Genomic DNA, 54495 nt, shown 5'->3' with positions numbered 1-54495 from the left:
CGCCGTACAGGTTCCAGGTGACGAAGTCCCCGGCGCCGTTCTTGAAGGCGAAGGTGATCGCCTTGCCGTCGCTGTCGCACTTGCCGTTCTGCGGCGTGTTCTCCGAACGCGCCGTGGCGACGTGACCCTCGATGCCCGACGCCGTGGTGTACGCCTTCGGCTTCTCGTACGTGAGGCTCTTCTTGTCGGGCTGTGTGTACCCGCCGTAGATCCACCACGGGACCCGGGTCTCGGCCGCCTCCTGGGTGGTCTTGGCGCCGGTCTCACCGCGGGTTCCGGCGGTGGCGAGGGCGGTGTCCTCCTCGCGGCCGTCCTTGTTGGCGTCGCTCGTGCACCACTTGGACTTCAGATACGCGGGGGCGGTGACGGTGGTGCTGCTCAGCTCACCGTCCTTCTCCTCCCACTCGAAGCCCACGCTGGTGCCGGGCGTCTCGATCTCCCAGTCGGCCGGGACGTCGAACTTGGTGCCGAAGCGGGTGTTGACGACGACCTGCCAGCCCGGAACGGTCGCCTTCTCCTCCTCGCCGCCGCGCGGGTTGTCGTCCGAGGCGGAGGCGCTCGGTTCGGCGGAGGTGTCCTTGGACACGGTCGCGGTCGGCTTGGCGTCCTTCTTGCCGTCGGCCTCGTCGTCCTTGTCCCCGCCGAGCACCAGGAACCCGGTGACACCGGCGGCCACGACCACGGCCGTCGCCGCCACGATCGCCACCAGCTTCGTCCGGTTCCCACCGCCCCCGCCCTGCGGTGGCTGCGGGCCGCCCGCCACGGTCTGCGCGCCCCACCCCGGCTGCTGCTGGTACGGGTTCGGCTGCTGATAGCCGGGCTGCTGGTACGGATTCGGCTGTTGGTACCCCGGCTGCTGCTGGTACGGGTTGTCCGACTGCGGGTTCTGCTCGCCCCCGGGCGGCTGCTGTCCTGGCCACATGGGCAGCAACCCTAGCCGCGCCAGGGACACGATTGGGTCACCGCCCGTTGACGGGGACGTAGCGAACCGGATGCCGCACGGCATGGCGACTTGAGGCTACTCGCGGGTAACCTGCCGCTCATGAGCGCAGACCAGATGTCCATCGGCGAGATGCTCGCCGCCACGGTGCCCATGGCCCGGACCCTCAACCTCCAGTTCTTGGAGACCACGCCCGAGCGGGCCGTGGTGGCCCTGCCGGACCAGGCCGACTACCACAACCACGTGGGCGGGCCGCACGCCGGCGCGATGTTCACCCTCGGCGAGTCGGCGAGCGGCGCGATCGTGCTCGCCGCGTTCGGGGACCAGCTCGCGCGGGCCGTGCCGCTGGCCGTCAGCGCCGAGATCGCCTACAAGAAGCTGGCGATGGGCCCGGTCACCGCCACCGCGACCCTCGGCCGTCCGGCCGCCGAGGTCGTCGCCGAACTCGACGGGGGCGTGCGCCCCGAGTTCCCGGTCTCGGTCGCCATCCGCCGCGAGGACGGCGCCGTCACCGGCGAGATGACCGTCGTCTGGACCCTGCGTCCCAACGGCTGACCACCGGCTCCGCGGCCGGACCGGACACGGCACGGCCCGGTAGGCTTCCCGTTCGTGCGCCGGGACCCGGGCGCACGAACGGCGGACCGGGAGGACGGGGCGTTGCACGTGCAGGAGTGGCTCGAGACGGTGCCCGCGGTCGCCGTGTACGCCCTGGTGGGGCTGGTCATCGGGCTGGAGAGCCTGGGCATCCCGCTGCCGGGCGAGATCATCCTGGTCTCCTCCGCGCTGCTCGCCTCCCAGCACGGCGACATCGACCCGGTGGTCCTCGGCGCCTGCGCCACCGCCGGCGCGATCGTCGGCGACTCGATCGGCTACGCCATCGGCCGCAAGGGCGGACGGCCGCTGCTGGCCTGGCTGGGTGCCAGGTTCCCCCGCCACTTCAGCGAGGGGCACATCGCGACCGCCGAGCGGTCCTTCACGAAGTGGGGCGTGTGGGCCGTCTTCTTCGGCCGCTTCGTGGCCCTGCTGCGCATCTTCGCCGGCCCGCTCGCGGGTGTGCTGCGGATGCCGTACTGGAAGTTCCTGATCGCCAACGTCCTCGGCGGCATCGTCTGGGCGGGCGGCACCACCGCCGTCGTCTACTACGTCGGCATCGTCGCCGAGTCCTGGCTGAAGCGCTTCTCGTGGCTGGGCCTGGTGCTGGCGGTACTGATCGGCGTGACATCGATGCTGGTACTGAAGCGCAAGGCGAAGAAGGCATCGCCACGAACGCCGGAGCCTGTCGTCACCGGTGACTAGGACGCCCCGACAGGGGCGCGGGGCTGTGTCGATGTGCGGCTCCGCCGCGTGGGCGCGAGAAACCACACCCGACCCGCAGGCTGCCGGCAACCGTTACGCCCCGTGCTCTTCCCGGTGGGCCTTGGCCAACTCCGCGTACATCGTGCCGTTGAGAGTGAGCCCCTCCCGCTCCTCCGGAGTCAGCTCCCGCCGCACCTTCGCCGGCACCCCCGCGACCAGCGACCCGGGCGGTACCTCCATCCCCTGCGGCACCAACGCCTGAGCGGCGACCAGCGACCCCGCGCCGATCACGGCACCGTTCAGCACCGTCGCCCCCATCCCGATCAGACAGTCGTCGCCCACGGTCGCCCCGTGGACCACCGCGTTGTGCCCGATGGAGACCCGCTCGCCCACGCTGACCGGAAACCCCGGATCGGCGTGCAACGTGCAGTTGTCCTGCACATTGCTGCTCGCCCCGACGGAGATCCGCTCCACGTCCCCGCGCAGCACCGCCCCGTACCAGACACTCGCGCCCGCGTGCAGCGTCACGTCCCCGATCACCGAGGCCGTGGGCGCCACGAAGGCGTCCCCGTCGACCTTCGGCTCCCTGCCTCCGATACCCGTGATCAGCGCGCGGTGCGTCATCGTCTTCTCCTCCGCCGACGTCGTGAACACCACGCACCGTACGCCGGCCCGGTGGGGTGAAGATCACAGGGGCGCCGACCCGTCGGCGAGCCACCCGCCGACTACGGTGAGCGGGTGCCGAAGCGCAAGAACACGTTCTCGTCCTGGCCGCGCCGCCTCGCTCAGCGCGCGGTCCACGCGGGCTGGGCCTGGGCGCAGCGCACGGGCTCGGTGACCGCCGAGCACCCCGGCCGCTTCCGTTTCGGGGCGATGGGAACAGGTACCAGGCTCGCCTTCCCGCTCGGCACGGTCTTCGGCGAGCCCTGGATCCGGATCGGCGCGCACTGCATCGTCGGCGAGCAGGTCACCCTCACCGCCGGTCTGATGCCCGGTCTCGACCTCGGTCCCGAGCCGATCCTGCGCATCGGCGACGGGGTCGTGCTGGGCCGCGGCAGCCATGTCATCGCCGACACGACGGTCACCATCGGCAGCGACTGCTACTTCGGGCCGTACGTCTACGTCACCTCCACCAATCACTCCTACGACGATCCGCACGAGCCCATCGGCAAGCAGTGGCCGCGGATGGAGCCGGTGGAGATCGGTCCCGGCTGCTGGATCGGCACCGGCGCGGTGATCCTGCCGGGGGCACGCATCGGGCGGAACGTGGTGGTGGCCGCGGGCGCGGTGGTCCGGGGCACGGTGCCCGACCACGCCGTGGTCGCGGGCGCCCCGGCCCGTGTCGTACGCCGCTGGACCCCCGCCGACGGCTGGCAGCCGCCGCTGCGCACCCCGGCGCCCGTACCGATCCCGGAGGGCATCACCCCGGAGCAGTTGCGGGCGCTGGCGGAACTGGACGAGGAGAGCGCCGCGCGGCTCGCGGAACTGGACAAGGAGGGCGTGACCCGGCTCGCCGAGCTGGAACCCGAGGGCTGAGCCGCCCTCACCCCGGTCGTGGCCGACGCCGATTCCGGTCGCAGTACAGTGCGGTGGACGATCGGGGCCGTCCCGCGACAGCCGGACACCGGGGCCCGGTCGCCGCCCAACCTGCTGGACGGAACGGACGGAACGTGTCGGACCTCGACCTGCTGACCCAGTGCCTGGCGCGCAACGTCAAACGCTGGCGCACCGAGCGCGGCTTCACGCTGGACGCGCTCGCGGCCCGGGCCGGCGTCAGTCGCGGCATGCTCATCCAGATCGAACAGGCCCGCACCAACCCGAGCATCGGCACGGTCGTCAAGATCGGCGACGCGCTCGGCGTCAGCGTCCCCACCCTGCTCGACTACGAGCGGGGCCCGAGGGTCCGGATCGTCCCCGCCGACCAGGCGGTGCGGCTCTGGCACACCGAGGGCGGCAGCTACAGCCGGCTGCTCGCCGGCACCGAGTCGCCCGGCCCGCTGGAGATGTGGGACTGGCGGCTCATGCCGGGCGAGAGCAGCGACTCCGACCCGCACCCCGCCGGCACGGTCGAACTCGTCCACGTCACGTCCGGGGAACTGACCCTCACCGTCGACGGGGCGGAGCACCGGGTGCCGGCCGGCGCCAGCGCCTCCTTCGAGGCCGACACGCCGCACACATACGGCAATCAGGGCGATGTCCCGATGGAGATGATCATGACGGTCTCGGTGCCTCCCGTGCACTGAGACGCCCCTGTTACGGTGCGGCCATGCGCGCACCCATCGGAGACTTCGACCACGCCACCCCCGCCCCCGACCGCCTCGACGAGCTGACCGCACCGGTCGCCGCCGCCGTCCGCGCCTGGAGCGGCAGCGTCCCCGCGGACCAACTGCTCTACGTCGACACCGATCCGCGCTGGGCGGACACCGCCGTCTTCGTCGAGCACTACGGCCGGGACCTGCTGGAGCGGTCGGCGAACTGCGTGGTGGTGGCGGGCAAGCGCGGCGGAGGGACCACGCTCGCCGCGTGCGTCGTCCTGTCCACCACCCGGCTCGACGTCAACGGCGTCGTACGGCGTCACCTCGGCGCCCGCAAGGCATCCTTCGCCCCGATGGACACGGCCACGGGGGAGACCGGCATGGAGTACGGCGGCATCACGCCGGTCGGACTGCCCGGGGACTGGCCGGTGCTGGTGGACGCGGCCGTCGTGGACCTGCCGTACGTGCTCGTCGGCAGCGGCCGGCGGCGCGGCAAGCTGCTGGTGCCGGGCAAGGCGTTCGCGGAGCTGCCCGGAGCGGTCGTGCTGGAAGGGCTGGGAGTGGCCTGACCTGCACCGGCCGGGCCCGGGACAGGGCCGCCCCTGTCCGCGCGAAGTTAGCTTAGGCTAGCCTTCTTTCGTGTCGAAGATCCCCCGGCTGATGCCGACGAATCCCAGGATGTTCCGCGCCGAGGTCGTGCGCACCGAGCGTGTCTCCCCCTCTCTGCACCGCGTGTGCGTCACGGGGCCGGACCTCGCCGAGTTCCCTTGGCAGGGTTACGACCACTGGTTCCGCCTGTTCCTCCAGTTGCCCCATCAGCAACGGTTGCGGCTGCCGGACTTCACCGGATCCCGCTGGTGGCAGCCCTATCTGGCGATACCGGAGGACGAGCGCCCGCACTGTGCGAACTACACCGTGGCCGACTTCCGCCCCGAGGCGGCGGAGATGGACATCGACTTCGTCGTGCACCGCGGGCCGACGGGCGAACTCGAGGGCCGGGCGGCGATCTGGGCCTGCGGCGCCCGGCCCGGTGACGCGCTCGCCGTCCTCGACCAGGGGGTCCTGTTCGACTGTCCGCCGGACGCCTCGGAGGTCCTGGTCGTGGCCGACGAGACGGGACTGCCCGCCACCTCGGGCATCATGCGGTCCCTGCCGCGCGGGACGAAGGGCCGGCTCATCCAGGAGGTGCCCACCGCGGGCGACCGGCGCGAGCTCGACGCTCCGCCCGGAATGACCGTGACCTGGGTGCTCCGCGAGGGTGACAGGTCCGTGCCGGGGAGTGCCGCGCTCGGTGAACTCCTGCGGCACCGCCCCGCCGACCCGGCGGGATACGCCTTCGTCGTCGGCGAGTCGACGCTGGCCACCGAGGGACGCAGGCACCTGCACCGGGCCGGCCTGCCGAAGGAGAGGATCACCTTCTCGGGCTTCTGGAAGCACGAGGCGCTCCAGGCCGCCTGAAGCCCCGGTCCGGCCTCGCGGCGCCGCAGGGCCGGACCGGGGCCGTCACGCCCCCCGGCCGGCGCCCGGGCCGTCACGCCCCGGGAGACCGGCACGGGTGCGGCGGTCACCGCCGGAGCGAGGGCGGCCGGGTCCTCTCCGCCGGCGCCGGGATCAGGGCGTCCCGCGTGCCGCGTGATGGGCCAGTGCGAGATGCGGATCCGCCTCGCCCGGCACCGGCTCCGGATCGGCGTGGACCAGGACCGAGGCCAGCCGGGGGACGGCGTGCAGCAGCGCGTGCTCGGCCTCGACGGCGACACGATGGGCCTCGCGCACCGTCGCCCCGCCGTCCACCACGACCGCCACCTCGGCGCGCAGCCGATGGCCGATCCAGCGCAGCCGCAGCTCACCCACCCCGCGCACACCCGGTACGCGGGTCAGGGCCCGCTCGGCCCGGTCCACCAGCGCCGGATCGACGGCGTCCAGCACCCGCCGGAACACCTCCCGCGCGGCGTCCCGCAGCACCAGGACGATCGCCGCCGTGATCGCCAGCCCCACCACCGGGTCGGCGTACCGCCACCCCAGGGCCGCGCCGCCGGCGCCCAGCAGCACCGCCAGCGAGGTGAACCCGTCCGTACGGGCGTGCAGTCCGTCGGCGACCAGCGCGGCCGAGCCGATGGCCCTCCCGACCCGGATGCGGTACCGGGCCACCCACTCGTTGCCCGCGAACCCGACCAGCGCCGCGACGGCGACCACCGGGACGTGCTCGACCGGACGCGGGTCCAGCAGCCGGCCGAGCGCCGTCCAGCCGGCGAAGGCCGCGGACGCGGCGATCGTCAGCACGATCGCGATGCCCGCCAGGTCCTCCGCGCGCCCGTAGCCGTAGGTGAAGCGGCGGGTGGCGGCGCGCCGCCCCAGGACGAAGGCGATGCCCAGCGGTACGGCGGTCAGCGCGTCCGCGGCGTTGTGCACCGTGTCGCCGAGCAGTGCCACCGAGCCCGACACGGCCACCACGACCGCCTGCGCCAGCGCCGTCACGCCCAGCACCGCCAGCGAGACCCACAGCGCGCGCACGCCCCTCGCCGAGGACTCCAGCGCGGAGTCGAGCTTGTCGGCCGTCTCGTGGGAGTGCGGGGTGAGGAGATGAGTGAGGCGGTGGAGCGGCGAAGTCCGGCGGTGCTCGTGCCCGTCGTGGTGGTGGCGGTCGCTCACGGTCGTCCCCTTCCGGTGCGCGGGGTGGACGCGGCGGCGCCCACCCCGCCATTATGTGCGTATGAGCGCACGCATGCACCTGTCACCTGCGCACGATGCGCAGCCACACACACCCGGCGAGGAGCACTACGCGCTCGCGGCGGAGCTGCTCGCCCTGCTCGGCGACCGCACCCGGCTGGCCCTGCTGCACGCCCTGACCGGCGGCGAGGCCGATGTCACCACGCTCACCGAGGCCTGCGGCGCGGCCCGGCCCGCGGTCAGCCAGCATCTGGCGCGCCTGCGGCTCGCGGGTCTCGTGGACACCCGCAAGGAGGGCCGCCGGGTGATCTACTCCCTGCGCGACGGCCATCTGCGGCGGCTGGTGGACGAGGCGCTGAACGTGGCCGACCACCGGATCGGCGACCGGCCGCCGCACGACTGACGGGGCCGCGGCCTCAGTACCGGGCCGCCGTGCCGAGGTACTGCTCCGCGAAGGCGGCAGCGGCGGCGGGGGAGGAGAACAGGCGGCGCAGCCGCGCGAGCGTGGTGCCCGCGCGGAACGGGTCCCCCGCCGCGGCACCGTGGTACAGCTCGGACAGCCACTGCGAGAACTCCTGGTAGTCCCACACGCGCCGCAGACAGGCCGCGGAGTAGCCGGCCAGTCCGCTGTCGTCGTCCCCGGTGAGACGGGCGACCAGCGCGTCGCCGAGCAGGAACGCGTCGTGCAGGGCGAGGTTCATGCCCTTGGCGGCGATCGGCGCGACCAGGTGTGCCGCGTCCCCGGCCAGGAAGAGCCGGCCGGACGCCATCGGCTCGGTGACGTAGTCGTGCATGTCCAGCACACGCTTCTCGATCAGCCGCCCCTCGGTGAGCGGGGCCGCCCCGGCCGCCCCGAGCCGGCTCCGCAGCTGAGCCCAGACGCGCTCGTGAGGCCAGTTGTCCGGGTCGTCACCGGGCGGGCACTGGAGGTAGTAGCGGGTCACCTCGGGGCCCCGGGGCATCTGACCGGCGAAGCCGTCCGGATGGCAGCCGAACAGGACGCAGTCGGCGGACGGCGGCGCCTCGGCGAGCAGGGCCAGCCAGCCGATGCCGTAGTCGTGCCGTGCCACCCGGGCCCGCTCCGGAGCGAGGGAGGCCCTGGTCACCCCGCGGGCCCCGTCGCAGCCCGCGACGAAGTCACAGGCGACGACCTCCCGCCGGCCGGTCTCCGGGCAGACGTACGACACCGACGGACGGTCGCCGTCCAGGTCGTGCAGCCGCACGTCGCGCACGCCGAACCGGATGTCCCCGCCCCGCACGTCCGCGTACTCCCGCACCAGGTCGGTCACCAGCAACGGCTGCGGATACACCCAGTGGTGACGACCCGTCAGCTCCTGGTACGAGAAGCGGTACCGCTCCCCGTCGAACCGGAACTCGCACGAGGTGTGCGGCTCGGCCCGCTCCAGCAGGTTCCGCGCGAGACCCCGCCGCTCCAGACCGCGCACCGCCCACTCCTCGATCACCCCGGCCCGCGGCCGCCGTTCGATGAACTCCCGGGTCCCGGTCTCCAGGACCAGGCACTCCAGACCGGCCGCCCGCAGGATGTTGCCCACGGTGAGCCCAGCGGGTCCGGCGCCCACGACGACGACCGGAAAACGTGGGGGAGAAAGGGAGTTGAGGTGGGGGGAGCTCTGACTCATCGCGCCATTATGGCGGCACGGCCCCCGAGCGGCAGGCCCTAGCCGAGCCGGGGTATCTCGATCGCCGGGCAGCGGTCCATCACCATCTCCAGGCCCGCCGCGCGGGTCCGCTCGTAGGCCGCCTCGTCGATGACGCCGAGCTGGAACCACACCGCCCCGGCGCCCTTGGCCACCGCCTCGTCCGCGACGGCCCCGGCCAGGTCACTGTTGACGAACACGTCCACGACGTCCACCTCGAAGGGGATGTCGGCGAGGGAGGCGTAGCCCTGCTCGCCGTGCACGGTCTCGGCCTTCGGGTGCACCGGCACCACGCGCTTGCCGAACCGCTGGAGCACCTGGGCCACGCCGTACGCCGCGCGCCGCGGGTTGGACGACAGGCCCACCACGGCCCAGGTGTCACCGAGTCCGGTGAGGATCTTGCGGACCGTCGCCTCGTCGCCGTACACCGTCGGCCTCCCGGGAGTCGTGGAAGAGCTGTCGCTCCGCACAACGAACCGGGGCGCACGGTGATTCCCGGCACCACTCGCTCCCCCCGGGAGCCGGTGGACTGTACCGGTCACCGGGCCGTCCGGCGCCGGGAACCGCACACGGCGACCCGAAAAGCGGCCCGGATACCTGCGTACGCCCGCTCACGCGCCTACGCTCGCCTCGTGCTGCGCATCACCGACGCCCGAACCGGCGAACCCGTGGACGCCGCCCCCGCCCGGCGGGGCCTGACCCGGGTCGAGGCCCACACACAGGGGTCCGGCCCGACGGACCTGCGTGTACTGCTCGTCGCCGACCTGCTCGTACGGGCCCTGGAACTCGGCGGCACGCCGGTCTGGGCGCTGCTCACCGGCGATCGGTGGCAGGCGGAACTGCGCGCGGCGGGTGCGGCCCTCGGGGTCCGGCCCTTCGAGGACGGCGGGGACGCCGGCACCGGCCTGGGCGAGGCCCAGGTGCTGCACGTGGTGAGCGAGGGCGGCGCGACACCCGACGGAGTGCGCGTCGCCGTGGCCCCCGTGCACGGGGAGGCACCCGGCCCGGCGGACGGCGCCGACCCCGCCGCCCTGCGGCTGACCCTGCTCGCCCGCCCCAGGAGCGAGCCCGTGACGGTCGGCCCGGCCGCCCTGGGCGACGCCGCCGGGACCCTCGACCGCTGGCGCCGCGCGGTCGCCGACTGGGCGCGACGGCCCTCGCGGCCGGTCCCCGACGCGGTGCGCGCCGGTCTGCGCACCGCGTGGGAGGACGATCTCGACACGGCCGGAGTGCTGGGCGTCCTCCGCGCGGTGGAGACGGACCCCGACCTGGCGGACGGCGCCCGTTTCGAGACGTACGCCTACGCCGACCGGCTGCTCGGCCTCGACCTCACCCGAGACCTGGGAGCCCCGGCGTGATCGAGCGCGCCGCGCCGGGACCGCTGCGCCGCCTGGTCGTCCTGCGCCACGCCAAGTCCGCCCGGCCTGAGGGCGTCACCGACCATGAGCGTCCCCTCGGTCCGCGGGGCCGCCGGGACGCCCCCGCCGCCGGACGCGCGCTCGCCGAGGCCGACTGCCTGCCGGGCCTCGCGCTGTGCTCCACCGCCGTGCGGGCCCGCCGCACCTGGGAGCTGGCCGCCGCGCAGTGGGGCACACCCCCGCCGGTCCGCCACGACCCCCGCCTGTACCACGCCGGCGTGCCCGAGCTGCTGGACGTGGTGCGCGAGACACCGGCCGAGGTCGAGACGCTGCTGCTGATCGGACACAACCCGGGCCTTGAGGACCTCGTCCTGACTCTGGCCGGCGACGGCCTGGACGACACCCTGGACCGCGTCCGCGCCAAGTTCCCCACCTCCGCGATCGCCGTCCTGTCCTGGCGCGGCGCCGAATGGCGGGACCTCGCCCCCGGTGCCGCCCTGCTGACGTCGGTGACGGTGCCCCGGGGCGGGCGCCGGTAGCCCGCGCGGGGACGCATAGGCTGGCCGGATGCAGGACGAGTACCGCACCGTCGCCCGCGCGGGCGTGCACGAGACCGAGATCAACCGCTCCCGCTTCCTGTGCGCCCTCGCCCCGGCGGCCACCGAGCAGGAGGCGCAGGACTTCATCGCGGCCGTCCGCAAGGAGCACGCCGACGCCACCCACAACTGCTGGGCGTACGTCATCGGCGCCGACGCCTCCACCCAGAAGGCCAGCGACGACGGGGAGCCCGGCGGCACCGCCGGCGTCCCCATGCTCCAGATGCTGCTCCGCCGCGACATGCGGTACGTCGTCGCCGTCGTCACCCGCTACTACGGCGGCGTCAAGCTCGGTGCCGGCGGCCTGATCCGCGCGTACGGCGGATCGGTCGGAGAGGCCATCGACAACCTCGGCACGATCACCCGCCGCCGCTTCCGCCTGGCCACGGTCACCGTCGACCACCAGCGCGCCGGCAAGGTCCAGAACGACCTGCGCTCCACCGGCCGCGAGGTCCGCGACGTGCGCTACGCCGAGCAGGTCACCATCGAGATCGGCCTCCCGGACGCCGACGTGGACGCCTTCCGCGCCTGGCTCGCCGACGTCACCGCCGGGTCGGCGGGGTTCGAGCTGGGCGGGGAGGCGTACGGGGACGCCTGAGGGGACTCACCGGGCGGGCTCGTGCAGCGGGCTGGGGTCGGAGGCGCCCGAATAGAGGGTCACGGCGTGCGTGCACGGGGCGTCGCCGCAGTCCTCGCAGACTTCGGCAGCCGGCGGGGGGAACAGCTCCGCACCCAGGGACCGCATGCGGGCCTCAACCGTGGGCTCTTCCGGCGACTCGTTCCGCATCGCGCATCAGTCCTTCCATCAGGAGTCTTCTGCCGTTGCGGCAGAAGAGGGTCTCGGTCGCGTCCAGTCGGCCCGTCTCGAAGTACTTGTTGGCGGCCTGCCCGCCACGGCAGTAGGCGAACAGGTCGCACACGGCGTGACAGGCGTCGACCCCCGCCAGGGCTTCGGCGACCCAGGGGGCCTCCTCGGCACGGGCCAGGCAGCCGGCCAGCCCCCGTTCCCGCACATCGCCGACGGTGAACCGGCCGTGGCGCGCGGAGCGGAAACCGGCGAGGTCCGGGCTGAGCGGCACCACCTGCCCGTCCCAGGTGACCATGGGAAGCGGATCGACCGGCAGGCCGGCCCACCGCCCGGCCACACCGGCCAGCTCCGCCCTGACATACCGCCAGGCGTGCTCCAGGTCCCGCAGCGCCATACGCCGGTCGGCGCGCCCACGAGCGGCCAGCGCGGCCCAGAACTCCGCGATGTTCTCGTCGTCGTGGAGGGTTCCGGCGTGCACGCCCTTGCGTTCCACCAGGTTCACCCCCAGAACGCGGCAGCCGAGAGCGGCGAACCACTGGTGCAGTTCGGCCGCCCTGCGCGCGGACGGGTCGGACACGACGGCGATGGCCCCGAACGCGATGCCGTGCTTCTTGAGCAGCTCGATGCCGCGCAGCACGCGATCCGTCGCCTCCCGGCCGGCGCGGTCCACCCGATCGGTGCCGGGACCGGGACCGTCGACACTGACGGAGACCTCGATCCGGCGCTCCGTGAACAGCCGGCACCACGCCTCGTCGATGAGCGAGGCATTGGTCTGCACGGCGTGCCGTACCGGGTGCCCACGGCCCGGAGGAAACCGGTCGAACAGCTCCCGCAGACGGGACACCCCCGTGGTGAGCGGCTCGCCGCCGTGCCACAGCACGGTGACCGGGTGGTGTTCCGACCAGGAGTCGACGGTCCCCGCGACGGCGTCGGCGACCTCGTCGGACATCACGCGGGCGAGCCCACGGGAGGGCAGGTAGCAGTAGCGGCAGTCGAGGTTGCACAGCGGGGTCGGCTGGAGCAGGACGCGGGAACTGGTCCTCGCCAGTCGTGCCGCCGGGGCGGCACGGGCCGGTGGCGACGGCCGTGTCATCGGCTCCCCGCTTCCCCGAGCGGTTCTTCCTCCCTGTGCCCGGCGGCGCTGAGGAGTTTCAGCGTCTCGTCCTCGCCGTAGCGGTCGGCGACCTCCCGGTAGAGGCGCAGGGCCTGGAGGTGGGCCGCGACGGCCTCGTCGAGGCGGCCCGCGCGCCGCAGCGCGACTCCGAGGTCGTTGGCGGCGATCGCCTGGCCGTGCCGATGGCCCACCTCCTGCTGTTCCCGTACGGCGAGCAGGTGGGCGTCGACGGCCTCGTCGAGGCGGCCCAGCGCGGACAGGGCGACACCGAAGTCGTTCCACGCCGTGGCGGTGCGTTCCCGGGCACCCAGCTCCTGGAAGACCGCGCGAGCGGTGGTGTGCGCCGCCAGGGCCTCCTCGAGGCGCCCGGTCTCCCGGAAGGAGCGCCCCAGATTGTTCGTCGCGGTGGCCTCGTGGAGGCGGTCGCCGACCGCGTGGAACCTCTCGCGGGCCCGGGTGAGCGCGACGACCGACTCGTCGCAGCGGCCCAGCTTGAACAGGGCGCGGCCGACGTTGTTCCAGGTCGACGCCTCGAGTTGGCGGTCGCCGGCCGCGTGCACCAGCTCGCGGGCGCGTTCGTGGGCCTCGATCGACTCGTCGAACCTGCGCGCCTCGGTCAAGGAGACTCCCAGCATGTCCCAGGTCTTTCCCTCTTCGAGCCGGTCCCCGCGCGACGCGTGGATCCCGCGGGCCCGCGTGTGCGCCGCGACGGCCTCCTCGATCCTGCGGCTGTAGCGCAGAGCCAGCCCGAGGGCGTTCCACGCCCGGCCCGCGCCGAGGTCGTCGCCCAGAACGCGTGCCGCCTCGGCCGCGCACCGGTAGACGGACACGGCGTCATCGACGTATCGCCGCCAGCTGAGATAGCCGTAAAGGCTCAGCGCCAGTCCCAGTCCGTCCCGTGCGTGGACGGGGTCGGACGCCCACAGCGCGGCGGAGACGAGGCCGGTGCGCTCGTGGTCGAGCCAGCTCAGCGCGTCCCTTCGGTCGCTGAACCCGGGGGAGGGGCCGGGACGGGACTGCACGTGCCGGTCGGCTTCCTCGGCGCGCCGCCGGTAGTGGGCGAGGAGCCGGGCCCGTGCCTGTGTGCCCTCGGCACGCAGCGACTCCTCGCGGGTCACGCGGTCCAGCGCGTAGGCGCGGACCAGGTCGTGCATGGTCCAGTAGCCGCGCACGCTGCCGGGCCCGACCAGATGGGCGCGGACCAGCACGTTCAGCTCCGGCCGAGGCAGCGCGCCGGCCCCGTACAGCATGGTGATCGCCTCATCGCTCGTCTCCGGTCCCGGGGCGAGCGCCAGGAGCCGGAACAGGCGGGAGGGGCCCGGACCGAGGCGGCGGTAGGACAGGTCGAACGCGGCCCGCACGCCGCGTTCACCGTCGTCCAGGTGATCGATGACCGTGGCGGAGTCGGCCAGCTCCGCGACCAGTTCCGTCACCGGTTTGCCCGGATCGGCGATGAGCAGGGCGGCGGCGATCTGCAGCGCCAGGGGCAGATACCCGCACAGGGCGCACAGGTTCCCGGTCGCCTCGGGGGCGTCCAGGACGCGTGGGTCGGCGGGGGCGGCCGTGCGCAGGGCCACGTCCAGCACGTCGCGGGCCACCTCGGGCCGGAGGATGTCGAGACGGAGGAGGTGGGCACCGAGCTGCGGCATGGTGTCGCGGGAGGTGACGAGGACGCGGTGCGCGCCGTGGCCGGGCAGCAGTGGTCTGACCTGCCCGGGGTGCGAGGCGTTGTCCACCACGATCAGCACCGCGCCGCTCGTGCGGGCCCGTTCGGCCAGGACCGAGCGGTAGAGGCCGGCTCGTTCGTCCAGCGTCGTCGGCACGTGGGCGGCCGCCACGCCCAGGGCGCGCAGTAGGGCCTCCACGAGCTGTTCGGCTCCGGCGGGCGTCTCGTCGTAGCCGTGGCAGTCGACGAACAGCGCGCCGCCGGGGAACCAGCCGCGTTCCCGTGCCGTGTGAGCGGCTCGCACGGCCAGCGCGGTCTTGCCCACGCCGCCCAGCCCGGCCACCGCGGTCACCGGGACCGGAACGTGACCGCCGGGGCCGGGGGCCAGTGCCGCCAGCAGCGCGTCGAGCTCCTCGGCGCGCCCGGTGAACTCGGCGGCGACCGGCGGAAGCGCGTCCTCTACGTGCGGCATGGGGCCGTAGTGGTGATGATGCTCCACCTTCTTCCCGATCGCCTCGCCCCGGAACGTCCCGTTGCGGAAGTCGATCCGGTCCCCGTTGTGTGTGTCCCCGCTCACACGGTCCATCTTGCCCTGGAAGGAAGGCCTCCGGCAGAGCGGCGATCGGCAAGGAGTCCGACGTGAAGGGCGTTCGTGAGATCTGTCATGACGGGCGATACGGGAGTAACCGCCCGTGCTGTCGGACCCGGCGGCTACGCTGCGGGGATCATGAGACTGCTGCACACTTCCGACTGGCACCTCGGCCGGTCCTTCCACCGGGTCGGCATGCTCGGGGCCCAGGCCGAGTTCATCGGCCACCTCGTCGGGACCGTGCGTGAGCGCGAGGTGGACGCGGTGGTCGTGTCGGGAGACGTGTACGACCGCGCGGTGCCGCCGCTCGCCGCGGTCGAGCTGTTCGACGACGCCCTGCACCGTCTCGCCGACCTGGGTGTGCCGACGGTGATGATCTCCGGCAACCACGACTCGGCCCGCCGCCTCGGCGTCGGCGCCGGGCTCATGGGGCGCGCCGGCATCCACCTGCGCACCGAACCGTCCGCGTGCGGCACGCCCGTGGTGCTGTCCGACGGGCACGGGGACGTCGCCTTCTACGGGCTGCCGTACCTCGAACCCGCCCTGGTGAAGGACGAGTTCGCGGTGGAGAAGGCCGGCCACGAGGCGGTGCTCGCCGCCGCCATGGACCGCGTCCGCGCCGACCTCGCCGCCCGCGCGCCCGGCACCCGCTCGGTCGTCCTCGCGCACGCCTTCGTCACCGGCGGCCAACCCAGCGACAGCGAACGGGACATCACCGTCGGCGGGGTGGCCGCCGTGCCCGCCGGGGTGTTCGACGGCGTCGACTACGTGGCGCTGGGGCACCTGCACGGCTGTCAGACCCTCACCGAACGCGTGCGCTACTCCGGCTCCCCGCTGCCGTACTCCTTCTCCGAGGCCGGCCACCGCAAGAGCATGTGGCTCGTCGACCTGGCCGCCGACGGGGCGGTCACCGCCGAGCGCGTGGACTGCCCGGTGCCGCGCCCGCTGGCCCGGATCCGCGGCACCCTCGAGGAACTGCTCGCCGATCCCGCACTGGCACCGCACACGGAGGCGTGGGTCGAGGCGACGCTCACCGACCCGGTCCGCCCGGCCGACCCCATGGCCCGGCTCACCGAGCGCTTCCCGCACACCCTCAGCCTCGTCTTCGACCCGGACCGGGCGGCGGACGACCCCGCGGTCTCCTACGCCCGCCGCCTCGCCGGCCGCGACGACCAGCAGATCGCCGAGGACTTCGTCACCCACGTGCGCGGCGCAGGACCAGACGCGCACGAACGGGCCGTCCTGCGGGACGCCTTCGACGCGGTCCGCGCGGACGACGCGGTGCGGGAGGTGGCGCGATGAGGCTGCACCGGCTGGACATCACCGCCTTCGGGCCCTTCGGGAGCACCCAGAGCGTCGACTTCGGCGAGCTGTCCGCCGCGGGGCTCTTCCTGCTGCACGGCCCCACCGGCGCCGGCAAGACCTCCGTGCTGGACGCCGTCTGCTACGCGCTGTACGGCTCCGTCCCCGGCGCCCGGCAGAACGGCCAGGGCATGACCCTGCGCAGCGACCACGCCGCCCCGGGCGTCCGCACCGAGGTCACCCTCGAACTCACCGTCGCCGGACGCCGGCTGGAGATCACCCGGCAGCCGCCCTGGGAGCGTCCCAAGAAGGGCCGCCGTACGGGCACCACGGTGGACAAGGCCCAGACCTGGCTGCGCGAACGCGACGCCGCCTCGGGCACCTGGAAGGACCTCAGCCGCTCGCACCAGGAGATCGGCGAGGAGATCACCCAGCTCCTCGGTATGAGCCGCGAGCAGTTCTGCCAGGTGGTGCTGCTGCCCCAGGGCGACTTCGCGCGCTTCCTGCGCGCCGACGCCGAAGCCCGCGGCAGGCTGCTGGGCCGCCTCTTCGACACCCGCCGCTTCGCCGACGTGGAGAAGCGCCTCGCCGAACGCCGGCGGGCCGCCGAGTCCCGGGTGCGCGAGGGCGACGCCGACCTGCTCGCCGACGCGCACCGGATGCAGCAGGCCGCGGGCGACTCCATGGAGCTGCCCGAGCTGACGCCCGGCGAACCGGGACTGGCCGAGACGGTGCTGGGCGCGGCCGCCGTCGCCCGCAGCACCGCGCGGGAACAGCTCACGGCCGCCCGCTGCCGCCTCGCCACCGCCGAGTCCGCCCTCGCCGACGCCGACCGCGTCCTGGACGCCGTACGCGAACGGGACCGGCTGCAACGGCGCTTCGCCGAGGCACGGGAGCGGGCGGCCCGGCTTGAGGAGCGGTCCGGCGCCCACCACGAGGCGCGGACCCGCATGGAGCGGGCCCGCAAGGCCGAGACCGTCGCCCCGGCCCTGGACCTGAGGGACTCCGCGGAGGCCGAGCACGGACGGGCGGCCGGTGCCGAACTGCGCGCGCGTGCCCTGCTCCCGGCGTCCCTCGCGGACGCGGGAGCGGCCGGACTCGCGGCCGCCGCCCGCCGGGCCGCCGAGGAACTGGGCGGGCTGGAGTCGGCCCGCCGCGCCGAGCGGCGGCTGACGGAACTCCTCGGCGAGCGCGCCGACCTGGACCGCCAGGAACGTGCCGACGAGGAGGTGCGGGAGGACGCGGAGACCTGGCTCGCGGACTGGGAGGAGACCCGGACCGCTCTGCAGAACCGCATCGAGTCCGCGCAGCAGGCCGCGACGCGGGCCGGTGAACTCGCCGTGCGGCGCGACCCGGCGCGGCAGCGGCTGAACGCCGCGCGGCTGCGCGACCGGCTGGCCGGGGAGACGGAAACGGCCGAGGAGCAGGCCCGCGCCGCCCGGGAACAGGCGCTCGCGGCGAAGCAGCACTGGCTCGACCTCAAGGAACAGCGCCTGAACGGCATCGCCGCCGAACTGGCCGACGGCCTCACCGACGGCGAACCCTGCGCGGTCTGCGGCGCCACCGAACACCCCGCCCCCGCCCGCAAGGTCGACGGGCACGTCGACCGCGCGACGGAGGAACGCGCCCTCGCCGACCACCAGCACGCCGACGACCGCCGCGCCGAGGCCGAGCGGAGGCTCGGCGCCGTCCGGGAGGCGCTGGCCGCCGCGAGCGCGGAGGCCGGGGACACCGCGACCGCGCAACTCGCCCGTGAAGTGGAGGAGCTGGAGCGGCAGTACACCCAGGCCCGGGACGCCGCCTCCGTGCTGCACGCCGAGCAGGAGCGGCTGCGCCGCGCGGAGGACGAGCACGAGCTGCGGATCACCGCCCAGCGGGAGGCGGCCGTCCGGGCCGCCTCCCGCGTGGGCCACCGCGAGCGGCTGGACCGGGAACACGCCGCGCTGACGGAGGAGTTGACGCGGGCGCGGGGGGACGCCACCAGCGTGGCCGCGCGCGCCGCGCAACTGGAGCGCAGCGTCGCACGGCTCACGGACGCCGCCGACGCCGCCCGCGCCGCCGAGGACGCGGCCCAGCGGCTCAAGGAGGCCGACGCCCGGCTCGCCGACGCCGCCTTCCGCGCGGGGTTCGACACCCCGCAGGCCGCCGCGGACGCCCTCCTCGACGACACCGCACACCGCGAACTCCAGCAGAGCCTGGACGCCTGGCAGCACGAGGAGGCCGCCGTACGGGCCGTCCTCGCGGAACCGGAGACCGCGGCCGCCGCACAGCAGCCGCCCGCCGACCTCACCACCGCACAGCGGGCCGCCGAGGACGCCGGCCGCAGGGTGCGCGAGGCGGCCTCCGCGCGGGACGCCGCCGACCGGCGCTGCGCCGAACTCGACCGGCTCTCCGCGCGGGCCGCCGCCTCGGTGCGCCGGCTGGGACCACTGCGCCAGGAGTACGACCGGGTGGCCCGCATGGCCGGACTCACCGCGGGCACCTCGGCGGACAACGAGCGGAAGATGCGCCTGGAGTCGTACGTCCTCGCCGCCCGCCTGGAACAGGTCGCCGCCGCCGCGACCGTACGGCTGCACCGCATGTCGTCCGGCCGGTACACCCTCGTCCACTCCGACGACCGCACCGGCCGCGGCCGCAGCGGACTCGGACTGCACGTCGTCGACGCCTGGACCGGACGGGAGCGCGACACCGCGACCCTCTCGGGCGGCGAGACCTTCTTCGCCTCCCTCGCCCTCGCGCTCGGCCTCGCGGACGTCGTCACCGACGAGGCGGGCGGGGTCCGGCTGGACACCCTCTTCATCGACGAGGGCTTCGGCAGCCTCGACGACCAGACCCTCGACGAGGTCCTGGACGTCCTGGACTCCCTGCGGGAACGCGACCGCAGCGTGGGCATCGTCAGTCACGTCGGCGATCTGCGGCGGCGGATACACGCCCAGCTGGAGGTCGTGAAGGGACGCTCCGGTTCGGAACTGCGCCAGCGCGGGGCCCGCTGAGGCCGGCTCACCGCCCCAGCGGGCGGCGCGGCAGCGGCGAGGAGTAGACGACGCTGGTGGTCACCGAGCCGAGCGCGCCGATCCGCCCCGCCACCTCCTCCAGGTGCCGCATCGAACGGGCGGCGACCTTGATGACGAAACAGTCCTCGCCCGTCACGTGGTGCGCCTCCAGGATCTCGGGCGTCACGGCGACGAGGTCGTGGAAGGGCTTGTAGTTGCCGGCGGGGTAGCGCAGCCGTACGAAGGCCAGGATCGGCAGCCCGAGCCGCTCGGGGTCCACCACCGCCGCGTAGCCCTGGATGACCCCGGCCTCCTCCATGCGGCGCACCCGTTCGGTGACCGCGCTCGCGGACATCGAGACGGCGCGGGCGAGTTCGGCGAAACCGGTCCGTCCTTCCCGCTGGAGGACGTCGAGGATGCGCCAGTCGGTGGCGTCCGGGGAATGCGCGGTCATTCCCGAGAAGTAGCAGGGAATCCCCGGCAGATCAAGGTGAAGGCCGGGGTTCTCCGCTTCAGGCCCGGCTCCCGCGGCCGTAGTTTCTCTCCCATGACCACCACCACCGTGAACCCCGTCCTGCGCGTCGCCCCCGCCTCCCCGGCCGAGGCCGCCGCCCACTTCCGTGCGAGCCTCGCCTTCCACACCGACGTCTCCGACGTGGCCGCCGCGCTCGCGGCCGACGGCGGTCCCGGGTTCGTCCTGGTGGACACCCGCTCCACCGAGGCCTGGGACCAGGGACATGTTCCCGGCGCGGTGCACCTTCCCACCGCGCTCGTCCCCGAGCGGGCCGCGGAGCTCCTGGACCCGTCGGTCCCGGTCGTGACGTACTGCTGGGGCCCCGGCTGCAACGGCGCCGCCCGCGCCGCGCTCGCCCTCGCCGAACTCGGCTACCAGGTCAAGGAGATGCTCGGCGGATTCGAGTACTGGGCGCGTGAGAGCTTCGAGTTCGAGACCTGGCAGGGCCGCGAGCGTCGAAGCCCCGACCCGCTGACCGCACCCGTGGGCGCCGACGACTGCGGATGCTGAACCCCCGGATCCGGTGAGGGAGCCGACCCGGTAGGTTCTGCGCATGGTGCGACACGCGGAGCCGGGCACGGTCGAGTGGGTGGAGTCGGGCGGCGGGCCGCTCGTCGCGGTGCCGGAGACGGTGCTGCCGTTCTGGACGGGCGCCGACGGCGACGAGACGGCCTCGGACTACGACCGGGCCTGCGAGGTGGACGGACTCGTCGGGCTCCTCCCGGTCGGCGACGCGGCGGCCCTGGTCCTGGGCGACGAGCCCGCCGCGACCGCCTTCCTCCCCGAGCACGGCACCCTCGTCCGCTGGATCGCCGGTGACTGCGAGGCGGAACTCCTGGCGAGCGTCCCGGCGGCGCTGCACACCGCGCGGTGGCAGCCCGAGGTGCACTGGAAGGTGCCCGGCACGGTCGTCCTGTTCGACGCGGCCTGGCCCGGCAGCGACTCCACGGGCACCGACCACGTGCGCCTCACGCTCACCCCGGGCCGTTACGCGGTCCGCGCGGCCCAGGTGCAGCCGGGCCCGGAAACCTGGCTGGTCCTCGTCCAGGTCCGGCCGCTGACCTGACCGGCGGTCCGCCACCACGGGGGTGGCGCCCGCCACCGGGCCGACGGGGACGAGCGCCCCTGGGCAGCCCCGTCGGCCTCGGTCCGTGCGCACCGTGGACGGCCACGGCGCACGGCTCGGCCGGGAGCACCGTGGCGGCCGCACCGCCGAGCGGGCGGGTCGTCCGGCCGATATTCGCGTGCGCCGGCCCGCCCGGCCCCGCATCATGGGCGATCATGCCCAGGCTCCCCCATCCCGCACCCGAAGCACTCCGCCGCGACCCCCTGCCCCTGCGGGGCCGGACCGCGCTGGTCACCGGGGCCAGCCGGCGCGGCGGCATCGGCCATGCCGTGGCCCGGCGTCTGGCCGCCTACGGAGCCGGTGTCTACCTGCACCACCACGTGCCGCACGACGCCGCCATGCCCTGGGGCGCCGACCGGACCGAGGACGTGACCGCCTCCGTGCGCGACGCCCTCGGCGACCCCGACGCCCGCGTGCTCGCCGGTCCCGGCGACCTCACCGACCCCGCGGCCCCCGCCGAACTGCACGCCCGCGCGGCGAAGGCGCTCGGCGGACGACTCGACATCCTCGTCGCCAACCACGCCCTCAGCGGCTCCGACGGCGACCTCGACACCGTCGACGCCGCCATGCTCGACGCGCACTGGGCCGTCGACACCCGCTCGGTGCTGCTGCTCGTCCAGGCCCACGCCCGGCACCGCGCCGCGCTGCCCCCGCGCAGCCCGGGCGGGCGCGTGGTGATGATGACCTCCGGGCAGGACATCGCCGGCGGTATGCCGGGCGAGATCGCCTACGCCCTCCAGAAGGGCGCGCTCGCCTCGATCACCCGCTCCCTGGCGACCGCCCTGGCCGGGCACGCGGTCACCGTGAACACCGTCAACCCCGGCCCGGTGGACACGGACTACCTGACCGGCGACGCCTACGACGCCGTCGCCGCCCGCTTCCCCGCCGGCCGCTGGGGCATGCCCGACGACCCCGCCCGCCTCATCGCGTGGCTGGCCACGGACGAGGCGGACTGGATCACCGGTCAGGTCATCGACTCCGAGGGCGGCTTCCGGCGCTGACGGCGCCGGCCCGGCTCACAGCGCCGACAGTTCGTCCACCAGGTCGTCCAGGCCCAGCGAGCCCTGGGACAGCGCGGCCATGTGCCACGCCTTGAGGTCGAAGGCGTCGCCGTGCCGCTCGCGGGCGTTCTCCCGGCCCAGCAGCCACGCCCGTTCGCCGAGCTTGTAGCCGATCGCCTGGCCCGGGATCGTCAGATAGCGGGTCAGCTCGCTCTCCACGAAGTCCGCCGGGCGGCTGCTGTGCGCCCCGAAGAACTCCTCGGCCAGCTCCGGCGTCCAGCGCTCACCCGGGTGGAACGGCGAGTCCGCCGGGATCTCCAGCTCCAGGTGCATGCCGATGTCGACGATGACCCGGGCCGCCCGCATCATCTGCGCGTCCAGGTACCCCAGCCGCTCCTCCGCGTCCGCGAGGAAGCCGAGTTCGTCCATCAGCCGCTCCGCGTACAGCGCCCAGCCCTCGGCGTTGGCGCTGACCATGCCCACGGAGGCCTGGTAGCGGGAGAGGTCCGCGGCCACGTGCACCCACTGCGCGAGCTGGAGGTGATGGCCCGGCACGCCCTCGTGGTACCAGGTCGAGACCAGGTCGTACACCGGGAAGCGGGTCAGGCCCATCGTGGGCAGCCAGGTGCAGCCCGGCCGGGAGAAGTCCTCCGACGGCGGCGTGTAGTACGGCGCCGCCGCGCTCCCCGCCGGGGCGATCCGCGATTCCACCCTCCGCACCCGCTCGGCGAGGTCGAAGTGCGTGCCGTCCAGGGACTCGATCGCCCGGTCCATCACGCCCTGGAGCCACGCGCGGACCTCGTCGACGCCCTCGATGTGCCGGCCGTGCTCGTCCAGGTGCGCCAGCGCCACCCACGGAGTCCCGGCACCGGGCAGGATCTTCTCGGCCTCCTTCTTCATCTCGCCGAGCAGCCGGTGGTACTCGGACCAGCCGTACGCGTACGCCTCGTCCAGGTCGAGATCGGTCCCGTTGTAGTAGCGGGCCCAGCGGGCGTAGCGCTCCCGGCCCACCGTGTTCGGCGCGCCCTCGATCGACGGCGCGTACACGTCGCGCATCCAGTCCCGCAGCTCCACGACGGCCGCGGTCGCCGCGCGGGCGCCCTCGTCCAGCTCCGTGCGCAGCGCGTCCGGTCCCGCGGCGGCGAAGTCCTCGAACCAGCCGCGGCCCCCGCCGGTGTCCGCCCACTCGGTGAGCTGGCCGACGAAGGTCTCCGTCGGGCGCGGAGCCGCGTACAGCTTGCGCTCCAGGCCCAGCGCGAGGGACTCCCGGTAGCCCGCCAGCGCGGCCGGCACCGCGCGCAGCCGCTCGGCGATCGCCGCCCAGTCCTCCTCCGTCTCGGCCGGCGTCACGGTGAACACCTCGCGCACCGAGTGCGAGACCGTGCCCAGGTTGCCGACCGCGCGCAGGCCCTCGTCGGCCTCGTGCACGGCCAGCTCGGCGGTGAGCCGCTCGCGTAGCAGACGGGCGCAGCGGCGCTCGATGCCGCTGTCCGCGCCGGGCCGCCGCTCGGCCTCGTCGAGCCGCGCGAGGGTGGCCCGCCGGAGCTCGGCGAGCGCCTCCTGCCCGGCGGGCGAGAGGTCGGGCAGACGGGAGGAGCTCTCCTTCACTCCGAGGAACGTTCCGGTGACCGGGTCGAGGGCGATGAGCTCGTCGACGTAGGCGTCGGCGACCTGACGGGGAAGCGCGCTGTGGGTCTGAGACATGCGGACCATCCTGGTACCGGGCCCGCGGTACGTCATCCCGTTTGAGCTGTGGGCGAAGGCGGCAGCAGCGGCCCGCAGTCCCACCGCTGGAAGATCAGCCGGGTCTCCACGCGGGCCACCTCCCGCCGGGCGGTGAACTCGTCGAGCACCAGCCGTTGCAGGTCCGCCATGTCCGCGACCGCGACGTGCACCAGATAGTCGTCGGGGCCGGTCAGATGGAACACGGTCAGCGATTCCGGCAGCGCCCGGATCCGCTCCACGAACGGTCCCACCAGCTCCCGGCGGTGCGGTCTGACCTGCACCGACAGCAGCGCCTGGAGCCCGCGCCCCAGCTTGGCGGGGTCCAGCTCCAGCCGGTGCCCGAGGATCACTCCGGAGCGGCGCAACCGGGTCACCCGGTCCAGACAGGTCGACGGCGCGACCCCGACCCGCGCGGCCAGATCCCGGTACGTCGTCCGGGCGTCGTTCTGCAACAGCCGCAGCAGATGGAGGTCCACCGGATCCAGTACGACAGATTCGGCCATTGGCCGAACGTAACACGGGTTCCGGCCCCCCTGACCCGTTCGGTGTTCACCCTTCGGTCCATGGACTTGGGCATGGACACGCGACGCACCACACGCGCACTCGCCACCGAGGCCGTGCACGCAGGCCGCGACGACCTCGCCGGACTGGGACTGCACGCCCCGCCGATCGACCTGTCGACCACCTACCCCTCGTACGACAGCCGCGCCGAGGCGGCCCGCATCGACGCCTTCGCCACCACCGGCGCCGAGCCGGAGGGCCCGCCCGTCTACGGGCGGCTCGGCAACCCGACCGTCGCCCGCTTCGAGACCGCCCTGGCCCGCCTGGAGGGCACGGAGTCGGCGGTCGCGTTCGCCAGTGGCATGGCCGCGCTCAGCGCCGTCCTGCTGGTCCGCGGCTCGATGGGGTTGCGGCACGTCGTCGCCGTACGTCCCCTGTACGGGTGCAGCGATCACCTGCTGACCGCCGGACTGCTCGGCTCCGAGGTGACCTGGACCGACCCGGCCGGGGTCGCCGACGCGCTGCGCCCCGACACCGGCCTGGTGCTCGTGGAGACCCCGGCCAACCCCACGCTCGCCGAGATCGACCTGCGGGCCGTCGCCCACGCCTGCGGCTCCGTGCCGCTGCTCGTCGACAACACCTTCGCCACGCCGGTCCTCCAGCGTCCGGCCGGGCACGGGGCGCGGCTGGTGCTGCACAGCGCCACCAAGTACCTCGGCGGGCACGGGGACGTGCTGGCGGGCGTGGTCGCCTGCGACGAGGAGTTCGCCGGGCGGCTGCGCCAGGTGCGGTTCGCCACGGGCGGCGTACTGCACCCGCTGGCCGGCTATCTGCTGCTGCGCGGCCTGTCGACCCTGCCGGTACGGGTGCGGGCCGCGTCCGCGAACGCCGCCGAACTCGCCGCCCGGCTCACCGTCGACCCGCGCGTGGCCAGGGTGCACTACCCGCGCATCGGCGGGGCGATGGTCTCCTTCGAGGTGCACGAGGACCCGCACGAGGTGATCGCCGGCGTACGCCTGATCACCCCGGCCGTCAGTCTGGGCAGCGTGGACTCCCTCATCCAGCACCCGGCCTCCATCAGCCACCGCATCGTCGACGCCGACGACCGCAGGGACGCCGGGGTGAGCGACCGGCTGCTGCGGCTCTCGGTCGGCCTGGAGGACGTCGAGGACCTGTGGGCCGATCTGGACGCGGCCCTGGGGGAGCGGGCCGGGACGCCCGCACCGGCGGAGGCGCCGGCCCGGGTCTGAGGCGGCGCACACGGGGAACGGCCCGGCGAACGGTCCGCCGGGCCGTTCCCCGGATGCCCGCACGGTGGCCGCGACCCCGCGTTCGCGCGCTCGCCGGCCGGCGCGCGGTGGCCGTCGCCCCGTGGCCGCGCGCCGGCCACGGCTTCGTGCTCGGGCGCGGTGCCGGTGCAGGCGCCGCGCGACCGCGCGCGACGGGCTACGACCGGCCGATCCGCTCGCCGTGCTCCCGCTCCCCGGGCACGCGGCGGTCCGCCACCGCGTCCAGGCGGACCGTGACGACCAGGGTGCCCTCCTCGATCTGGTAGTCGAGCGGCAGCCCCAGGCCGCGCATCGCGGCGACCATGCCGGTGTTGGACGCCTGCGTCACGGCGTACACCTGGGCGCAGCCGTCCTCGGCCGCCATCGCCACCAGCCGGGTGAGCAGCTCGGCGCCGATGCCCCGGCGCTGCCAGGCGTCCTCCACGACCAGCGCGACCTCGGTCTCGTCGCCGTCCCACAGCAGATGACCGAGGCCGACGATGCGGCCCGAGGCGGTCTGCGCGGCGAGCGTGCGGCCGAAGCGCGGGCTGAGCAGGTGGTTCAGATAGCGGTCCGCGTCACCGACCGGCCCGTGGTAGCGCATGCGCAGGGTCTCGGTGGAGCACCGCTCGTGCATCGCCCGCGCGGCCGCCAGATCGCCGGTGTCCGCGCGGCGCACGGAGATGTCACTGCCCTCCGGCAGGGTGAGGACGTCACGGCCGCGCGGGATCCGCGGACCGAGCCGGGCGTCCAGCTCCACCAGCGCGCGGGCGCGGGCGAACTCGGTGGGCGTGAACGGCAGATACGGCCGTTCCACGGTGATCTCCCCGCCCTCCGGGGCGCGCAGCCGGATCACGGTGTCCTCCAGGGAACCCTCCTCGGGTACGGTCCCGTCCACCCGCCGGCCGCCCGTGGACGTGGCGGGCCGGGAGCGGATGGTGCACCGGCCCAGCAACTGGCGCAGCGCGAGCGGCAGTTCGGCCGCGTCCTGCGCGGTGCGGGCGGCCAGCCCGAGGACCCGGGTCGGCGCGTCCACCAGATCGTGGGCGTCGGCCCGCTCGGTCCAGGTGTCCACACCCCCGGCGAGCGACACGGCGGCGACGAGGTCCGTTCCCTCCGGCGCCCGCAGCAGGAACTCGTCGACGGTGTCCTCGCCCAGCGGGTGCGTCTGCAGGCTCAGGATGTCGACCCGCCGCTCGGCCAGCGCCGTGCAGAGCGTGGCCAGCGCGCCCGGTTCGTCCTTCACCGTCGTCCGCATCCGCCACAGCACGCTGTCCCCGGCCACGGCGGCGGACGGCCGGGCACCGCCGGTATCGTGCGCCGGCGGCGCGTGGCCGTGGCGCCGTGCCCACCAGGCGTGGAAGGCGGCCGTGCACCGCGCGGCGAGTCCGACGGGGTTCCACCAGCGGTGCACGGGGCCGCCGTGCCGGGGGTTCGTCACTTCAGACATGTCTCGACTCATACAGTCACTGTGAAGGAATCGTGTTTCGTGATCACGAACGCACTGTGACTGATGGGTAAAGCCCGCTTCTGTCCGTTTTATTGAGTTACTGACCGACCAGGCCCGGCCGCAGCGTCTTCGTGAAGAGCACGGTGCCGTCCTGCTCCCGCATCCGCACCGTCAACTCACCGCTGTCGCCGTCGATGTCGACCTCGCCGAAGAACTGGTAGCCGCCGGCGGGCGAGACGTTCGAGGCGCTCGGCGCCTTCACCCACACCCGCTCCGGGCCGAAGGTGCCGTCGAGCGCGCTGGCCGGGAAGGCGCCCGCGTTCAGCGGACCGGAGACGAACTCCCAGAACGGCTCGAAGTCGCCGAACGCGGCCCGCGAGGGCTGGTAGTGCTGCGCCGAGGTGTGGTGAACGTCGGCCGTCAGCCACACCGTGCCGGTGATCCGCCGGTGCTTGACGAACCGCAGCAGCTCCGCGATCTGCAGCTCCCGGCCCAGCGGCGCCCCCGGGTCGCCCTGGGCCACCGCCTCGACGTGTCGACCGCCCTCACTCGTGTCGGGCACGACGAGGCCGATCGGCATGTCGGCGGCGATCACCTTCCACACCGCCCGCGACCGCGACAGCTCCCGCTTGAGCCACTCCAGCTGCTCCCGCCCGAGGATGCCCTGCGGGTCCACGGTCTGGTCACCTGAGGAGTTGGCGTTGCGGTACGTCCGCATGTCCAGCACGAACACGTCGAGCAGCGGTCCCTGCCGCAGCACCCGGTACACCCGGCCCTCCCGGGCGCCCGGCCGCAGCGTGGACATCGGGAAGTACTCGCTGAACGCGCGCCGCGCCCGGGCGGCCAGCACGTCGACGCTCTTCTCCGTGTACCGGGCGTCCGTCTCCGCGATCCGCTGGCCCGGGTACCAGTTGTTGCGCACCTCGTGGTCGTCCCACTGCACGATGGACGGCACCTGGGCGTTGAACCGGCGCAGGTTCTCGTCGAGCAGGTTGTAGCGGAAGTTGCCCCGGAACTCGGCCAGGGTCTCGGCGACCTTGGCCTTCTCCTCGGTGGTGACGTTCCGCCAGACGCCGCCGTCCGGCAGGGCGGCGGTCGCGGAGATGGGTCCGTCGGCGTAGACGGTGTCACCGCTGAACAGGAAGAAGTCGGGGTCGAGCCGGGCCATCGCGTCGAAGATGCGGTAGCCGCCGAAGTCGGGATTGATGCCCCAGCCCTGTCCCGCCAGGTCGCCCGACCACAGGAACCGCACACCGTCCCGGCGCCGGGCGGCGACCGTGCGGAACGTGCCGGTGACCGGCTCACCGGTGCGGCGCGGGTCGTCGGGGTCGGCGAGCAGCACCCGGTAGTGGATCTGCTCGCCGGACGGCAGCCCGTGCAGCCGGGTCGTACCGGTGAAGTCGGTGCCCGCGCCGAGCAGCGGACCGTGCCATCTGCGCGGGCGGCGGAACGATTCGGTCGCCGACGTCTCGACGATCATCCGCGCCGGACGGTCGGAGCGCACCCACACCAGCCCCGAGTCACGGGTGACGTCGCCGGTCTGCACGCCCCATTCGGCCCGCGGGCGCCCGGAGAGGGCGAAGGCGGGCGCCGTGCCGAGCGCGGTGGGCAGGGTCAGGGCCGCCGAGGCCGCGAGCGAGCCGCGCAGAACGGCGCGACGGCCGGGGAGCGGACGGTGTGACATGGATGCGCCTCCAGGGACGGGATCCGGCCAGTGTGCGCGACCACACCTACTCGGACGGCGCGGCCCGCACACGAACACCGGGTGAACAACTCGCACGGGCGGGGGAGCGGGCACCTACCGGGCGGCGGCCTCCGCCATCAGACGCACCCCCTCGTGGATCCGCGCGGGCGCCACGTGCGCGTAGCCCAGCACGAGCCGTACGCCCTCCTCCGGCACCTCGTCGTGCGCGTACTCCGTGAGCGGGCGCACCGCCACACCGGCCTCCGCCACGCGCGCGAGGAAACGCTCCCGCGGCCCGTAGCGCCCGGGCAGTGAGACGATCACGTGCAGCCCCGCCGCGATCCCGGACACCCCGGCGCCCGGGAAGTGCTCCCCGAGCGCGGCGACCAGGGCGTCGCGCCGCTCGCGGTAGGCGCGCTGGCAGCGGCGCAGCTGACGGTCGTAGTCGCCGCGCTCCAGGAACCGGGCGAACAGCGCCTGGTCCAGGGTGGGGTGGCCGAGATCCATGGTGCGCTTGCGCTCCACCACCTCCTCGGCCCACCCCTGCGGCACCAGCAGCCAGCCGAGCCGCAGCCCCGGGGCGAGGGACTTGCTGACCGAGCCGGTGTAGGCCACGTGCTCGGGGTCGAGCCCCTGGAGGGCGCCGACGGGCGCCCGGTCGTAGCGGAAGTCGCCGTCGTAGTCGTCCTCCAGGACGATCCCGTCCACGGACCGCGCCCAGTCGAGCAGTTCGGCCCGGCGCCGCGCGGAGTACGCGATGCCGGTGGGGAACTGGTGCGCCGGCGTCACGACGGCCGCCCGCACCCCCGAGGCCCGCAGCGGCTCCATCGTGAGCCCTTCGCCGTCCACCGGTACGGGTACGGCGGTGACCCCGGCGGCGGCGTACAGGGACTCGTGCTGCGGACTGCCGGGATCCTCCACGGCGACGGCGCGCAACCCGCGCGCGCGGAGGGCGAATCCGAGCAGCGCCGTCGCCTGCGCCACCCCGGAGACCACCACGATCCGCTCGGGATCGGCCACCACGCCCCGGCGCCGCGCGAGCAGTCCGGCCAGTGCCGTACGCAGCCGGGGCAGCCCGCGCGGATCGGGGTAACCCAGCTCCTGGTGCGGAAGGTCCGCGAGCACCCCGCGCTGCGCCGCCGCCCATGCCGCGCGGGGGAACAACGACAGGTCGGGTGTGCCGGGGACGAAGTCCGCGCGGGCGCCGGGGGTGCGCGGGGCGAGGTCGAGGGCGCGCGGGCGGGCGGCCCGTACCGCCGCTCCCACCCACGTCCCGGAGCCCCGGCCGGAGCGCAGATAACCCTCCGCCGTCAACTGCTCGTACGCCTCCGTGATCAGCCCCCGCGAGACGCCGAGGTCGGCGGCCAGGTCACGGCTCGACGGCAGCCGGGTCCCCGGGGCGAGCCGCCCCGACCGCACCGCCTCGCGCAGCGCGGCCTGCAGCGAACGGCCGCGCGCGCGTGCCGGTGCGGAGGCGGCGGGCAGCAGCAACTCCCAGGCGGAGGAGGCGGCGGGCCCTTCGGGGCCGGTCTGCGGTGACGTCATGACAGGGCCACACTAGGCGTTCCGGGAACAGGGGTGGCGCCGTACGGCCCGCCCTCAGCGGCTGCCGTCGAGGATGACGCGCGCGACCAGCGCCGGGTCGTCGTTCATCGGGACGTGACCGCAGCCGGGCAGCCGGACCAGCCGGGCCCGGGGGATGATCCGCTTGGCGCGGACGCCCTGCCGGGGGATCAGCAGCCGGTCCCGGGCGCCCCAGGCGACGGTCACCGGGATGCCGGGCACGTCGTCGGTGAACCGTACGGCGGTGCCCGCGCGGAGGGTCTCGGCGAAACCGGTGGCCCCGGCGAGCGCGAGCGTCTCGGCGACCACGGCCTCGGGGGAACGGCGCCCCGGGCGGGCGTAGATGGTGCTGGTCAGCGCCGCCCGGCCGGCCGCGGAGCGGGCGAGGCGCTCGACCAGCGGAAGCGGCATCCGCTCCGCGATCCGCCGCATGCCGATCAGCACGCCGAAGGCGTACCGCCGCTCGGCCTGCGTCCAGAAGCCCGCCGGGGACAGGGCGGTGACGGACCGTACGAGCCGTTCCCGGCCGAGTTCCAGGGCCAGCAGGCCGCCGAGCGAGTTGCCCGCGACATGCGGCCGGCCGAGCTCCAGCTCCTCGCACAGGGCGCCCAGGGCGGCGTTCATGGTCGGCAGGTCGTGGACGAGGCCGGCGGGCAGCGACGGGGAGGCGCCGAAACCGGGCAGGTCCACGGCGATCACCTCGCGCTCGGTCGCCAGGATGTCCACCACCGGGTCCCAGGCCTGGCGGTGATGGCCGATGCCGTGCAGCAGGAGCAGCGGTTCGCCGCGGCCCACGCGCGCGTAGGACAGGGTCACGGTCTGCGGGCCGAGGGGAGAGGTGACCTCGAAGGAGACGGTCGCGGACATGAGGGTGCTCCTCGTCTGGGACTCGCGGAAACGGACGCCGCCCGGCGTCGTAGACAGCTTGTCAGCAATTGCTACTGGCGGGTAGCCCCCGGTGGGCGTGTCCCGACGGCCGACGGCCGGTGCCGCCTGGACACGACCGCGCGGGTCGGCTGGGATGGTGGCGTGACCACCGACACCGTGACCGACGTCTTCGAGGAACACCGCCCCGTCCTCCTGGGGGTCGCCTACCGCATGCTGGGCCGGGTGGCCGACGCGGAGGACGTGGTGCAGGACGCGTGGCTGCGCTGGTCGGGCGGCGACCGGGCCGAGGTGCGCGAACCGCGCGGCTACCTGGTGCGCGTCACCACCCGCCTCGCCATCGACCGGCTGCGCCAGATCAAGGCGCGCGGCGAGACGTACGTCGGCCCGTGGCTGCCCGAGCCCTACGTCACCGACTTCGGCGACACCGTCCCGGACGCCGCCGAACGGGCCGTCCTCGCCGACTCCGTCTCCCTCGCCGTCCTCGTCGTCATGGAGTCCCTGTCGCCGCTGGAGCGCGCGGTGTTCGTGCTGCGGGAGGCGTTCGGCTATCCGTACGCCGACATCGCCGCCGTGCTCGACCGCGGCGAACCGGCCGTACGCCAACTCGCCGGCCGGGCCCGCAAGCACGTCGAGGAACGCCGCCCGCGCTACGAGGTCGACCCCGCCGAGCGCCGCGACCTCACCGAACGCTTCCTGGCCGCGGCGGCCGACGGCGACCTGGAGGGCCTGCTGGAACTGCTCGCCCCGGACGCGCGTCTGGTCGGCGACAGCGGCGGCAAGTCGCGGGCCCCGCTGCGGGTCCTGGAGAGCGCCGACCACGTGGGCCGCTTCCTCCTCGGCGTCGCCCGCAAGAGCGTGCCGGACCTCTCCTTCCGCTTCCTGGAGCTCAACGGCGGCCCCGCGGTGCTCGTCCTGTCCGGTGACGAGCCCGACTCCGTCGTCCAGCTCGACGTCGCCGGCGGGCGCGTCCGGACGGTGTACGTCATCCGCAATCCCGACAAGCTGCGTTCGCTCGCCGCGGTCCGGTAGAAGCCCCCGCACCGACGTCCCGCAGCGACGCCCCGCGCCGACGCCCCCGCCGCGACGGGGCCCGTCGTCGTGCCCGATTGGTATTGACCAAGGATGAGGGGCGCCTTATGGTCACAGATAAGTGAAACAACCTTTAATAAACAAGGGCGCTAAAACGCGGCCGGACACGGCGATCGTGGAGGACAGGGTGGGGACCACGCAGCTGGAAACGGTGCCGGAACCGAAGTACTGGCACCTCAGGACCGTGCTCAGCGAGGCGCTGGACTCGGAGTTCTCCGTGGGCGAGGTCCTGCCCAACGAGCGCGACCTCGCCGCCCGCTTCGGCGTCGCCCGCGCCACGCTCCGGCAGGCCCTGGAACAACTCGAACTCGAAGGCAGGCTGCAGCGCCGCCGCGGTGTGGGCACCACGGTCGCCCCGCCGCGCATGGGCGTGTCCGTCGGCACGGCCCAGCACGCCTGGCCGGGCGGGCCGCACGACGCCTGGCAGACCCTCGACTGCGCGCTCGAGGTGCCGCCCGCCGCCGTCGCCGAGACGCTGGTGACCGGCCGCGACGAGTCCGTGCACGTCGTGCGGCGCTCCCGCGTCTCCCACGGCCAGCCCGTCGCCGCCGAACTCCTCTACATCCCGGCGGACTCGGTCCCGGACCTGTCCGGCATCGACGCGCCGTCCGGCACGGCACGCGCGCGCGCCGTGCTGCGGGAACTGCAGCGCCTGGAGCTGGAGCGGCAGGAGAACGCGGTGGAGCTCGGCTCCGCCCGCGCGGACGACGCGCGCGAGCTGGACCGTCTGCCCGGTGCGCCCGTCCTCGTCGTCACCACCCGCTTCATCGCCCGGGGCCGCACCGCCGCGCTCTCCGTGGCCACCTACCGCGCGGACACCTGCCGCCTGACCTTCGGGGACAGCGGCGGCGTCGAGATCCACCACGGCCCGGAACGCCGCGCGTCCTGACATCGCGCCGACCGCCGCTGCGGGCAGCCCGCACCGCCGCAGCGGCACCCGGCAAGCGCCGGCGAGCAAGACCTGCCACCGCCCAGCAGGCACCAGGGGGCAGCTCAGCGGGGGGTGTCACGCAGCCCGGCGTCAGCGGGGTGCCGTCGCGCCCACCCGTGCCGCCCTGCGGCACGATTGCCCGCGGGAACGCCTGCCGCTGCGGGCAGCCGTGCCTCCCCCGGTGCCTCAAGGGCCCGGGGCTGGGGCGCGCGGGGGGCGCCGAACGGACGCGCCCGCTAGCGGCGGGCCGTCACCGTGCCCTCCACCGCGAAGAGTTGTTCCTCCACGTGGTCGAGGGCGAGACGGACCGCGCCGGTGGCGACCGCCGCCTCGCCGAGGTGGGACAGGGTGACCTTCGGCGGGCGCAGGCAGTAGCGGGCCAGCTCGCGGCGCAGCGGCTCCAGGACGCCGTCCAGGCCGGCCGCCCAGCCGCCGATCACGACCAGCTCCGGGTCGAGGGCCAGCACCAGCGCCGCCACGTCGTGGACGAGCCGGCGGATGAACCGGTCCATGGCCGCCAGCGCCCGCGTGTCGCCCTCACGGGCCTGGGCGAAGACCTCGGCGACCGCCTGCTCGTCGAGCGGGTGCAGCGGCTCGTCCGTGGTGGACAGCAGGGTTTCGGGGGTCGCCTCCCGGCCCAGCAGATGCAGTGCCCCGATCTCGCCGGCCGCCCCGCCGTACCCCCGGTGCAGCCGCCCGCCGATCAGTGAGCCGGCGCCCGGGCTCAGCCCGGCCAGCACGAACACCACGTCGTCGGTCCCCCTGGCGGCGCCCTTCCAGTGTTCGGCGACGACAGCCGCGTTGGCGTCGTTCTCCACCAGCACCGGACACTTGAAGGACCGGCTCAGCCGCTCGCCGAGGCCGAGGCCCGTCCAGCCCGGCAGCGCCGTGCCCAGCCGCACCGTGCCGTCCGCCTCCACGATCCCCGGCGTGCCCACACCCACGGCCCGCAGCGAGCCGCGCGGAACACCGGCCCGCCGCAGCAGCTCCGCGACGGCCGTGCCGATCCGCTCCAGCCGCTCGTCGGCGTCGACGGTCTCGTCGACGTCCCGCGCCTGCGCGCCGATCACCCGGCCGTCCAGATCGGCCAGCAGCGCCGCCACCCGGTGCACCCCGATCTCCAGGCCGAGCAGATGCCCGGCCTCCGCCCGGAACCGGAACCGCCGGGCCGGCCGCCCCTGCCGCCGCGCGGCGCCCTCCCCGGCCGCCGTCTCCACGACGAGACCCGCCTCGATGAGCCCCTCCACGACGCCCTCGACGGTCGGCCGGGACAGCCCCGTCACCCGGGTCACCTCGGTCAGCGTCGCGCAGTCCGTGGCCCGCAACGCGTGCAGCACCACCGCGGAGTTGATCCTTCGCAGCAGCGAGGGGTCCCCGCCGGTCAGCCGACCCACCGTCCGTCCTCCCAGCTCGTGCGCGTGTTGGGCGGATCGTACTCGGCGCGGCGGACCCCGGCGACCTCCGGGCGGGAGCGGCCCGGGGCGAGGTTCAGCCCGGCGCCACGAAGCCCGACTCGTAGGCCGCGATCACCGCCTGGGTCCGGTCCCGCGCCCCCAGCTTCGCCAGCACGGCGCTCACATGGGACTTCACCGTCTCCGTCCCCACCACCAGCCGCGCCGCTATCTCCGCGTTCGTCAGGCCCCGCGCCATCAGCCGCAGCACCTCCTCCTCGCGCCCGGTCAGCCGCGCTCGCTCCAGCACGTCGCGGGCCGCGCGGTTGCCGTCACCGTCGGCGTACTCGGCCGCGAGCCGGCGCACCGAGGCGGGGAACAGCAGCGACTCGCCCTCGGCGACCAGCCGCACCGCGTGCACGATCTCCGCGGGCCGCGCCCGCTTCAGCAGGAACCCGTCGGCGCCCGCGCGCAGCGCCCCGTACACGTACTCGTCGTTCTCGAACGTCGTCACGACGAGGATCTTCGGCGGCGCGTCGACCGACCGCAGCAGCGCGCGCGTGGCCTCGATCCCGTCCAGCAGCGGCATGCGCACGTCCATGGCGACCACGTCCGGACGCAGCCGCCGCACCAGCGGAATCACCGCCGCGCCGTCGGCCGCCTCCCCGACCACCTCGATGTCCGGCTGTGCCTCCAGCACGGCGCGCAGGCCGGCGCGTACGAGGGGTTCGTCGTCGACGAGCAGAACGGTGACCGGCATCCGGCCAGCGTAGATCAGCGCAACGGCAGTTCCACCCGCACCTGCCAGTCACCCCGGTCGGGGCCGGTGTGCGCCTGCCCGCCCAACAGGGCCGCGCGCTCGCGTATGCCGCGCAGGCCGCTGCCCCGGCCGGGCCCGGGTGCCGCCCCGGTGAACGGATTGCGGACCTCCAGGCCGAGCGAGCCGTCGTCGACCGCGACACGGACCCGCACGGGGACGGCACCCGCGTGCCGCAGCACATTGGTCAGGGCCTCCTGGAGGATGCGGTACCCCTCGCGGGAAACCGGCCCGGGCACGGTGTCCAGGGGCCCGGTCATGCCGGCGTCGACCTCCGCGCCGGAAGCCCGCGCGGACTCCAGCAGCCGGCCGGCGTCCGTGAGGGTCGGCCGCCCGCCGGCCGGCCGCCCGGATTCGCGCAGGACGCCGAGGACCCGCTCCAGGTCCTCCAGCGCGGCCCGGCCGGTCTCCTCGATGGCCTCCAGGGCCCGGTCGGTGAAGGCGGGATCACCGGCCGCGCGGGCGGCACCCGCCTGCACGACGGCCACGGTCAGGGCGTGGCCGATGGAGTCGTGGAGTTCCCGGGCGATACGGGTGCGCTCCAGGAGCTGCTCGGTGCGTTCCTCCAGGGCGGCCAGCCGCTCGGCGGGGGAGGGGCCGAGCAGGCGGTGGGCCAGTGCCGTGATCAGGCGGCCCGAGGCGACCACGGTCGCCGCCAGGGTCGCCAGGGCCGGGGGGAGCAGGAGGACGTGCCACCAGTCGTGGCCCTCGAGGAGGAGCAACTCGCCGGAGGCCGTGTCCCTGCCGAACGTCGCCGCCGTCAAGTCCACGATGACCATGAGCAGTTGCACGGTGAGCAGGGAGGTCGCGCAGCCGATCAGCAGCCGCGCCTGGAGCCACACGATGAGCCTGCCCCGGTCGCTCCAGGAGGCGGACGGCGTGACGACGACGCCGGTGCTCTCGCTGTCGTGCCGCTGACCGGTCAGCAGCAGCCTGGCCTGCAACCCCTCCACGGTGCGCATCGCGGGCACCAGCCCGGCGGGTACGAGCACCAGGGCCGCCGCAGCCCAGGTCCACCACGCCTCCTGGACGAACAGCCACAGCGACGGCCACACGATCGCGAGGAACAGATGCAGCAACCGTGTGTACGTCACCGCCCGACCGAACGGGCGCAGCAAGCGGACCATTCCGTCATCGTGCCAGCCGCCACTGACAGGAGACCTCCCCCGCACGGGGGAGACGATCTCCACCGGCGGGGGAGGCCCCGCCCCCGTACGAGGCGTCACGCTGCTGCCATGACCAGCATCGACGTCCAGGACCTCACCAAGGAGTACGGCCCCCGGCGAGCCGTCGACCACCTCTCCTTCCGCGTCCTGCCCGGCCGCGTCACCGGATTCCTCGGCCCCAACGGCGCCGGCAAGTCCACCACCATGCGCCTGGTGCTCGGCCTCGACCACCCCACGTCCGGCTCCGCCACCCTCGGCGGCCGTGCGTACGCCACCCTCCAGGACCCTCTGCGCCACGTCGGCGCCCTGCTCGACGCGCAGGCCGCGCACGGCTCCCGCACCGGCCGCGACCATCTGCGCGTCCTGGCGGCGAGCCACCGGATCCCGGACCGCCGGGTCGACGAGGTGCTGGAGGAGACCGGCCTGGGACCGGCGGGGCGCCGTCGGGTGCGGACCTACTCCCTGGGCATGCGCCAGCGGCTGGGCATCGCCGCCGCGCTGCTCGGCGACCCGGAGGTCGTCATGCTCGACGAGCCGTCCAACGGCCTCGACCCGGAAGGCATCGTGTGGATCCGCACCCTGCTGCGCCGGCTCGCGGACGAGGGGCGGACCGTCCTGGTCTCCAGCCACCTGATGAACGAGACCGCCTCCTTCGCCGACCACCTCGTCGTCCTCGGGCGGGGCCGTCTCCTCGCGGACACCCCGATGCGGGAGTTCATCGACGCGCGCGTGCGCCCCGCCGTCCGCGTCCGCACCTCCGACCCCACCGCCCTCAGGAGCGTCCTCGCCGGGCACGGTCACGACGCCGTGGAACACCCCGACGGCCACTGGACCGTGCCGGACGCGCGCGTGGAAGACATCGGAGGCCTCGCCTCCGCCGCCGGGGTGCCGATCCTCGAACTCACGGCGGACGAGGGCACGCTGGAACAGGCCTATCTGGACCTGACCGCCGCCGAGACCGAGTTCGCCGCGCAGCCCCAGGAGGCCTGACCATGCAGTTCGCACCTGTTCTCCACGCCGAGTGGCTGAAGATCCGCACCGTCCGCTCGCTCCCCGGAGCCCTGTTCGCGCTGTTCGCCGTGACCACGGCGTTCTCCGCGATCGCCGGGATGGACGGCGCGTCGGACCCGGAGTTCGACCCGCTGTTCACGGCCCTGTCCGGTGTCACACTGGGACAGATCGCCGCCATCTCCTTCGGTGCCATGGCCGTATCGGCGGAGTACCACGAGGGCGCCCTGCGGCTCTCGCTGGCCGCGGTCCCGCGGCGCGGGCGCTGGTTCGCCGCGAAGGCCACGGCCATCGCCGTCCTCGTGCTGGCCGTGAGCCTGCCGACCTCCCTGGCCGCCCTCCTGGCGGCGCGGGCGGGGCTCGGCCCGGCGGCGAGCGGCCTCACCCCGGCCGAGCAGATCCGCGGTGTCGTGGGCTGCGGCCTCTACCTCACGCTGATGGCCCTGTTCGCCGCGGGCCTCGCGACCCTGCTGCGCAGCGGAGTGGCCACGCTGTCCGTGCTGATCCCCTTCATCCTCGTCGTCTCCTTCGTGATCGGCGACAAGGCCGGCACCGTCGTCGACTTCCTGCCCGACCGGGCCGGACAGGTGGTCCTGTACGAGAGCTACGACGGAACCCTCGGCCCCTGGCCGGGACTCGCGGTGACCGCGCTGTGGACGGCCGCCGCTCTTCTGGCCGGGGCGTGGAGCCTGCGCCGCCGTGACGCCTGACCGGAAGTCGGCCGCCGCCCCGCCGATCACCGAGGGCGGCGGGTTTACTGGACCCCGTGAACATCGCCCGGCACATCGCCCTCATCGACGAACTGTGCTTCCGCCCCTTCCCGGCGGAGCACGGCCCGTCGGACACCGGCTTCGGGGGACCGGGCCACCACGTCGCCGTGCTGGAGACCGATGACGGGCCGGACGGCGATCCCGCGCGGCGGGCGGTCACGGTGGACCGGTTCGAGAAGGCCCGCGACGCCGTGTACGAGGTGCTGGCCTCCCGCTGGGGTGACACCGGTCCGTGGAACCCGCGGACGGTCCTGCCGCGCACGGAGCGGGAGGAGACCCCAGGGCCGTGGGCCTGGCTCGGCGCCCGCGTCGGTTCGGCCCGGCTGTGGGAGGTGCAGGGCACCGGCCGCTGGGTCGCCGTCGCGGTCGCCGACCGGGACCCGGACGACGGGATCCGGCTGCTGGCGGTGGTCGCGGAGACACCCCCGCCCTGACCCCCGGCCGTCACCGCCCGGTCGCGGCCTCCCGCAGCCGTCCGAACTCCTCCGCCAGCGTCGCCGGCGTCCAGTGGGCGTTCAGCCCGCTGGGATTGGGCAGCACCCACACCCGGGTGTCGCCGATGGTCCGTGCCTGCGGTCCGACCCGTGCCTTCCGGTCGTCGAACGCCGCGCGGTACGCGGTGACCCCCACCACGGCCAGCCACCGCGGCCGCAGCCGGGCCACCTTCAGGGTGAGCAGCCGCCCGCCCTCCCGGTACTCCTCGGCGCTCAGCTCGTCGGCCCGCGCGGTCGCCCGCGCCACCACATTGGTGATCCCGAGCCCGTACGACAGCAGCTCCCGCTGCTCCGACGGCCGCAGCAGCCGGGGCGTGAAACCGGAGCGGTGCAGGGCCGGCCAGAAGCGATTGCCGGGGCGGGCGAAGTGGTGGCCGGTCGCGGCCGTCATCAGACCGGGGTTGATGCCGCAGAACAGCACGCGCAGGCCGTCCGCGACCACATCCGGTACGAGGCGGTCGCGGGCGGCCTCCAGCTCCGCCTGGGTGAAGCGCGTCAGAGGATCGCCCCGGGGGTGTATCCGGCGGCCTCCGGGCGCTGCTTGACGATCTCGTCGACGCGGCCGACGACGGTGGCGACCTGGTCGCTCGCGGCACCGGTGAAGGACAGCTTGTCCGCCATCAGCGTCTCCAGCCCAGCCCGGTCGAGCGGCAGCCGCTCGTCGGCGGCCAGCTTGTCGAGGAGGTCGTTGCGCTCGGCACCCTGCTCACGCATCGCCAGGGCGGTGGCGACGGCGTTCTCCTTGATCGCCTCGTGCGCGACCTCGCGGCCGACGCCCGCGCGCACGGCGCCCATCAGCACCTTGGTGGTGGCGAGGAACGGCAGGTAGCGGTCCAGCTCACGGGCCACGACCGCCGGGAAGGCGCCGAACTCGTCGAGCACCGTCAGGAACGTCTCCAGCAGGCCGTCGAGCGCGAAGAACGCGTCCGGCAGCGCGACCCGGCGCACCACCGAGCAGGACACGTCACCCTCGTTCCACTGGTCGCCGGCCAGCTCGCCGGTCATCGAGGCGTAGCCGCGCAGGATCACCATCAGGCCGTTGACGCGCTCGCAGGAGCGGGTGTTCATCTTGTGCGGCATCGCGGACGAGCCGACCTGGCCCGGCTTGAAACCCTCGGTCACCAGCTCGTGCCCGGCCATCAGCCGGATCGTCTTCGCCAGCGACGACGGCGCGGCGGCCAGCTGCACCAGCGCGGTGACGACCTCGTAGTCCAGCGAGCGCGGGTAGACCTGACCGACGCTCGTGAACGCCTGCGAGAAGCCCAGGTGCCCGGCGACCCGCCGCTCCAGCTCCGCGAGCCTGTCCGCGTCGCCGCCGAGCAGGTCCAGCATGTCCTGCGCGGTGCCGACCGGGCCCTTGACGCCGCGCAGCGGGTAGCGGCCCAGCAGCTCCTCCACCCGGCCGTACGCGACGAGCAGCTCGTCGGCGGCGGTGGCGAACCGCTTGCCGAGGGTGGTGGCCTGCGCGGCCACGTTGTGCGAGCGGCCGGCCATGACCAGCTCGCCGTACTCACCGGCCAGCTTGCCGAGGCGCGCCAGCACGGCCACCGTACGGTCGCGCATCAGCTCCAGCGAGAGCCGGATCTGCAGCTGCTCGACGTTCTCGGTGAGGTCGCGGGAGGTCATTCCCTTGTGCACGTGCTCGTGCCCGGCGAGGTCGTTGAACTCCTCGATCCGCGCCTTCACGTCGTGCCGGGTGACCTTCTCGCGCTCGGCGATCGAGGCCAGGTCGACGGTGTCGAGGACACGCTCGTAGTCGGCGATCGCCGCGTCGGGCACCTCGATCCCGAGGTCCTTCTGGGCCCGCAGCACGGCGAGCCAGAGCTGCCGCTCCAGCCTCACCTTCTGCTCGGGCGACCAGAGCGTGGCGAGCTCGGCGGAGGCGTAGCGTCCGGCGAGGACGTTCGGGATACGGGGCTTGGCGGGCGCAGCAGTCACGTGCACGGAGTCTACTGGCGATTCCTGCAGGTCGGCGCCACCGGGTGACCTGGAGGAAACCACAAGGAGGCGCTACAGGCCCTCGTACGGCAGCAGCTCGGGCCGCTTCGGCGGCAGACCGTCGCCGGAGGAACGGCCGGTGAGCCGGCGGCCGATCCACGGCAGCAGGTGCTGCCGGGCGAACCGCGCGTCCGCGACCCGTCGTGCCACCCAGCGCGGCGGCAGCGTCGCCTCCGGGGGCAGGTGCCACTCGGGGTCCTCCGGTGTGTGGCCCAGCGTCTGCCAGACCGCCTCCGCGACCCTGCGGTGCCCGTCCGCGGTCAGGTGCAGCCGGTCCACGTCCCACAGCCGGGGGTCGGCGAGCGACGGCGCCCCGTACAGGTCGACGACCAGCGCGCCGTGCTTCTCGGCGAGCTCGTCGACGCACTCGAACAGCGCCTCCATGCGCGGGCGGAAGCGCTCCAGGACCGGCCCCCGGCGGCCGGGGCTGCGCATCAGCACCAACTGCCCGCAGTGCGGCGCCAGCCGCTCCACGGCCTCCGTCAGCAGGTCCCGCACCCGTCCCATGTCGCACTTGGGCCGCAGGGTGTCGTTGAGCCCGCCGACCAGGGTGACGACGTCGGCCCGCATGGCGGCGGCGACCTCGACCTGCTCGTCGACGATCTGCTGGATCAGTTTGCCGCGCACCGCGAGGTTGGCGTACCGGAAATGGGGCGCGGTGGCCGCCATCCGCGCGGCGAGGAGGTCGGCCCAGCCCCGGTAGGTGCCGTCGGGGAGGAGGTCCGACATGCCCTCGGTGAAGGAGTCGCCCAGGGCGACGAGGCTGCTGTAGGTGGGGTTCGTCTGCATGGCGACACAGATGGTATCCCGCGGCACATACCCGCCGGTCGGTCGCCCTGTCCCGGACTCAGGTCCGCTGCCCGAACAGCTCCTGCAGCACGTCCTCCATGGTCACCAGCCCGGCCAGCCGCCCGTCGGTCCCGAGGACGGCCGCCAGATGCGTGCGGCTGCCCCGCATGGCGGTGAGGACGTCGTCCATCGGTGTGCTCTCCCGCACGCGTGCGATGGGCCGCATGTCACCCAGCCGGAACGGCAGGTCCCGCGGCGAGGCGTCGAGGGCGTCCTTCACGTGCAGGTAGCCGACGATCCGCCGCTGTTCGTCCACCACCGGGAAGCGGGAGAACCCGAACTCCGCCGACAGCCGCTCCAGCCCCTCCGGGGTGACCCCCACGCTCGCGTAGACGACGCGTTCCAGCGGCATCACCACGTCCCGTACGGGCCGCCGGCCCAGCTCCAGCGCGTCGTGCAGCCGTTCCCGCGCGCGGTCGTCGATGAGGCCCGCCTCGCCGGAGTCCTTCACGATCTGGGCCAGCTCGGCGTCCGAGAAGGACGCGACGACCTCGTTGCGTGTCTCGACCCGCATCAGCTTCAGCAGCGCGTTGGCGAACGCGTTGATCGTGAAGATCACCGGGCGCAGCGCGCGGGACAGCGCCACCAGCGGCGGGCCCAGCAGCAGGGCGCTGCGCACCGGTTCGGCGAGCGCGATGTTCTTCGGCACCATCTCGCCGAGCAGCATGTGCAGATACGTCGCGAGCGCCAGCGCGATCACGAACGACACCGCGTGCCCCGCGCCCTCCGGGACACCCACCGCGTGGAACACCGGTTCGAGCAGGTGCTCGATGGCCGGCTCGGCGACGACACCGAGGATCAGCGTGCACAGCGTGATGCCGAGCTGCGCGGCCGCCATCAGCGCGGACACGTGCTCCAGACCCCACAGCACGCTCTTCGCGCGCCGGTCGCCCCGGTCGGCGTACGGCTCGATCTGGCTGCGGCGGACCGAGATCAGCGCGAACTCGGCGCCGACGAAGAAGGCGTTGACGACCAGCGTCGCCAGACCGATCAGCAGCTGTACGGCGGTCATCGCCGCGTCCCCCTGTCATCCGTGGTCCCGGCCGTCCGCCGTTCCGTCGTGTGCCGTTCCGTCGTGTGCCGGTCGTCGAGGGGCGCGTGCAGCAGGACGCGTGCCGCGCGGCGGCCGGTGGCGTCCACCACGTCCAGGCGCCAGCCGGCGACCTCGAAGGTGTCGCCGGCGGCCGGGATCCGGCCCAGCTCGGCCGCCACGAGTCCGGCGAGGGTCTCGTACGGCCCCTCCGGCGCGCGCAGGCCGACCCGGGCGAGCTGGTCCACGCGCGCGAAGCCGTCGGCCGAGAACAGGGAGCGCCCGCTCTCGTCGGTGCCGGCCCGGACCAGGTCGGGGGTCTCGTGCGGGTCGTGCTCGTCGCGGACCTCGCCGACGACCTCCTCGACGATGTCCTCCAGCGTGGCCACACCGGCCGTGCCGCCGTACTCGTCGATCACCACGGCCATGGTGCGCCGCCCGGAGAGCCGGTCGAGGAGACGGTCGACGGTGAGCGATCCGGGGACCAGCAGCGGCTCGCGCATCAGCTCCGACACGGGCACCTGGGCACGGCGCTCCGCGGGCAACGCCAGTACGTCCTTGACGTGCGCGGTGCCGACGACCGCGTCGAGGGTGTCGCGGTAGACGGGGAACCGGGACAGTCCGGTCGCCCGGGTCACGTTCGCCACGTCCTCGCAGGTGGCGTGCACCTCCAGGGCGATGACCTGGACGCGCGGTGTCATCACGTTCTCGGCGGTGAGGTCGACGAGATTCAGGGTGCGGACGAAGAGCTCGGCGGTGTCCGGCTCCAGGGCGCCCGCCCGGGCGGAGTGCCGGGCGAGCGCCGCGAGCTCCTGCGGCCCGCGCGCGGACTCCAGCTCCTCGGCGGGCTCCACGCCGATGCGGCGCACTATGCGGTTGGCCGTGTTGTTCAGATGTGTGATGAACGGGCGGAAGGCGGCGCTGAACCAGCGCTGCGCGTTGCCCACCCGTCTGGCGACGGCGAGCGGCGAGGAGATCGCCCAGTTCTTGGGCACCAGCTCGCCGACCACCATCAGGAACACCGTCGACAGGGCCGTGCCGATCACCAGGGCGAGGGAGCGCGCCACCGAACCGGAGACGCCGACGTCCTCCAGCGGGCCCGCGATCAGCGCGGCGATCGACGGCTCGGCCAGCATGCCGACCACCAGGTTGGTGACCGTGATGCCGAGCTGCGCGCCGGAGAGCTGGAAGGTGAGGTTCCGTACGGCCTTGAGGGCGCCCGCGGCCCCCCGCTCGCCGCGCTCGACGGCCCGTTCCAGTTCGGCCCGTTCGACCGTGGTGAGGGAGAACTCGGCCGCGACGAAGGCGCCGCAGGCGAGCGACAGCAGGATCGCCGCCAGAAGGAGGAGCACTTCGGTCATCGGGTCACCTCTGTCCCATGGTCGGACAGGACGGGAACAGATGCGCGATGTCGCGGACCGGAGGGCTCGCCCATGGGAGGACGCACACAACCTTTCATGGAGGACCGGGTGGCCGTCCAAGGGTAAAGGATCGGCAAAAGGATGCCGTCGGGCCGTGGATCACCCGGTGAGGGGCTTCACCCAGCGCCGCCAGCGTTCCTCCCGCGCGTACCCCGCGGCGCCCCATGCATGATGGGCCGTCTCGTTGTCCTGGAGCACCATCGCGTCCGCGCGGCGCCCGCCCAGACGTACGAACCGCTCCTCCGCGGCGGTCAGCAGCGCGGAGCCGATGCCCCGGCGACGGCGGTCCGGGTGCACCGCCAGCCGGTAGAGATGGCACCGCCAGCCGTCGAAGCCCGCGATCACCGTGCCGGCCAGCTCGCCGCCGCTCTCCGCGAGGATCAGCGCCCCGGGATCGCGGGCGACCAGCCGCTCCACGCCGTCCCGGTCGTCACTGATGCTCGTGCCCTCGGCGGCCACCTTCCAGAAGGCCAGCACGGTGTCGAGATCCTCGGGCGTCGCGGCCCGTATGCGCAGCTCGGTCATGAGGTGATCACAGCACGCGGGATCCCGCACGGCACGACATTCCACGATCCGGACCCCGGCCGCCGGTCCCCCGCCCCGTCCGTACGCGACGTCTCCGACCGTGCCGCGGCACTTGCCGTTGCTAGCGTCCCGGCGCTAGCTTCGAGGCATGGCGAAGACCCAGCTGAACGTGCGCGTGGACGAGGGCACCGCCCGCGCGGCGCGGGAACGTGCCCAGGCGCGCGGGATGAGCGTGAACCGCTACATCGAGGAACTGGTCCGGCAGGACACCGGCGAGGCGGGCCGCGCCTTCGTCGATGCCGCCGCCGACTTCATGAAGCAGTACGAGAGCGTCTTCGCCGAGGAGTTCGGCAACGACCGCGAGGGCGCCCGCGAAGGCCGCCGCTGAGCCGTTGAACGACCTGCGCATCGACCTCGCCTGGCTGCTCATGCTCGCCGAGCGGCAGACCCCGGGAGACCCCCAGGTCACCGACTGGGGCGCCCTCGTCGCCGCCGTCGCACGCCACGAGGCCGAGATCTTCGACGTCCCCGTCTACGACGGCCCGCACGCCCGCGCCGCCTCACTGCTCCAGCTGCTGATCCACATCCCCGCGCTGGAGCGGTCCAACGCCCTCTTCGCCTCCGCCGTCGCGTACGCCTATCTCGTCGCCAGTGGTCTGAAGGTCGTCACCTCACCCGAGCAGGTGCGCGATCTGGCCCGGCTCGTCAAGACCGGCGAGGCGACCGTGGACGACATCGCCGCCGAGCTGCGCCGCTGGTGCGAGTGATCAGCTCCCGTCGGCCGCCGCGTCGCCCGTCGGCCGCCACGCGGTGCCCATGACGCAGTACGAGGTGGGCAGCGCCGGCCCCTTCTCCGGCATCAGCACCCGCCGGTAGGGGCCGAGCTCGAACCCCGCCCGACGCAGCGCGCCGACCGGGTCACGCGCCACATGGCAGCCACCGGCCAGCGGCGGCCACACCGTCCGGTCCAGCACCCGCTGGGTGAGGCGCATGACCGGGCCGCCGCCCCGGCCGTGCTCGAAGAACCGCACCTCGCCGCCCGGCCGCAGCACCCGCCTCAGCTCCGCGAGCGCCCGCGGCACGTCCCGGACGCTGCACAGCACCAGTGAGAGCACCGCCGCGTCGAACGCCTCGCTCTTGACCGGCAGCGCCTCCGCCGCACCCGGCACGACATCCACCGGCAGCCGGGCGCGCAGGGCGGCCTCCACGGCCAGCGCCCGCAGCCCCCGCTCCGGCTCGATGGCGACGATCTCCGAGACGGTGCCCGGATAGTGCGCGAAGTTCAGACCATTGCCCGCGCCGACCTCGATCACCCGGCCGGACAGCCCGCCGATCAGTCTGCGCCGCACCCCGGCCATTCCCGCGCGGGTCTCGGCGGCGACGCTGAGCCGGGCGTAGTACCGCGCGAACAGCGGATGGTGCACGGCATCCCGTTCCACCTTCGTGGACCGGCCGGACGGTAGCTGCATGAGGGCCTCCCCCAGGACGGGCCTACGCCGATTCTCCCCCGAACGGACGCCCCGCACCCCCGCTCGCCGTCAGGGCGCCTCGCGCACCCGGAACGTCTCCGCGTCCCAGGTCCCCTCCAGCCGGGGCTCCAGCCAGTGCGGTGCCGAGGCCCGGAACCCGGCGGGGTCCAGCGCGCCCGCCCCGGCCGGTACGGCGCCCAGCAGCGGGACACCGGTCACGTCCGGCAGGTCCAGCAGATTGCACCGCGAGGCCAGGTCGGGCTCGGTGGGCCAGCTGCCGATCACCACACCCGCCAGGTCCAGCCCCCGGCCGCGCAGCTCACGGGCCGTCAGCTCCGTGACGTTCAGGGTGCCGAGCCCGGCCGACGCCACCACCAGCACCGGCGCGGACAGCAGCGCCGCCGCGTCCGCCAGCGTTCCGCCGGCCGCGTCGAACCGTACGAGCAGCCCGCCCGCGCCCTCCACCAGCACCAGATCGTGCTCCGTGGCCAGCTTGGCGGCCCGCTCCGCGACCTCGTGCGGATGCACCGGCGCCCGGCCGGCCCGGCGGGCCGCCGTGGCCGGCGCCAGCGGATCCGGGTACCGGGCCAGTTCGGCCGTCGTCACCGCACCGGCGAGCCGCGCGACCTCCTCGGCGTCCCCGGCCTCGTCCGGCCGCACCCCCGTCTGCGCCGCCTTCAGCACGGCCACCGACCGGCCCGCCGCCAGCGCCGTCGCGGCGAGGGCGGCCGTCACCACCGTCTTGCCGACCTCGGTGCCCGTGCCCGTGATCACCAACACCGGCATGTCATCCCTCCTTCGCCGCCGCGCACACCGCGCGGGCGATGCGCGCCACGTCCACGTCACCCGTGACGTACGGCGGCATGGTGTAGATCAGATCGCGGAACGGCCGCAGCCACACGCCCTCACGCACGGCGGCCTCCGTGGCCGCCCGCACGTCGACGGCGTGATCGAGCTGGACGACCCCGATGGCACCGAGCACCCGCACGTCCCGCACCCCGGGCAGCCCGGCCGCCGGTGCCAGCCCCTCCCGCAGGCCCGCCTCGATCCGCCCGACCTCCGCGCGCCAGTCCTGGCCGAGCAGCAGCTCGACGGAGGCACAGGCCACGGCCGCCGCCAGCGGATTGCCCATGAACGTCGGCCCGTGCGCCAGCACCGGCACCTCACCGCGCGAGATGCCCTCGGCCACCCGCGCGGTGCACAGCGTCGCCGCCATGGTCAGATAACCGCCGGTCAGCGCCTTGCCCACACACATCACATCCGGCGTCACCGCCGCGTGTTCCGCTGCGAACAACGCGCCCGTGCGCCCGAACCCGGTCGCGATCTCGTCGAACACCAGCAGCACGCCGTGCGCGTCGCACGCCTCGCGCAGCACCCGCAGATACGCGGGGGAGTGGAACCGCATCCCGCCCGCACCCTGCACCACCGGCTCCACGATCACCGCGGCCAGCTCGCCGGCGTGCCGCTCGACCGTCTCCCACAGATGGCCGGCGTAGGACTCCTCGTACTCCGCGGGCGGGGCCTCGGCGAACACCTGACGCGGCAGTACCCCGGACCACAGCTCGTGCATCCCGCCCTCGGGGTCGCACACCGACATCGGCTGCCAGGTGTCGCCGTGGTAGCCGCCCCGCCAGGTCAGCAGCCGCCGCTTCTCCGGCCGGCCCAGCGAACGCCAGTACTGCAGGCACATCTTGACCGCGACCTCGACCGACACCGATCCGGAGTCGGCGAGGAACACGTGCTCCAGACCCTCCGGAACCATGTCGACGAGCAGCTTCGCCAGCCGCACGGCGGGCTCGTGGGTGAGCCCGCCGAACATCACGTGGCTCATCCGCTCCAGCTGCCCGCGCGCGGCCTCGTTGAGCACCGGGTGGTTGTAGCCGTGGATCGCCGACCACCAGGACGACATCCCGTCGACCAGTTCGCCCGAGCCGTCGGCGAGTTTCAGCCGTACCCCGCTCGCCGACTCCACGACGAGCGGTTCCTGACGGCCCGGCATGGGCCCGTACGGGTGCCAGACGTGCCGCCGGTCCAGCTCCAGCAGTTCGGCGACGGACCGCTCAGGCATTGGGCGCGAGGTCCGTTCCGGCTCCCCGGCGGCGCACGGCGACCAGGTCCGTACGGGGCTCCTCGGGCGCACTCCCACAGGAGCCCGCGGCCGCCGAACCGCACACACCGCCGCCCTCGTGGGAGCCGCAGCCGCCGCCCGCGCGGTGCTCGGGCAGCGTCACCTCACCGGTGCCCTCCACCTCGAACCCCGCGTCCGCGATCATCTCCAGGTCCGCCTTGCCGGCCTGGCCCTCGCTGGTGAGGTAGTCACCGAGGAAGATCGAGTTGGCCAGGTGCAGCGCGAGCGGCTGCATCGTGCGCAGGTGCACCTCACGTCCGCCGGCGATCCGCACCTCGACGTCCGGGCAGACGAACCGCGTCATCGCCAGGATGCGCAGGCACCGCTGCGGGGTGAGGTGCCACTCCTTGGCGAGCGGCGTGCCCTCCATCGGGATCAGGAAGTTGACCGGTACCGAGTCCGGGTCCAGCTCCCGCAGCGAGAAGACCACGTCGACCAGGTCCTCGTCGCTCTCGCCCATGCCGGCGATCAGGCCCGAGCAGGCCGACAGACCGGCGGCGTGCGCCTTCCGCACCGTGTCCACCCGGTCGGCGTACGTGTGGGTGGTCGTGATGTCTCCGTACGTCGACTCGGACGTGTTGAGGTTGTGGTTGTAGGCGTCCGCGCCCGCCTCGCGCAGCCGCTCCGCCTGTCCGTCGGAGAGCAGGCCGAGACAGGCGCACACCTCGACGCCCTCGTTCTGGTCCTTGATCGCCTTGATGGTCTCGGAGACCCGGTCCACGTCACGGTCGGTCGGACCCCGGCCGCTGGCCACCAGGCACACCCGCTTGGCGCCGCCCGCGAGACCGGCGGCGGCCGCCTGTGACGCCTGGTCCGGCTTGAGCCAGGTGTACTTCAGGATGTCGGCCTTGGAGCCGAGCCGCTGGGAACAGTAGGAGCAGTCCTCCGGGCACAGGCCGGACTTGAGGTTGACGAGATAGTTGAGTTTCACCCGTCGGCCGAACCAGTGCCGCCGCACCCTCCCGGCCGCGGCCACCACATCGAGCAGGTCGTCGTCGGACGTCGCGAGGACGGCCAGAGCTTCCCCGCGGGTCGGCGTCTCGCGCCGAAGCCCCTTGTCCACCAGCGTGTTCAGCAGGTCCATGGGAGCCGATCCTGTCCTACCCGACCCGCCCGGGCCAAGGTGGGTTCGTACAACAGGGGCACTTCGAGGTGTGGGTATTGCCACACAGTGGTCCGTCCGGCCTCCCGCTAATGTCTGTGCACTGCCTACAAAAACCCCGGAGGACCCATGGCGTTCGGCTGGATCGACGAGCAGGCGGAACTGCGCCGCCGGGCCGGACTCGTACGCACCCTGCGTCCCCGGGCCGCCGACACGCCGCTGCTCGATCTGGCGAGCAACGACTACCTGGGTCTGGCCCGGCATCCGGAGGTCACCGAGGGCGCCGCACGGGCCGCGCGGACCTGGGGCGGCGGGGCGACGGGCTCCCGGCTCGTCACCGGCACCACCGCACTCCACACCGAACTGGAACGCGAACTGGCCGCCTTCTGCGGCTTCGAGGCGGCCCTGGTCTTCTCCTCCGGCTACGCGGCCAACCTCGCCGCCGTCACCGCACTGGCCCCGCACGGCTCCAGGATCGTCTCCGACGCGGGCAACCACGCCTCGCTGATCGACGGTTGCCGGCTGGCCCGCGGTACGACACAGGTCGCGGCGCACTCCGATCCCGATGCCGTGCGCAAGGCGCTGGACGGGCACGACGGACCCGCGGTCGCGGTGTCCGACACGGTGTTCTCGGTGGACGGCGACGCCGCCCCGCTCACCGGGCTCGCCGCGGCGTGCCGGGAGCACGGCGCGGGTCTGGTGCTCGACGACGCGCACGGTCTCGGCGTGCTCGGCGACGGCGGGCGCGGGGCCCCGCACGCGGCGGGACTGGCGGGCGCCGACGACGTCGTCGTGACGGTGACGCTGTCCAAGTCGCTCGGCAGCCAGGGTGGAGCGGTGCTCGGCCCGGCCCGGGTGATCGAGCACCTGGTCAACGCGGCCCGGACGTTCATCTTCGACACGGGGCTCGCCCCCGCCGCCGCGGGTGCGGCCCTGGCGGCCCTGCGGCTGCTGCGCCGCGAACCCGGGCGCGCGGCACGGGCGGGCGAGGTGGCGCGGGAACTGCACGACCGGCTGACGGCCGCGGGTCTGGAAGCGGTGCGTCCGGACGCCGCGGTCGTCTCCGTGCGTGCCTCTTCCCCGGAGCAGGCCGTGCGATGGGCGGCCGACTGCCGGGCGGCCGGCCTGTCCGTGGGCTGCTTCCGTCCTCCTTCCGTGCCCGACGGCGTCTCACGGCTCAGACTGACCGCCCGCGCGGACCTGTCCGGGGCGGAGATCGAACGCGCTGTACGGGTGATCGGCGAGACGCGGCCATGAGTCGGCGGGACACGGCCGTGCGTCGCTCGATGACGGGCTGACCGGTCGGCTCGTCAGCCGACCGCGGTCACGAACTCCGTCCAGCTGGCGGGGGAGAAGAGCAGCGCGGGCCCGTCCGGGGCCTTGGAGTCGCGCACGGCGAGCAGTCCGGCCAGGGGGCCGGCGGCCGGCCGGGCCGTCTCCACGCAGTTGTTCGCACCCGTGCTGTAGCTGCTGCGCAGCCACCTCACATCGTGCAGTGCGAGGCCGGAAGGGATGGTCCGAGGCGGTACGGGCATCGTGCCTCCTTACGCGCCGGCGGCTGCACCGGCGATGAAATCCAACGAGTCCTCGGGTGAAAGGGCGTGGATCGAGAGGGCGTCGAAGGCCTCCGAGTACACCCGGAGGTCTTCTTTCCGCTCCAGATGGAGGCTACTCGTCAAGTGGTCGAGAACAACCACGTCCAGATCAGAAGTGCGCGAAAATGAAAAGATTACGAAAGGACCGGTCATGCCGATGTGTGCTCCGGCGCCGAACGGCAGGACCTGCAACCGCACTTGGGGGAGACGGGCCGCCTCGACCAGCCGGTTCAACTGACGGGCCATCACGCCGGGACCGCCGACCTCCCGGCGCAGCACCGCCTCGTCCAGGACCGCGCTCAGCTCCAGCGGTGGCGTCGCCCGCAGCACGTCCTGCCGGGCCAGCCGCACCTCCACCAGCGCGTCCAGCCGCTCCTCCGACGCGTCCTCCAGGGCCGCCTCCGTCACCGCACGCGCGTACTCCGGCGTCTGCAGCAGTCCCGGGATCACCGTGGTCTCCAGGGTGCGCATCGTGCTCGCCTGAGACTCCAGGCTGATGAAGTCCCGGTAGGTCGGCGGCAGTACACCGCGGTAGGCGTGCCACCAGTGGTGCCGTCCGTCCCCGTCGCCGGAGCCCGACAGCATCAGCAGCAACTCCCGCAACTGCGGGTCGGCCACGCCGTAGACGTCGAGCAGTAACCGCACGTCGGGCGGTTTCACCCCGCTCGTGCCCGTCTCGATCCGGCTCACCTTCGACTGGTGCCAGCCCGCAAGGCGGGCCGCCTCGCCGCTGGTGAGTCCCGCCGAGGTGCGCAGTGCGCGCAGTTCGGCGCCCAGTTTCCGGCGGCGCACCGCGGGACCGTGCTGCATGGGCTTCTCCTTACTCCTTCCGAGTCGCCCGGATACGGTCTCCCGTCGCAGAGTTCACCGCTTTGAGCGACAGATATATGCACATCTTGGTGGATCGCCGTCCTGTGCCGCGCGGTGATGGCAGTCTGGCGGCGAAGCACCAGTGCGGGACCGTACTCGAACCATCCGCTCCGTGTCGGACCGCGGTCCCGTGGAAAGGGACGACGTCGCCATGGCAGACCATCTGGAAGCATCCGTCACTCTGCCGAGCGATCCCGCCTCGGTCGCGGCCGCCCGTGCCCATGTGGTGGGCACACTGGAGGAATGGGGCGTGCCGGCGGACACGGAACTGTGCGAAACCGTCCGGCTGATCGTCTCCGAACTCGCCACCAACGCCGTGCAGCACACGTTCGGGCAGTCGCCCACGTTCACCGTGGACGTCGTCCTGGTCCGGGACGAACGGTTGCACGTCGGTGTCACGGACAGCCACCCGCGGCTCCCCAAGCGGCTGCCCGCGGCGGTCCAGCAGGACAACGGCCGCGGGCTGGTCATCATCCGCTGTCTGGCCGCGGAATGCGGCGGCAGGCTCAGAGTCCGCCCCACGTGCGAGGGCGGCAAGACCGTATCGGTCGAACTCCCGTGGACCGCCCCGGCCGCCGAAGCGGTCACGGCGGCCGGACAGCAGGAGCAGTAGGAACCGCCTCGGCCGAAGGAGGCGGGGCGGCGGCACGGCGGGGGCGCCGCCGCCCCCGCGGTCACTTCACCCGGCCGTACCAGACGCTGCGGGTCCAGATCTTCTGCAGGCGCACCACGTCCCCGGTCTTCGGGGCGTGCCAGATCTTGCCCTTACCCGCGTAGATGCCGACGTGGTAGACGTAGCTGCCCGAATGGAAGAACACCAGGTCTCCCGCCCTGCGGTTCCCGGCGGAGATGTGGCGCGTCTTGTTGTACTGCTGGGCGGCGGTGCGCGGCAGCTTCTTGCCCGCCTTCTTGAACGAATACAGCGTCAGACCCGAGCAGTCGAACCTGTACGGCCCCGTGGCGCCCCACTTGTAGGGCGAGCCCTGCTTGGAGGCGGCGATGCGCAGCGCCTTGGTGGCCGGGCTCGCGGCGGACGCCTCCGAGGCGGCGCCGGGGACCACGATGGAGCCGCCCACCGCGGCCAGGGTGAGAGCCGAGGCCGTGCCGGCCCGGGCCATGAGAGACGGGACACGATTGAGCGCAGTCATGCGCAACCCTTCGTCAGCCGCCTGTGAAGGATGACCTGTCGGATTCGGGCTGGCGAAGTGGCCCGGCCGCACACGTGCGGCTTCACCCCAAGGACTGCTCGGAACTGACGTCCCGGCGGCCCGTCTTGCCTGGGTCCTCCACTCCTGCCGATCCACTCCTGTCGACCGGTCATCCGGGCGGCGGCAGGACTCGGCGTCCGCCCGGATCGCCCCGCCGCGGCGGCGGGGTCTTGTCGTCAGTCAGGGATCTTGGCGCATGGCGCGATCGAAATCCCAACGGAACGTGGGATTTGTGTTGTTACTCACCACTCATCCGTTCGGGTGGACACCCCTCTGTCCGGGTCCCCGCCGAGGGCCCGGGGAGCCCCGGACCAGGGGTGAAAAGCACCGTTCCGGTCGTGCGGTACACACGCTGCGCAACTTCGAAGGCCCGAAAACAGCAGGTTCGTCTACGCCGGACGGGGGTACGTCGTTTGGTCCGTTTCAACCCCGGCAAGAGCGCACTGTCGACCGGGATCGCCGACCGGGGACCCCGGGCGTCAACTGCCGGGGCCCGGCGGCAGGGTGACCCGGGCCGTGCGCCGCTCGCCGTCCAGCACCCGCAGGGCCCGGGCCAGCGTGCCGGAGTGCAGTTCGTTCTCGCCGCGCCGGTGCATCAGGGTCAGCGCGTCGCGCAGCGCGACGGCCTTGCCGACCAGGGCCTGAGCGGCGCGCAGTCCGCGATAGGTGTCACCGCCCAGGGCCGGGTTGACCCTGCCGAGCAGGTCGACGGCCTCGAGGTAACGGTCGATCAACTCGGCCTCCGCGCGGGTCAGCGCGGGCAGCGGCGGCAGCTCCGGTGGCAGCATCCGCGGCTCACCTCGCGCCGGAGGCGGGGGACGCGCTCCTGCGGCTGGGCACGATCCGGTCCGCCAGGCCGTACTCCACCGCCGCCTGTGCGTCGAGGACCCTGTCCCGCTCGGTGTCCGCCCGGACCTGCTCCGCGGTGCGGCCCGTGTGCCGGACCAGGATCTCCTCCATCCGCGACCGGACACGGGTCAACTCCTCGGCCTGGATCGCCAGATCACTGGTCTGTCCCTCGACCGGCTCCAGGAGGGAGGGCTGGCGGAGCACCAGACGGGAGCCGGGCAGCAGGAGTCGCTTGCCCGGGGTGCCGGCGGCCAGCAGCAGCGCGGCGGCGCCCTCCGCCCGGCCCAGGCAGATCGTCTCCACGTCACAGGTGACGTAGCGCAGCGTGTCGTAGATCGCCGACATGGCGTGGAAGGAGCCGCCGGGGGAGTTGACGTAGAGCGAGATGTCCCGGTCGGGAGAGTGGTGCTCCAAGTACATGAACTGCGCCATCACGTCGTTGGCGGAGGTCTCGTCGATCCGTGTCCCGAGGATGACGATCCGCTCCTCGAGCAGCTTCGAGTAGGGGTCCGTCGTCCGGTTCCCGGCTGCCGTGCGTTCGGTGAGCTCGGGCAGGACGTGGCGGGCGGACGGTCGGGTCATGAGAGCCCCTCCTGTCTGGTTGTCTCTGTAAAAAATGTACAGGACGTACGTGACGTTATGATGGGTTCATGGCCTACGAGATTCCGGTTACCCAAGCCAGGGCTGAGCTCGCCGACCTCATCAACCGTGTGGTGTACGGCGGTGAGCGCGTCGTCGTGACCCGGCACGGAAAGCCCCTCGTCGCCCTCGTGTCCGCCGATGACCTGCGACGACTCGAAGAACTCGGGCAGGCTCAGGAACC

The 54495-nt window shown here is 73.7% G+C and carries 59 protein-coding genes and 1 riboswitch (2 of these 60 only partly in view); of the genes, 26 read left to right on the top strand and 33 right to left on the bottom strand.

Going from position 1 to position 54495, the window contains the following annotated elements; all coding sequences use genetic code 11:
• Positions 1 to 922: the 5' portion of a hypothetical protein gene (locus tag KUM38_RS34735; protein ID WP_217135508.1), read on the bottom strand. Its footprint begins 92 nt before the window's first position; the window shows 922 of its 1014 coding nt (coding positions 1–922); its start codon is at positions 920 to 922; the stop codon falls past the left edge of the window.
• Positions 923 to 1057: 135 nt separating this feature from the next.
• Here KUM38_RS34735 and KUM38_RS34730 point away from each other — a divergent pair, with 135 nt between their 5' ends.
• Together KUM38_RS34730 and KUM38_RS34725 are read left to right on the top strand one after the other, a co-directional pair.
• Positions 1058 to 1495: a DUF4442 domain-containing protein gene (locus KUM38_RS34730; protein ID WP_217135657.1), complete on the top strand. Its 438-nt coding sequence runs from the start codon at positions 1058 to 1060 to the stop codon at positions 1493 to 1495.
• A 102-nt stretch (positions 1496 to 1597) separates the two neighbouring features.
• Positions 1598 to 2236, top strand: a complete 639-nt coding sequence (locus KUM38_RS34725) for a DedA family protein (RefSeq protein WP_217135656.1) — start codon at positions 1598 to 1600, stop codon at positions 2234 to 2236.
• 93 nt (positions 2237 to 2329) lie between these two features.
• Here the strand turns inward: KUM38_RS34725 and KUM38_RS34720 are convergent, their stop codons facing one another.
• Positions 2330 to 2860, bottom strand: a complete 531-nt coding sequence (locus KUM38_RS34720) for a gamma carbonic anhydrase family protein (protein WP_217135506.1) — start codon at positions 2858 to 2860, stop codon at positions 2330 to 2332.
• A 114-nt stretch (positions 2861 to 2974) separates the two neighbouring features.
• Between KUM38_RS34720 and KUM38_RS34715 the strand changes: the two genes are divergently transcribed.
• From KUM38_RS34715 to KUM38_RS34700, 4 genes are all read left to right on the top strand, one after another.
• Positions 2975 to 3772, top strand: a complete 798-nt coding sequence (locus KUM38_RS34715) for an acyltransferase (RefSeq protein ID WP_217135503.1) — start codon at positions 2975 to 2977, stop codon at positions 3770 to 3772.
• A 134-nt stretch (positions 3773 to 3906) separates the two neighbouring features.
• A complete protein-coding gene (locus tag KUM38_RS34710) occupies positions 3907 to 4479 on the top strand; it encodes a helix-turn-helix domain-containing protein (protein WP_217135501.1) in 573 nt (190 codons plus the stop codon).
• A 23-nt stretch (positions 4480 to 4502) separates the two neighbouring features.
• Positions 4503 to 5060 carry a YbaK/EbsC family protein gene (locus KUM38_RS34705; protein WP_217135499.1) on the top strand — a complete coding sequence of 186 codons (558 nt, stop codon included), beginning with the start codon at positions 4503 to 4505 and terminating at the stop codon, positions 5058 to 5060.
• 70 nt (positions 5061 to 5130) lie between these two features.
• On the top strand, positions 5131 to 5949 hold the full coding sequence (locus KUM38_RS34700) for a siderophore-interacting protein (RefSeq protein ID WP_217135497.1): 819 nt from the start codon (positions 5131 to 5133) through the stop codon (positions 5947 to 5949).
• Between the two features lie 153 nt (positions 5950 to 6102).
• On the opposite strand, the gene KUM38_RS34695 is transcribed toward KUM38_RS34700, so the two are convergent.
• Positions 6103 to 7140 carry a cation diffusion facilitator family transporter gene (locus tag KUM38_RS34695; RefSeq protein ID WP_217135495.1) on the bottom strand — a complete coding sequence of 346 codons (1038 nt, stop codon included), beginning with the start codon at positions 7138 to 7140 and terminating at the stop codon, positions 6103 to 6105.
• 61 nt (positions 7141 to 7201) lie between these two features.
• Between KUM38_RS34695 and KUM38_RS34690 the strand changes: the two genes are divergently transcribed.
• The gene (locus KUM38_RS34690; RefSeq protein ID WP_217135493.1) at positions 7202 to 7561 is read left to right on the top strand and encodes a metalloregulator ArsR/SmtB family transcription factor; all 360 of its coding nucleotides are present in this window, start codon (positions 7202 to 7204) and stop codon (positions 7559 to 7561) included.
• Between the two features lie 13 nt (positions 7562 to 7574).
• On the opposite strand, the gene KUM38_RS34685 is transcribed toward KUM38_RS34690, so the two are convergent.
• Together KUM38_RS34685 and KUM38_RS34680 are read right to left on the bottom strand one after the other, a co-directional pair.
• The gene (locus KUM38_RS34685; RefSeq protein WP_217135491.1) at positions 7575 to 8798 is read right to left on the bottom strand and encodes a 4-hydroxybenzoate 3-monooxygenase; all 1224 of its coding nucleotides are present in this window, start codon (positions 8796 to 8798) and stop codon (positions 7575 to 7577) included.
• Positions 8799 to 8836: 38 nt separating this feature from the next.
• Positions 8837 to 9244, bottom strand: coding sequence for a CoA-binding protein (locus KUM38_RS34680; protein WP_217135489.1), 408 nt, complete (start codon positions 9242 to 9244; stop codon positions 8837 to 8839).
• A gap of 204 nt (positions 9245 to 9448) precedes the next feature.
• Between KUM38_RS34680 and KUM38_RS34675 the strand changes: the two genes are divergently transcribed.
• From KUM38_RS34675 to KUM38_RS34665, 3 genes are read left to right on the top strand one after another with little or no spacing between them, the layout of a single operon-like run.
• On the top strand, positions 9449 to 10174 hold the full coding sequence (locus KUM38_RS34675) for a hypothetical protein (protein ID WP_308409129.1): 726 nt from the start codon (positions 9449 to 9451) through the stop codon (positions 10172 to 10174).
• The gene (locus tag KUM38_RS34670; RefSeq protein ID WP_217135488.1) at positions 10171 to 10713 is read left to right on the top strand and encodes a histidine phosphatase family protein; all 543 of its coding nucleotides are present in this window, start codon (positions 10171 to 10173) and stop codon (positions 10711 to 10713) included. Before KUM38_RS34675 ends, KUM38_RS34670 begins: the two co-directional genes overlap by 4 nt.
• A gap of 28 nt (positions 10714 to 10741) precedes the next feature.
• The gene (locus KUM38_RS34665) at positions 10742 to 11368 is read left to right on the top strand and encodes a YigZ family protein (protein WP_217135487.1); all 627 of its coding nucleotides are present in this window, start codon (positions 10742 to 10744) and stop codon (positions 11366 to 11368) included.
• Positions 11369 to 11374: 6 nt separating this feature from the next.
• Here the strand turns inward: KUM38_RS34665 and KUM38_RS34660 are convergent, their stop codons facing one another.
• Genes KUM38_RS34660 through KUM38_RS43430 form a run of 3 tightly spaced genes read right to left on the bottom strand, consistent with a single transcriptional unit; the run spans position 11375 to position 14935 of the window.
• Positions 11375 to 11515 (bottom strand): hypothetical protein, encoded by a 141-nt coding sequence (locus KUM38_RS34660; protein WP_217135486.1) that lies wholly within the window; start codon positions 11513 to 11515, stop codon positions 11375 to 11377.
• Positions 11516 to 11522: 7 nt separating this feature from the next.
• Positions 11523 to 12671, bottom strand: coding sequence for a cyclophane-forming radical SAM peptide maturase AmcB (gene amcB / locus KUM38_RS34655; protein ID WP_217135485.1), 1149 nt, complete (start codon positions 12669 to 12671; stop codon positions 11523 to 11525).
• A complete protein-coding gene (locus KUM38_RS43430) occupies positions 12668 to 14935 on the bottom strand; it encodes a tetratricopeptide repeat protein (RefSeq protein ID WP_217135484.1) in 2268 nt (755 codons plus the stop codon). Before KUM38_RS43430 ends, amcB begins: the two co-directional genes overlap by 4 nt.
• A gap of 150 nt (positions 14936 to 15085) precedes the next feature.
• Here KUM38_RS43430 and KUM38_RS34645 point away from each other — a divergent pair, with 150 nt between their 5' ends.
• Both KUM38_RS34645 and KUM38_RS34640 read left to right on the top strand, forming a co-directional pair.
• On the top strand, positions 15086 to 16249 hold the full coding sequence (locus tag KUM38_RS34645; protein ID WP_217135483.1) for an exonuclease SbcCD subunit D: 1164 nt from the start codon (positions 15086 to 15088) through the stop codon (positions 16247 to 16249).
• On the top strand, positions 16246 to 19242 hold the full coding sequence (locus tag KUM38_RS34640) for an AAA family ATPase (protein WP_217135482.1): 2997 nt from the start codon (positions 16246 to 16248) through the stop codon (positions 19240 to 19242). Before KUM38_RS34645 ends, KUM38_RS34640 begins: the two co-directional genes overlap by 4 nt.
• Before the next feature lie 7 nt (positions 19243 to 19249).
• On the opposite strand, the gene KUM38_RS34635 is transcribed toward KUM38_RS34640, so the two are convergent.
• Entirely contained in the window at positions 19250 to 19696 is a 447-nt protein-coding gene (locus KUM38_RS34635; RefSeq protein ID WP_217135479.1) for an Lrp/AsnC family transcriptional regulator, read from the bottom strand.
• Positions 19697 to 19789: 93 nt separating this feature from the next.
• Here KUM38_RS34635 and KUM38_RS34630 point away from each other — a divergent pair, with 93 nt between their 5' ends.
• The 3 genes from KUM38_RS34630 (at position 19790) to KUM38_RS34620 (ending at position 21883) form a co-directional block, all read left to right on the top strand.
• The gene (locus KUM38_RS34630; RefSeq protein ID WP_217135477.1) at positions 19790 to 20266 is read left to right on the top strand and encodes a rhodanese-like domain-containing protein; all 477 of its coding nucleotides are present in this window, start codon (positions 19790 to 19792) and stop codon (positions 20264 to 20266) included.
• A 43-nt stretch (positions 20267 to 20309) separates the two neighbouring features.
• Positions 20310 to 20822 carry an immunity 21 family protein gene (locus KUM38_RS34625; protein WP_217135475.1) on the top strand — a complete coding sequence of 171 codons (513 nt, stop codon included), beginning with the start codon at positions 20310 to 20312 and terminating at the stop codon, positions 20820 to 20822.
• Between the two features lie 215 nt (positions 20823 to 21037).
• Positions 21038 to 21883 carry an SDR family oxidoreductase gene (locus KUM38_RS34620; protein ID WP_217135473.1) on the top strand — a complete coding sequence of 282 codons (846 nt, stop codon included), beginning with the start codon at positions 21038 to 21040 and terminating at the stop codon, positions 21881 to 21883.
• Between the two features lie 15 nt (positions 21884 to 21898).
• On the opposite strand, the gene KUM38_RS34615 is transcribed toward KUM38_RS34620, so the two are convergent.
• Together KUM38_RS34615 and KUM38_RS34610 are read right to left on the bottom strand one after the other, a co-directional pair.
• Complete coding sequence (locus tag KUM38_RS34615; RefSeq protein WP_217135471.1) at positions 21899 to 23587, bottom strand: DUF885 domain-containing protein; 1689 nt, start codon at positions 23585 to 23587, stop codon at positions 21899 to 21901.
• Positions 23588 to 23619: 32 nt separating this feature from the next.
• Positions 23620 to 24111 carry an Lrp/AsnC family transcriptional regulator gene (locus KUM38_RS34610; protein WP_217135469.1) on the bottom strand — a complete coding sequence of 164 codons (492 nt, stop codon included), beginning with the start codon at positions 24109 to 24111 and terminating at the stop codon, positions 23620 to 23622.
• A gap of 72 nt (positions 24112 to 24183) precedes the next feature.
• Between KUM38_RS34610 and KUM38_RS34605 the strand changes: the two genes are divergently transcribed.
• Entirely contained in the window at positions 24184 to 25359 is a 1176-nt protein-coding gene (locus KUM38_RS34605; protein ID WP_254398167.1) for a PLP-dependent aspartate aminotransferase family protein, read from the top strand.
• 196 nt (positions 25360 to 25555) lie between these two features.
• On the opposite strand, the gene KUM38_RS34600 is transcribed toward KUM38_RS34605, so the two are convergent.
• The 4 genes from KUM38_RS34600 to KUM38_RS34585 form a co-directional block, all read right to left on the bottom strand.
• A complete protein-coding gene (locus tag KUM38_RS34600) occupies positions 25556 to 26827 on the bottom strand; it encodes a GNAT family N-acetyltransferase (RefSeq protein ID WP_217135465.1) in 1272 nt (423 codons plus the stop codon).
• A gap of 97 nt (positions 26828 to 26924) precedes the next feature.
• Positions 26925 to 28511, bottom strand: coding sequence for an alkaline phosphatase (locus KUM38_RS34595; protein WP_217135463.1), 1587 nt, complete (start codon positions 28509 to 28511; stop codon positions 26925 to 26927).
• Between the two features lie 114 nt (positions 28512 to 28625).
• Positions 28626 to 30056: a PLP-dependent aminotransferase family protein gene (locus KUM38_RS34590; protein ID WP_217135461.1), complete on the bottom strand. Its 1431-nt coding sequence runs from the start codon at positions 30054 to 30056 to the stop codon at positions 28626 to 28628.
• Positions 30057 to 30110: 54 nt separating this feature from the next.
• Positions 30111 to 30941, bottom strand: a complete 831-nt coding sequence (locus tag KUM38_RS34585) for an alpha/beta fold hydrolase (RefSeq protein ID WP_217135459.1) — start codon at positions 30939 to 30941, stop codon at positions 30111 to 30113.
• A 162-nt stretch (positions 30942 to 31103) separates the two neighbouring features.
• Between KUM38_RS34585 and KUM38_RS34580 the strand changes: the two genes are divergently transcribed.
• Positions 31104 to 31991, top strand: a complete 888-nt coding sequence (locus KUM38_RS34580; RefSeq protein WP_217135457.1) for an RNA polymerase sigma-70 factor — start codon at positions 31104 to 31106, stop codon at positions 31989 to 31991.
• Positions 31992 to 32178: 187 nt separating this feature from the next.
• On the top strand, positions 32179 to 32940 hold the full coding sequence (locus tag KUM38_RS34575; RefSeq protein WP_217135455.1) for a GntR family transcriptional regulator: 762 nt from the start codon (positions 32179 to 32181) through the stop codon (positions 32938 to 32940).
• Positions 32941 to 33218: 278 nt separating this feature from the next.
• Here KUM38_RS34575 and KUM38_RS34570 read toward each other — a convergent pair whose 3' ends face one another.
• The 3 genes from KUM38_RS34570 to KUM38_RS34560 all read right to left on the bottom strand — a co-directional run bounded on the left by KUM38_RS34570 (position 33219) and on the right by KUM38_RS34560 (position 36317).
• Positions 33219 to 34376 (bottom strand): ROK family transcriptional regulator, encoded by a 1158-nt coding sequence (locus KUM38_RS34570; protein WP_217135453.1) that lies wholly within the window; start codon positions 34374 to 34376, stop codon positions 33219 to 33221.
• A 94-nt stretch (positions 34377 to 34470) separates the two neighbouring features.
• Positions 34471 to 35133 carry a response regulator transcription factor gene (locus KUM38_RS34565; protein ID WP_217135450.1) on the bottom strand — a complete coding sequence of 221 codons (663 nt, stop codon included), beginning with the start codon at positions 35131 to 35133 and terminating at the stop codon, positions 34471 to 34473.
• Between the two features lie 14 nt (positions 35134 to 35147).
• The gene (locus KUM38_RS34560) at positions 35148 to 36317 is read right to left on the bottom strand and encodes a sensor histidine kinase (RefSeq protein ID WP_217135448.1); all 1170 of its coding nucleotides are present in this window, start codon (positions 36315 to 36317) and stop codon (positions 35148 to 35150) included.
• Between the two features lie 108 nt (positions 36318 to 36425).
• Between KUM38_RS34560 and KUM38_RS34555 the strand changes: the two genes are divergently transcribed.
• The 3 genes from KUM38_RS34555 to KUM38_RS34545 are packed head-to-tail and all read left to right on the top strand — an operon-like array spanning position 36426 to position 38568.
• Positions 36426 to 37346, top strand: a complete 921-nt coding sequence (locus KUM38_RS34555) for an ABC transporter ATP-binding protein (RefSeq protein WP_217135446.1) — start codon at positions 36426 to 36428, stop codon at positions 37344 to 37346.
• Positions 37347 to 37348: 2 nt separating this feature from the next.
• The gene (locus tag KUM38_RS34550; RefSeq protein WP_217135444.1) at positions 37349 to 38074 is read left to right on the top strand and encodes an ABC transporter permease; all 726 of its coding nucleotides are present in this window, start codon (positions 37349 to 37351) and stop codon (positions 38072 to 38074) included.
• A 56-nt stretch (positions 38075 to 38130) separates the two neighbouring features.
• A complete protein-coding gene (locus KUM38_RS34545; protein ID WP_217135442.1) occupies positions 38131 to 38568 on the top strand; it encodes a hypothetical protein in 438 nt (145 codons plus the stop codon).
• 10 nt (positions 38569 to 38578) lie between these two features.
• On the opposite strand, the gene mug is transcribed toward KUM38_RS34545, so the two are convergent.
• From mug to KUM38_RS34515, 6 genes are all read right to left on the bottom strand, one after another.
• Positions 38579 to 39127 carry a G/U mismatch-specific DNA glycosylase gene (mug, locus tag KUM38_RS34540; protein WP_217135652.1) on the bottom strand — a complete coding sequence of 183 codons (549 nt, stop codon included), beginning with the start codon at positions 39125 to 39127 and terminating at the stop codon, positions 38579 to 38581.
• Positions 39124 to 40566: an adenylosuccinate lyase gene (gene purB, locus KUM38_RS34535; protein ID WP_217135440.1), complete on the bottom strand. Its 1443-nt coding sequence runs from the start codon at positions 40564 to 40566 to the stop codon at positions 39124 to 39126. Before purB ends, mug begins: the two co-directional genes overlap by 4 nt.
• A 72-nt stretch (positions 40567 to 40638) precedes the next feature.
• On the bottom strand, positions 40639 to 41415 hold the full coding sequence (locus tag KUM38_RS34530; RefSeq protein ID WP_217135438.1) for an SGNH/GDSL hydrolase family protein: 777 nt from the start codon (positions 41413 to 41415) through the stop codon (positions 40639 to 40641).
• A 58-nt stretch (positions 41416 to 41473) separates the two neighbouring features.
• Positions 41474 to 42487: a hemolysin family protein gene (locus KUM38_RS34525; protein WP_217135436.1), complete on the bottom strand. Its 1014-nt coding sequence runs from the start codon at positions 42485 to 42487 to the stop codon at positions 41474 to 41476.
• On the bottom strand, positions 42484 to 43866 hold the full coding sequence (locus tag KUM38_RS34520; protein WP_254398166.1) for a hemolysin family protein: 1383 nt from the start codon (positions 43864 to 43866) through the stop codon (positions 42484 to 42486). The genes KUM38_RS34525 and KUM38_RS34520 overlap by 4 nt, the downstream gene beginning before the upstream one ends.
• Positions 43867 to 44025: 159 nt before the next feature.
• Positions 44026 to 44451, bottom strand: coding sequence for a GNAT family N-acetyltransferase (locus tag KUM38_RS34515; protein WP_217135434.1), 426 nt, complete (start codon positions 44449 to 44451; stop codon positions 44026 to 44028).
• A gap of 148 nt (positions 44452 to 44599) precedes the next feature.
• Between KUM38_RS34515 and KUM38_RS34510 the strand changes: the two genes are divergently transcribed.
• Positions 44600 to 44839: a toxin-antitoxin system HicB family antitoxin gene (locus KUM38_RS34510; RefSeq protein WP_217135432.1), complete on the top strand. Its 240-nt coding sequence runs from the start codon at positions 44600 to 44602 to the stop codon at positions 44837 to 44839.
• Positions 44840 to 44843: 4 nt separating this feature from the next.
• Positions 44844 to 45218, top strand: a complete 375-nt coding sequence (locus tag KUM38_RS34505) for a fic family toxin-antitoxin system, toxin component (protein ID WP_217135429.1) — start codon at positions 44844 to 44846, stop codon at positions 45216 to 45218.
• On the opposite strand, the gene KUM38_RS34500 is transcribed toward KUM38_RS34505, so the two are convergent.
• The 4 genes from KUM38_RS34500 to bioB all read right to left on the bottom strand — a co-directional run bounded on the left by KUM38_RS34500 (position 45219) and on the right by bioB (position 49132).
• The gene (locus KUM38_RS34500) at positions 45219 to 45920 is read right to left on the bottom strand and encodes a class I SAM-dependent methyltransferase (protein WP_217135426.1); all 702 of its coding nucleotides are present in this window, start codon (positions 45918 to 45920) and stop codon (positions 45219 to 45221) included.
• A gap of 69 nt (positions 45921 to 45989) precedes the next feature.
• The gene (gene bioD / locus KUM38_RS34495; RefSeq protein ID WP_217135425.1) at positions 45990 to 46706 is read right to left on the bottom strand and encodes a dethiobiotin synthase; all 717 of its coding nucleotides are present in this window, start codon (positions 46704 to 46706) and stop codon (positions 45990 to 45992) included.
• 1 nt (position 46707) lies between these two features.
• A complete protein-coding gene (locus KUM38_RS34490) occupies positions 46708 to 47988 on the bottom strand; it encodes an adenosylmethionine--8-amino-7-oxononanoate transaminase (protein WP_217135423.1) in 1281 nt (426 codons plus the stop codon).
• Positions 47981 to 49132: a biotin synthase BioB gene (gene bioB / locus KUM38_RS34485; RefSeq protein WP_217135420.1), complete on the bottom strand. Its 1152-nt coding sequence runs from the start codon at positions 49130 to 49132 to the stop codon at positions 47981 to 47983. Before bioB ends, KUM38_RS34490 begins: the two co-directional genes overlap by 8 nt.
• A gap of 147 nt (positions 49133 to 49279) precedes the next feature.
• Between bioB and KUM38_RS34480 the strand changes: the two genes are divergently transcribed.
• Entirely contained in the window at positions 49280 to 50407 is a 1128-nt protein-coding gene (locus KUM38_RS34480; RefSeq protein ID WP_217135418.1) for an 8-amino-7-oxononanoate synthase, read from the top strand.
• Positions 50408 to 50460: 53 nt separating this feature from the next.
• Here KUM38_RS34480 and KUM38_RS34475 read toward each other — a convergent pair whose 3' ends face one another.
• Both KUM38_RS34475 and KUM38_RS34470 read right to left on the bottom strand, forming a co-directional pair.
• Positions 50461 to 50685, bottom strand: a complete 225-nt coding sequence (locus KUM38_RS34475; RefSeq protein WP_217135416.1) for a DUF397 domain-containing protein — start codon at positions 50683 to 50685, stop codon at positions 50461 to 50463.
• 9 nt (positions 50686 to 50694) lie between these two features.
• Positions 50695 to 51555 carry a helix-turn-helix transcriptional regulator gene (locus KUM38_RS34470; RefSeq protein ID WP_217135415.1) on the bottom strand — a complete coding sequence of 287 codons (861 nt, stop codon included), beginning with the start codon at positions 51553 to 51555 and terminating at the stop codon, positions 50695 to 50697.
• A gap of 211 nt (positions 51556 to 51766) precedes the next feature.
• Here KUM38_RS34470 and KUM38_RS34465 point away from each other — a divergent pair, with 211 nt between their 5' ends.
• Positions 51767 to 52228, top strand: coding sequence for an ATP-binding protein (locus KUM38_RS34465; protein ID WP_217135412.1), 462 nt, complete (start codon positions 51767 to 51769; stop codon positions 52226 to 52228).
• Between the two features lie 61 nt (positions 52229 to 52289).
• Here the strand turns inward: KUM38_RS34465 and KUM38_RS34460 are convergent, their stop codons facing one another.
• The 3 genes from KUM38_RS34460 to KUM38_RS34450 all read right to left on the bottom strand — a co-directional run bounded on the left by KUM38_RS34460 (position 52290) and on the right by KUM38_RS34450 (position 54254).
• Complete coding sequence (locus KUM38_RS34460) at positions 52290 to 52763, bottom strand: C40 family peptidase (protein ID WP_217135410.1); 474 nt, start codon at positions 52761 to 52763, stop codon at positions 52290 to 52292.
• 3 nt (positions 52764 to 52766) lie between these two features.
• A riboswitch (cyclic di-AMP (ydaO/yuaA leader) is annotated at positions 52767 to 52969 on the bottom strand.
• Between the two features lie 333 nt (positions 52970 to 53302).
• Entirely contained in the window at positions 53303 to 53611 is a 309-nt protein-coding gene (locus KUM38_RS34455; protein WP_217135408.1) for a hypothetical protein, read from the bottom strand.
• Positions 53612 to 53618: 7 nt separating this feature from the next.
• Complete coding sequence (locus KUM38_RS34450) at positions 53619 to 54254, bottom strand: ATP-dependent Clp protease proteolytic subunit (protein ID WP_217135406.1); 636 nt, start codon at positions 54252 to 54254, stop codon at positions 53619 to 53621.
• Positions 54255 to 54322: 68 nt separating this feature from the next.
• Here KUM38_RS34450 and KUM38_RS34445 point away from each other — a divergent pair, with 68 nt between their 5' ends.
• Positions 54323 to 54495, top strand: partial view of a type II toxin-antitoxin system Phd/YefM family antitoxin gene (locus tag KUM38_RS34445; RefSeq protein ID WP_217135404.1) — the 5' portion only. The gene runs 115 nt beyond the window's last position; only the first 173 of its 288 coding nucleotides appear in the window; it begins with the start codon at positions 54323 to 54325; its stop codon lies off the right edge, out of view.

Origin of the sequence: Streptomyces sp. AC558_RSS880, from assembly GCF_019049255.1 — a bacterium.
Lineage (GTDB): Bacteria > Actinomycetota > Actinomycetes > Streptomycetales > Streptomycetaceae > Streptomyces.
The sequence above is the reverse complement of the archived record's forward strand: the minus strand, read 5'-3'. Positions and strand labels throughout refer to the sequence as shown.

Coding starts and splice junctions, on each gene's coding strand:
- KUM38_RS34500 (WP_217135426.1), bottom strand. CDS start 45,920: ATGCAGCTACCGTCCGGCCGGTCCACGAAGGTGGAACGGGATGCCGTG.
- KUM38_RS34475 (WP_217135416.1), bottom strand. CDS start 50,685: ATGCCCGTACCGCCTCGGACCATCCCTTCCGGCCTCGCACTGCACGAT.
- KUM38_RS34720 (WP_217135506.1), bottom strand. CDS start 2,860: ATGACGCACCGCGCGCTGATCACGGGTATCGGAGGCAGGGAGCCGAAG.
- KUM38_RS34585 (WP_217135459.1), bottom strand. CDS start 30,941: ATGTCCGCGACCGTCTCCTTCGAGGTCACCTCTCCCCTCGGCCCGCAG.
- KUM38_RS34660 (WP_217135486.1), bottom strand. CDS start 11,515: ATGCGGTCCCTGGGTGCGGAGCTGTTCCCCCCGCCGGCTGCCGAAGTC.
- KUM38_RS34590 (WP_217135461.1), bottom strand. CDS start 30,056: ATGACGTCACCGCAGACCGGCCCCGAAGGGCCCGCCGCCTCCTCCGCC.
- KUM38_RS34705 (WP_217135499.1), top strand. CDS start 4,503: ATGCGCGCACCCATCGGAGACTTCGACCACGCCACCCCCGCCCCCGAC.
- KUM38_RS34640 (WP_217135482.1), top strand. CDS start 16,246: ATGAGGCTGCACCGGCTGGACATCACCGCCTTCGGGCCCTTCGGGAGC.
- KUM38_RS34550 (WP_217135444.1), top strand. CDS start 37,349: ATGCAGTTCGCACCTGTTCTCCACGCCGAGTGGCTGAAGATCCGCACC.
- KUM38_RS34595 (WP_217135463.1), bottom strand. CDS start 28,511: ATGTCACACCGTCCGCTCCCCGGCCGTCGCGCCGTTCTGCGCGGCTCG.
- KUM38_RS34615 (WP_217135471.1), bottom strand. CDS start 23,587: ATGTCTCAGACCCACAGCGCGCTTCCCCGTCAGGTCGCCGACGCCTAC.
- amcB (WP_217135485.1), bottom strand. CDS start 12,671: ATGACACGGCCGTCGCCACCGGCCCGTGCCGCCCCGGCGGCACGACTG.
- KUM38_RS34565 (WP_217135450.1), bottom strand. CDS start 35,133: ATGCCGGTCACCGTTCTGCTCGTCGACGACGAACCCCTCGTACGCGCC.
- KUM38_RS34480 (WP_217135418.1), top strand. CDS start 49,280: ATGGCGTTCGGCTGGATCGACGAGCAGGCGGAACTGCGCCGCCGGGCC.
- KUM38_RS34455 (WP_217135408.1), bottom strand. CDS start 53,611: ATGCTGCCACCGGAGCTGCCGCCGCTGCCCGCGCTGACCCGCGCGGAG.
- KUM38_RS34730 (WP_217135657.1), top strand. CDS start 1,058: ATGTCCATCGGCGAGATGCTCGCCGCCACGGTGCCCATGGCCCGGACC.
- KUM38_RS34690 (WP_217135493.1), top strand. CDS start 7,202: ATGAGCGCACGCATGCACCTGTCACCTGCGCACGATGCGCAGCCACAC.
- bioB (WP_217135420.1), bottom strand. CDS start 49,132: ATGGACCTGCTGAACACGCTGGTGGACAAGGGGCTTCGGCGCGAGACG.
- KUM38_RS34605 (WP_254398167.1), top strand. CDS start 24,184: ATGGACACGCGACGCACCACACGCGCACTCGCCACCGAGGCCGTGCAC.
- KUM38_RS34465 (WP_217135412.1), top strand. CDS start 51,767: ATGGCAGACCATCTGGAAGCATCCGTCACTCTGCCGAGCGATCCCGCC.
- KUM38_RS34620 (WP_217135473.1), top strand. CDS start 21,038: ATGCCCAGGCTCCCCCATCCCGCACCCGAAGCACTCCGCCGCGACCCC.
- KUM38_RS34625 (WP_217135475.1), top strand. CDS start 20,310: ATGGTGCGACACGCGGAGCCGGGCACGGTCGAGTGGGTGGAGTCGGGC.
- KUM38_RS34685 (WP_217135491.1), bottom strand. CDS start 8,798: ATGAGTCAGAGCTCCCCCCACCTCAACTCCCTTTCTCCCCCACGTTTT.
- bioD (WP_217135425.1), bottom strand. CDS start 46,706: ATGCCGGTGTTGGTGATCACGGGCACGGGCACCGAGGTCGGCAAGACG.
- KUM38_RS34525 (WP_217135436.1), bottom strand. CDS start 42,487: ATGACCGCCGTACAGCTGCTGATCGGTCTGGCGACGCTGGTCGTCAAC.
- KUM38_RS34635 (WP_217135479.1), bottom strand. CDS start 19,696: ATGACCGCGCATTCCCCGGACGCCACCGACTGGCGCATCCTCGACGTC.
- KUM38_RS34530 (WP_217135438.1), bottom strand. CDS start 41,415: ATGCAGACGAACCCCACCTACAGCAGCCTCGTCGCCCTGGGCGACTCC.
- KUM38_RS34555 (WP_217135446.1), top strand. CDS start 36,426: ATGACCAGCATCGACGTCCAGGACCTCACCAAGGAGTACGGCCCCCGG.
- KUM38_RS34470 (WP_217135415.1), bottom strand. CDS start 51,555: ATGCAGCACGGTCCCGCGGTGCGCCGCCGGAAACTGGGCGCCGAACTG.
- KUM38_RS34520 (WP_254398166.1), bottom strand. CDS start 43,866: ATGACCGAAGTGCTCCTCCTTCTGGCGGCGATCCTGCTGTCGCTCGCC.
- KUM38_RS34610 (WP_217135469.1), bottom strand. CDS start 24,111: ATGGCCGAATCTGTCGTACTGGATCCGGTGGACCTCCATCTGCTGCGG.
- KUM38_RS34560 (WP_217135448.1), bottom strand. CDS start 36,317: ATGGTCCGCTTGCTGCGCCCGTTCGGTCGGGCGGTGACGTACACACGG.
- KUM38_RS34630 (WP_217135477.1), top strand. CDS start 19,790: ATGACCACCACCACCGTGAACCCCGTCCTGCGCGTCGCCCCCGCCTCC.
- KUM38_RS34665 (WP_217135487.1), top strand. CDS start 10,742: ATGCAGGACGAGTACCGCACCGTCGCCCGCGCGGGCGTGCACGAGACC.
- KUM38_RS34600 (WP_217135465.1), bottom strand. CDS start 26,827: ATGTCTGAAGTGACGAACCCCCGGCACGGCGGCCCCGTGCACCGCTGG.
- KUM38_RS34645 (WP_217135483.1), top strand. CDS start 15,086: ATGAGACTGCTGCACACTTCCGACTGGCACCTCGGCCGGTCCTTCCAC.
- KUM38_RS34490 (WP_217135423.1), bottom strand. CDS start 47,988: ATGCCTGAGCGGTCCGTCGCCGAACTGCTGGAGCTGGACCGGCGGCAC.
- KUM38_RS34460 (WP_217135410.1), bottom strand. CDS start 52,763: ATGACTGCGCTCAATCGTGTCCCGTCTCTCATGGCCCGGGCCGGCACG.
- KUM38_RS34515 (WP_217135434.1), bottom strand. CDS start 44,451: ATGACCGAGCTGCGCATACGGGCCGCGACGCCCGAGGATCTCGACACC.
- KUM38_RS34450 (WP_217135406.1), bottom strand. CDS start 54,254: ATGACCCGACCGTCCGCCCGCCACGTCCTGCCCGAGCTCACCGAACGC.
- KUM38_RS34510 (WP_217135432.1), top strand. CDS start 44,600: ATGGCGAAGACCCAGCTGAACGTGCGCGTGGACGAGGGCACCGCCCGC.